Origin of the sequence: Paenibacillus sp. NAIST15-1, from assembly GCF_001894745.1 — a bacterium.
In the GTDB taxonomy this organism is placed as follows: domain Bacteria; phylum Bacillota; class Bacilli; order Paenibacillales; family Paenibacillaceae; genus Paenibacillus_B; species Paenibacillus_B suaedae.
The window spans coordinates 1-57,671 of the sequence record NZ_BBYF01000004.1 but is presented as its reverse complement, the minus strand read 5'-3'; the positions used below and the strand labels follow the sequence as shown (position 1 = coordinate 57,671).

General features: G+C 43.3%; 39 protein-coding genes (1 of these 39 running past the window's edge). 33 read left to right on the top strand and 6 right to left on the bottom strand.

Translation table 11 applies throughout. From position 1 onward, the window contains the following. The 3 genes from uvrB to PBN151_RS11230 form a co-directional block, all read left to right on the top strand. Positions 1–424, top strand: the end of a protein-coding gene (uvrB, locus tag PBN151_RS11240) for an excinuclease ABC subunit UvrB (protein ID WP_072729023.1). 1,574 nt of this gene lie to the left of the window's left edge; the window shows 424 of its 1,998 coding nt (coding positions 1,575–1,998); its start codon lies beyond the left edge, outside the window; the stop codon is at positions 422–424. Between the two features lie 68 nt (positions 425–492). Continuing rightward, positions 493–3,369: an excinuclease ABC subunit UvrA gene (uvrA, locus tag PBN151_RS11235; RefSeq protein ID WP_072729022.1), complete on the top strand. Its 2,877-nt coding sequence runs from the start codon at positions 493–495 to the stop codon at positions 3,367–3,369. Between the two features lie 246 nt (positions 3,370–3,615). Then, positions 3,616–4,389, top strand: a complete 774-nt coding sequence (locus PBN151_RS11230) for an HAD family hydrolase (RefSeq protein ID WP_072729021.1) — start codon at positions 3,616–3,618, stop codon at positions 4,387–4,389. A 295-nt stretch (positions 4,390–4,684) separates the two neighbouring features. Here the strand turns inward: PBN151_RS11230 and PBN151_RS11225 are convergent, their stop codons facing one another. Continuing rightward, positions 4,685–6,307 (bottom strand): nitrite/sulfite reductase, encoded by a 1,623-nt coding sequence (locus tag PBN151_RS11225; RefSeq protein WP_072729020.1) that lies wholly within the window; start codon positions 6,305–6,307, stop codon positions 4,685–4,687. A gap of 400 nt (positions 6,308–6,707) precedes the next feature. On the opposite strand from PBN151_RS11225, the gene PBN151_RS11220 reads away from it, so the two are divergent. The 5 genes from PBN151_RS11220 (at position 6,708) to galU (ending at position 14,448) form a co-directional block, all read left to right on the top strand. Continuing rightward, entirely contained in the window at positions 6,708–6,911 is a 204-nt protein-coding gene (locus PBN151_RS11220; protein ID WP_021257086.1) for a DUF2759 family protein, read from the top strand. 194 nt (positions 6,912–7,105) lie between these two features. Next, positions 7,106–8,305, top strand: coding sequence for a S1C family serine protease (locus PBN151_RS11215; RefSeq protein ID WP_227774589.1), 1,200 nt, complete (start codon positions 7,106–7,108; stop codon positions 8,303–8,305). 66 nt (positions 8,306–8,371) lie between these two features. Next, a complete protein-coding gene (locus PBN151_RS11210) occupies positions 8,372–10,408 on the top strand; it encodes a copper amine oxidase N-terminal domain-containing protein (RefSeq protein WP_072729019.1) in 2,037 nt (678 codons plus the stop codon). A 267-nt stretch (positions 10,409–10,675) separates the two neighbouring features. Next, positions 10,676–13,288 (top strand): U32 family peptidase, encoded by a 2,613-nt coding sequence (locus tag PBN151_RS11205; RefSeq protein ID WP_072729018.1) that lies wholly within the window; start codon positions 10,676–10,678, stop codon positions 13,286–13,288. A 281-nt stretch (positions 13,289–13,569) separates the two neighbouring features. Further along, positions 13,570–14,448, top strand: coding sequence for a UTP--glucose-1-phosphate uridylyltransferase GalU (gene galU, locus PBN151_RS11200; protein WP_072729017.1), 879 nt, complete (start codon positions 13,570–13,572; stop codon positions 14,446–14,448). Between the two features lie 59 nt (positions 14,449–14,507). Here the strand turns inward: galU and PBN151_RS11195 are convergent, their stop codons facing one another. Next, positions 14,508–16,967, bottom strand: coding sequence for an O-antigen ligase family protein (locus PBN151_RS11195; RefSeq protein ID WP_072729016.1), 2,460 nt, complete (start codon positions 16,965–16,967; stop codon positions 14,508–14,510). A 250-nt stretch (positions 16,968–17,217) separates the two neighbouring features. Here PBN151_RS11195 and PBN151_RS11190 point away from each other — a divergent pair, with 250 nt between their 5' ends. The 19 genes from PBN151_RS11190 to ligA all read left to right on the top strand — a co-directional run bounded on the left by PBN151_RS11190 (position 17,218) and on the right by ligA (position 43,102). Then, a complete protein-coding gene (locus PBN151_RS11190) occupies positions 17,218–17,997 on the top strand; it encodes an ABC transporter permease (protein WP_072729015.1) in 780 nt (259 codons plus the stop codon). Between the two features lie 13 nt (positions 17,998–18,010). Beyond that, positions 18,011–19,672, top strand: coding sequence for an ATP-binding cassette domain-containing protein (locus tag PBN151_RS31885; protein ID WP_227774587.1), 1,662 nt, complete (start codon positions 18,011–18,013; stop codon positions 19,670–19,672). 49 nt (positions 19,673–19,721) lie between these two features. Next, positions 19,722–24,935, top strand: a complete 5,214-nt coding sequence (locus PBN151_RS11180) for a glycoside hydrolase family 99-like domain-containing protein (RefSeq protein WP_072729014.1) — start codon at positions 19,722–19,724, stop codon at positions 24,933–24,935. 69 nt (positions 24,936–25,004) lie between these two features. Next, on the top strand, positions 25,005–27,011 hold the full coding sequence (locus PBN151_RS11175) for a glucosyltransferase domain-containing protein (RefSeq protein WP_072729013.1): 2,007 nt from the start codon (positions 25,005–25,007) through the stop codon (positions 27,009–27,011). A gap of 175 nt (positions 27,012–27,186) precedes the next feature. Further along, complete coding sequence (locus tag PBN151_RS11170; RefSeq protein ID WP_072729012.1) at positions 27,187–27,603, top strand: sugar 3,4-ketoisomerase; 417 nt, start codon at positions 27,187–27,189, stop codon at positions 27,601–27,603. Further along, complete coding sequence (locus tag PBN151_RS11165) at positions 27,600–28,157, top strand: acyltransferase (RefSeq protein WP_072729011.1); 558 nt, start codon at positions 27,600–27,602, stop codon at positions 28,155–28,157. Before PBN151_RS11170 ends, PBN151_RS11165 begins: the two co-directional genes overlap by 4 nt. A 23-nt stretch (positions 28,158–28,180) precedes the next feature. Further along, positions 28,181–29,278 (top strand): DegT/DnrJ/EryC1/StrS family aminotransferase, encoded by a 1,098-nt coding sequence (locus PBN151_RS11160; RefSeq protein WP_072729010.1) that lies wholly within the window; start codon positions 28,181–28,183, stop codon positions 29,276–29,278. Further along, a complete protein-coding gene (locus PBN151_RS11155) occupies positions 29,259–30,194 on the top strand; it encodes a glycosyltransferase family 2 protein (RefSeq protein ID WP_072729009.1) in 936 nt (311 codons plus the stop codon). The genes PBN151_RS11160 and PBN151_RS11155 overlap by 20 nt, the downstream gene beginning before the upstream one ends. After that, positions 30,145–30,549: a GtrA family protein gene (locus PBN151_RS11150; RefSeq protein ID WP_072729008.1), complete on the top strand. Its 405-nt coding sequence runs from the start codon at positions 30,145–30,147 to the stop codon at positions 30,547–30,549. The genes PBN151_RS11155 and PBN151_RS11150 overlap by 50 nt, the downstream gene beginning before the upstream one ends. A gap of 14 nt (positions 30,550–30,563) precedes the next feature. Next, positions 30,564–31,307, top strand: a complete 744-nt coding sequence (locus tag PBN151_RS11145; protein ID WP_072729007.1) for a sugar phosphate nucleotidyltransferase — start codon at positions 30,564–30,566, stop codon at positions 31,305–31,307. 10 nt (positions 31,308–31,317) lie between these two features. Further along, positions 31,318–31,866, top strand: coding sequence for a dTDP-4-dehydrorhamnose 3,5-epimerase (gene rfbC, locus PBN151_RS11140; protein ID WP_072729006.1), 549 nt, complete (start codon positions 31,318–31,320; stop codon positions 31,864–31,866). A gap of 13 nt (positions 31,867–31,879) precedes the next feature. Then, a complete protein-coding gene (gene rfbB, locus PBN151_RS11135; protein ID WP_072729005.1) occupies positions 31,880–32,896 on the top strand; it encodes a dTDP-glucose 4,6-dehydratase in 1,017 nt (338 codons plus the stop codon). 1 nt (position 32,897) lies between these two features. Further along, positions 32,898–33,749 (top strand): dTDP-4-dehydrorhamnose reductase, encoded by an 852-nt coding sequence (gene rfbD, locus PBN151_RS11130; RefSeq protein ID WP_072729004.1) that lies wholly within the window; start codon positions 32,898–32,900, stop codon positions 33,747–33,749. Positions 33,750–33,891: 142 nt separating this feature from the next. After that, a complete protein-coding gene (locus PBN151_RS11125) occupies positions 33,892–34,809 on the top strand; it encodes a glycosyltransferase family 2 protein (protein ID WP_072729003.1) in 918 nt (305 codons plus the stop codon). Positions 34,810–34,874: 65 nt separating this feature from the next. After that, entirely contained in the window at positions 34,875–35,771 is an 897-nt protein-coding gene (locus PBN151_RS11120; protein ID WP_072729002.1) for a glycosyltransferase family 2 protein, read from the top strand. An 87-nt stretch (positions 35,772–35,858) separates the two neighbouring features. Then, positions 35,859–37,265 (top strand): undecaprenyl-phosphate glucose phosphotransferase, encoded by a 1,407-nt coding sequence (locus PBN151_RS11115; protein ID WP_072729001.1) that lies wholly within the window; start codon positions 35,859–35,861, stop codon positions 37,263–37,265. Between the two features lie 463 nt (positions 37,266–37,728). Then, positions 37,729–38,442: a heptaprenylglyceryl phosphate synthase gene (gene pcrB, locus PBN151_RS11110; protein WP_072729000.1), complete on the top strand. Its 714-nt coding sequence runs from the start codon at positions 37,729–37,731 to the stop codon at positions 38,440–38,442. 99 nt (positions 38,443–38,541) lie between these two features. Further along, positions 38,542–40,989, top strand: a complete 2,448-nt coding sequence (gene pcrA, locus PBN151_RS11105; protein WP_227774585.1) for a DNA helicase PcrA — start codon at positions 38,542–38,544, stop codon at positions 40,987–40,989. A gap of 79 nt (positions 40,990–41,068) precedes the next feature. Continuing rightward, a complete protein-coding gene (gene ligA, locus PBN151_RS11100; RefSeq protein ID WP_072729261.1) occupies positions 41,069–43,102 on the top strand; it encodes an NAD-dependent DNA ligase LigA in 2,034 nt (677 codons plus the stop codon). Positions 43,103–43,509: 407 nt separating this feature from the next. Here the strand turns inward: ligA and PBN151_RS31880 are convergent, their stop codons facing one another. The 4 genes from PBN151_RS31880 to PBN151_RS11085 form a co-directional block, all read right to left on the bottom strand. Further along, a complete protein-coding gene (locus PBN151_RS31880) occupies positions 43,510–43,599 on the bottom strand; it encodes a putative holin-like toxin (protein ID WP_227774584.1) in 90 nt (29 codons plus the stop codon). Between the two features lie 132 nt (positions 43,600–43,731). After that, positions 43,732–45,513, bottom strand: coding sequence for an alpha-glycosidase (locus PBN151_RS11095; RefSeq protein WP_072728999.1), 1,782 nt, complete (start codon positions 45,511–45,513; stop codon positions 43,732–43,734). Between the two features lie 145 nt (positions 45,514–45,658). Then, positions 45,659–47,353, bottom strand: coding sequence for an alpha-amylase family glycosyl hydrolase (locus PBN151_RS11090; protein WP_139295325.1), 1,695 nt, complete (start codon positions 47,351–47,353; stop codon positions 45,659–45,661). Positions 47,354–47,563: 210 nt separating this feature from the next. Next, complete coding sequence (locus PBN151_RS11085) at positions 47,564–48,589, bottom strand: LacI family DNA-binding transcriptional regulator (protein WP_072728998.1); 1,026 nt, start codon at positions 48,587–48,589, stop codon at positions 47,564–47,566. Positions 48,590–48,875: 286 nt separating this feature from the next. Here PBN151_RS11085 and PBN151_RS11080 point away from each other — a divergent pair, with 286 nt between their 5' ends. From PBN151_RS11080 to PBN151_RS11055, 6 genes are all read left to right on the top strand, one after another. Continuing rightward, on the top strand, positions 48,876–50,159 hold the full coding sequence (locus PBN151_RS11080) for a sugar ABC transporter substrate-binding protein (RefSeq protein ID WP_072728997.1): 1,284 nt from the start codon (positions 48,876–48,878) through the stop codon (positions 50,157–50,159). Positions 50,160–50,359: 200 nt separating this feature from the next. Beyond that, positions 50,360–51,682, top strand: a complete 1,323-nt coding sequence (locus PBN151_RS11075) for a carbohydrate ABC transporter permease (RefSeq protein ID WP_028533447.1) — start codon at positions 50,360–50,362, stop codon at positions 51,680–51,682. Beyond that, positions 51,679–52,521 (top strand): sugar ABC transporter permease, encoded by an 843-nt coding sequence (locus tag PBN151_RS11070; protein WP_021257055.1) that lies wholly within the window; start codon positions 51,679–51,681, stop codon positions 52,519–52,521. The genes PBN151_RS11075 and PBN151_RS11070 overlap by 4 nt, the downstream gene beginning before the upstream one ends. A 191-nt stretch (positions 52,522–52,712) precedes the next feature. Continuing rightward, entirely contained in the window at positions 52,713–55,163 is a 2,451-nt protein-coding gene (locus tag PBN151_RS11065) for a glycoside hydrolase family 31 protein (RefSeq protein ID WP_072728996.1), read from the top strand. 389 nt (positions 55,164–55,552) lie between these two features. Then, positions 55,553–56,653 carry an ABC transporter permease gene (locus PBN151_RS11060; RefSeq protein ID WP_072728995.1) on the top strand — a complete coding sequence of 367 codons (1,101 nt, stop codon included), beginning with the start codon at positions 55,553–55,555 and terminating at the stop codon, positions 56,651–56,653. Further along, the gene (locus PBN151_RS11055) at positions 56,654–57,382 is read left to right on the top strand and encodes an ABC transporter ATP-binding protein (protein WP_072728994.1); all 729 of its coding nucleotides are present in this window, start codon (positions 56,654–56,656) and stop codon (positions 57,380–57,382) included. Positions 57,383–57,671: the final 289 nt, after the last annotated feature.

Below are 57,671 nucleotides of genomic sequence, written 5' to 3'. Positions count from 1 at the left end.
TTTGGACGCAGATAAGGAAGGCTTCCTGCGTGCAGAACGCTCCCTCATTCAGACGATTGGGCGTGCGGCGCGGAATGCATCAGGACGTGTCATCATGTACGGGGATAAAATGACGGATTCGATGCATAAGGCCATCACGGAAACAGAACGGCGCCGAAAGATTCAGATGGCGTTCAATGAGGAACATGGCATTACGCCACAGACAATCCGCAAGAAAGTGCGCGATGTGATCGAGGCGACGAAGACAGCGGAGTCGAAGGAAGGGTACGATATCAGCAAGTCTGTCGAGAAGATGTCGAAGAAGGATCGTCAGTCGGTCATTCAGCGATTGGAAGCGGAAATGAAAGATGCCGCGAAGAACCTCCAATTCGAACGAGCAGCCGAGCTGCGTGATGCTTTGTTGGAATTGAAGGCGATGGACTAATATAGAGCAGTAATTTTAGATGCCGTACGTGGTTCGAGTGAACCTGAACGAGCAGGAGGGGTAATCCATTGGCTAGTGAACATATTGTGATTAAAGGGGCGCGTGCCCACAACTTGAAAAATATCGATGTGACGATCCCGCGCGACAAGTTCGTTGTACTTACGGGTCTTAGCGGCTCGGGCAAATCGTCATTAGCCTTCGACACGATTTACGCTGAAGGGCAGCGCCGGTATGTGGAGTCCCTATCCGCTTATGCGCGTCAATTTCTCGGGCAAATGGAGAAGCCGGATGTCGATTCTATCGACGGGCTGTCTCCAGCCATCTCAATCGATCAGAAGACGACAAGCCGCAATCCGCGTTCAACGGTCGGTACGGTTACGGAAATCTACGACTATTTGCGTCTATTGTTCGCACGTGTCGGTCATCCACATTGTCCAGAGCACGGTATAGAGATTACGTCGCAAACCGTGGAACAGATGGTGGATCGTATCATGTCGTACCCAGAGCGTACGAAGCTACAATTGCTAGCCCCAGTCATTTCTGGACGCAAAGGGGAGCATAAGACGGTATTTGCTGATATTCAAAAGCAAGGCTTCGTACGGGTTCGTGTGGATGGAGAATTGCGTGATGTGTCCGAGACGATTGAGCTGGAGAAGAATCGCAAGCACAATATCGAGGTTGTTGTAGACCGAATTGTCGTGAAGGAAGATGTACAATCACGTCTTGCCGATTCGATTGAGACAGCGTTGAAGCTGTCAGACGGCAAGCTGATTGTGGATATTATCGGCGAAGAAGAGCTGGTGTTCAGCTCCAATCTGGCTTGTCCAGAATGCGGCTTCAGTATCGATGAGCTTGCTCCCCGCATGTTCTCCTTCAATAGTCCATTTGGTGCTTGTCCGGAATGTGATGGACTCGGTATGAAGATGATTGTCGATCCTGAACTGCTGGTGCCGGATCGTGAGCGCACGATTGAGGATGGAGCCTTTGAAGCATGGGCAGGCAGCACGTCGAACTACTATCCGCAGTTCTTGGCTGCGGTATGTGAGCATTATGGAATTTCTACGGATGTTCCGGTATCACAGTTGGACAAGGAACAGATGTCCAAATTGATGAATGGTACGGGCGGTGAAAAGGTTCGTTTCCGATATGAGAATGATTTCGGTCATAAGAAGGAAGCCTTTGTGCCGTTTGAAGGTATCGTTCATAATCTGGAGCGTCGCTACCGTGAGACGGCATCAGAGGGCATCCGTGAATATATTGAAGGGTTTATGAGTGCGAAGCCTTGCGGTTCCTGCAAAGGGCATCGTCTTCGCAAGGAAAGCTTGGCGGTTACGGTAGGCAGTGAGAACATGGCCTATGTCACCTCGCTCTCTATCGGAGAAGCGCAGCGTTTCTTTAGCGGCTTAGAGCTATCAGAGAAGGAGCAGTTGATTGCGCATCTCATTCTGAAGGAGATTAATTCGCGTCTCGGCTTCCTCGTGAACGTCGGGCTTGAGTATTTGACTTTGAACCGTGCAGCGGGAACGCTATCTGGCGGAGAGGCGCAGCGCATTCGTTTAGCGACGCAGATTGGTTCTAGCTTGATGGGGGTTCTGTACATTTTGGACGAGCCTAGTATCGGTCTGCATCAGCGAGATAATGATCGCTTAATCCAGACGCTGGAGCATATGCGCAACCTCGGGAATACGCTTATCGTCGTTGAACATGACGAGGATACGATGCTTGCTGCCGATTATATTATCGATATCGGTCCTGGCGCTGGAATTCACGGCGGTATGGTTGTAGCTGAAGGCTCGCCGAAGCAGATCATGAAGGATAAGAACTCACTTACCGGGGCTTATTTGAGCGGTCGCAAGTTTATTCCCGTACCTGAGGAACGCCGTAAGACGGATGGACGCTGGCTGGAGGTTCGCGGTGCGAAGGAGAACAATTTGCGCGGCGTTCATGCGAAGATTCCACTGGGCGTCTTCACCGCAGTTACCGGCGTATCTGGCTCAGGCAAGTCGACACTCGTCAACGAGATCTTGTACAAAACGCTGGCACGAGATTTGAACAAGGCGAAGGTGCGCCCGGGTGAGCACAAGGAAATTCGAGGACTTGAGCATATCGATAAAGTCATTGATATCGATCAATCTCCAATTGGGCGGACGCCACGTTCGAATCCAGCCACCTACACAGGTGTATTCGATGATATCCGTGACCTGTTCTCTTCAACGAACGAAGCGAAGATCCGTGGCTACAAGAAGGGACGCTTCAGCTTCAACGTGAAGGGCGGACGCTGTGAAGCATGTCGGGGAGACGGGATTATTAAGATTGAGATGCACTTCCTGCCTGACGTCTATGTACCTTGTGAGGTATGTAAGGGCAAGCGCTACAATCGTGAGACGCTGGAAGTGAAATACAAAGGGAAAAACATCGCAGATGTGCTGGAAATGACGATCGAGGATGCAGTTGAGTTCTTCCAGAACGTTCCTCGTATCCATCGTAAGATTCAGACATTGCTTGATGTCGGCCTTGGCTACATGAAACTCGGACAGCCTGCGACAACATTGTCTGGCGGTGAGGCGCAGCGCGTGAAGCTGGCAGCTGAGTTGTATCGCCGGAGCACAGGCAAGACGATTTACATTTTGGATGAGCCGACTACAGGTCTCCATGTTGCGGATATTGATCGCTTGCTGCATGTGCTGCATCGACTTGTCGATTCCGGTGAATCGGTGCTCGTTATCGAGCACAATCTGGATGTCATTAAGACAGCAGACTATATTATTGACTTGGGTCCAGAAGGCGGCAGCGGCGGCGGAACAATCGTTGCGCACGGAACGCCGGAGCAAGTCGTAACGGCACCTGCGTCTTATACAGGCAAGTACTTGAAGCCGATCTTGGAGCGCGATGCGGAGCGTACGAAGCAGTTAACGAAGAAGGATCGGGAAGCACAGCAAGTGTAGAATCAGCATCGTTTCATTGATGTACGATACAGGCACGGTACGGCTTATAACAGCTGGCCGTGCCTTTTTGTGCAGTTTGTTTTTTGAACGTGTTATTAAATGTGTTTTGGATGTGTGTCAACTGGAATTGCCATTTAACGATCCCATGTCGAGAAATGTTGAAGCAGTTAAGGAATGCAGCAGGAGACCGAGCTATGTATGCCGAAATGGTAGGGCACGATAATGATCTTGCAGAGGATGGTGCAGATGGTACAGCTTCAAGTAGGTTCTTGCAGCGCAAAGGTGCGCGGTATTTTGTTCGACAAGGATGGAACGCTGTTGCAGTTCATTAGCCTGTGGGGCTGGTGGGCGGAGACGGTAATGAAGGGATTGGAACAGGAGCTGAAGCAAGAGGGCGGCTCTTTGCCGGAAGATCCGGGATATATTTTAGGCGTTCACATCGAGCCAGACAGATCGATACGTTCGCATGATCGGCAAGGGCCGCTGGCGATGGGTTCTCCGACGCAGATGATTTCGATCGCGACTTATTTGCTCTATAAAGAAGGAGTACCATGGAACCGCGCTGTGCAGCGGGTAACAGCGGTGTTTGAACAGGCGAATGAACAATTGCTGGAGCATGCTAATATTATTCCGGTAACAGGCGTTGTGCCTTTTCTGGAACTCTGCCGTCAGCATGGACTTAAGATGGCGGTTGTGACAGCAGATGATAAGGGGCCATCTGAGCAGCATTTGGAGAAGATGGGAATCCGCCATTATTTCGATGCGGTCGTTGGCGATGATTGTGTAGCTCAAGGGAAGCCTTATCCGGACATGGTGGAGCTGGCCTGCCGAGAGATCGGTCTAGAACCACATGAGATAGCTGTGATCGGAGATTCGGTTGGGGATATGGAAATGGGACACGCTGCTGGCTCAAGTCTTCAAATCTTCATTGATGAAGCGAATCAATTTGATACAGCGCCTGAATCCGCAGATGTGATGATTCGTTCTTACGAGGAGATTCAACTGAAGGACGACGAGTAAGAGGCATAAGGCAACTTACATCACATGTTAGGCTGAATCATGTTACGATAAGTAATGTTAGGAGTAATGATAGGCAAGTCATTTTTAGCTAAGGCGATTAATCGTACGAAGGCTGCAGTATAATAATCGCAGAGTATGGTGCATGCTGGACGAAGACAAGTAATAATGCAGAACTTTTCTCAATAAATCATATGCTGTGAAATGAAGAGACCAGCCAGAGCGCTTAGCTAAGGTTGGTCTCTTGTTCATAACAGGGGAGGCTGGTGCGGGGTGGATGTATTCTCTCTCATTAGGCTTAGCCGATAGGAGCAGCTAGAATCTCGGTCAGACGCTGCTGGAACGCGTCTGCACCGACACGGAGGAAGAAATGATGGAATGTCTCATTCGCTTTGCGCTCCTCTTTATAGAAGCGAAGGAGCCGTTCTAGGACGTATGGGACGTCGTCGCCCTTTACACGCCCTTTCAACGTTGTGTTGAAACGGGCATTCGGGCCGAGTATGCCGCCGACTGCGATATCGAAAGCATCGACCATGCCTTGCTCCGTCTTCACGAGAGAGCCTTGTAAGCCGATGTCAGCGACATGCTTCTGACCGCAGGCGTTTGGACAGCCAATGAAGTGAATGCGAATACGTTCATCCAGATCGGTGATATGCTCATCCAAATAGTCAGCTACGCGTCTCGCGCGTTCCTTCGTTTCTACGATCGCTAGGTTGCAGAATTCGTTGCCTGTGCATGATACCGTCCGGCTCATGAATGGCTTAGGATGTGGAGTAATGCGCTGCAGCACGGGTAGAGCAAGAACCTCATCAATGTGATTTTCGGGGATGCCAGTCAGAACAATGTTCTGGGACATCGTTGTCCTCAGTAATCCGTCACCGTATTGTTCAGCTGCTTCAGCCAGCTGACGGAACTCTTGGCTATCCAACCGGCCAATTGGCACGTTGAGTCCAATATAGAAGAGACCGTTCTGTTTCTGCGGGTGTACGCCGTCGAAGTAAGCTGCTTGCCAGCCGACGGTTTTATCTTCGCCACGAGTAGGGAACTTGCCAATCAGCTCTTCTAAGCGATTCTGGAAAGCCTCTATACCCCAAGCCGCAATAAGGAACTTCAGACGGGCATGATGGCGCTTCTCACGGAATCCATTGTCACGGAACAGTGTCGTTACGCCGATGGCGACCTTGAGCACTTCCTCAGGACGTATGAACATATCAAGCTTTTGCGCCAAGTGCGGCTTGGCGGACAATCCACCTCCGACATGGGCGTGGAAGCCAATCACTTCCTGATCATCAATGATTTTGACGGCAGGGGTGAAGGCTAAGTCATTAATTTCAGCATGCGCATTGTTATAGATGTTGGCGGAAATCGACATTTTGTATTTGCGCGGCAAGTTGGAAAAGTCTCGATTCAAGAGGAAAAAATCATTTACTTCATTTACGAGATCAGTTGTATCCATTAATTCATTGGGATCAATGCCAGCAAGCGGATTGCCGACAATCGTTCGCGGGCAGTCGCCGCAAGCCTCATACGAATAGAGTCCAACCTGTTCAAGACGGTTGAAGATATCAGGGAAGTCCTCGACTCTCAGCCAATGGTACTGGATTGCTTGGCGGGTCGTTACGTCTATCAGGCTTCGGCCGTACAACTCAGCGATATCGGCTAGCGTCCGAGCTTGCGCGGCGGACATAATGCCGGAATTGATGCGGATGCGCATCATGAAATGTCCGTCCTTCGGTTTCTGCTCATAGACACCGGCCCACTTGAAACGACCTTTGTCATCTTCGGGGATGGATTCATAGCCTTGCTGTGCATACGTTTCAATAATATCGCGAATGACATCAAGACCGTCCTTCTCCATTTTGACAAACTCAAACTTATTCAGCTTCCCAGGGTCTTGCATCCAAATCGGATCATAAGCCATTGGCAGTCCCTCATTCCCTTTAACTTGTTTATTCCGATATAAATAGTATGTTTTATAAGTGAGGTAATCGTAACATATTTCCAGCAAGGCGACAATGCATGGTGAAGACAAGTGCTATTACAATTTCTGATGAATGCATTCAATATCTCTTATGAATGGCAACAGGAGAATGAAGCCAAGTAAAGTGAAAGGCACAGGTACGGCATGATGTGGCGAAAACATGTCCATCTAATCTCTCACTCAATGACATCTATCATGCAGGATTTCAGTGACAAGGGATAAATCATGAAATATTGGTGACAATCTTGTTAAATATGAAAAATTTGCCTTGATTCTTTTGCTGGGTAAATATAACATAGATGCATATGAGTATAATGCACGTGTAGAGGGAGGTCACACCATGTTTTTGGCCGAAGCAGCACAACAGAGCGAAAGCACCTATCAGCATTTTGATTTATTTATGATTGCGTTTACTTTACTCTTGATCTGGGCAGTTCTACGCCAAGTCAAGCAGCGTCCTCGCAACCTATTTGCGCTCGGCTTCGCCGTTGTGAGCTTGCTTGTCTTTTTATACGCGGATTGGGTAATGGTGCAGGGTTGGTAATCGCCATCAAGCCTTTGAACAATTGATCTTCACATAACACATAAGGCGATACATACATGTCCTACAGACAGACTCCTTGGTGGATATCATCAAGGAGTCTTTTTTTCTTGCATATGATCTAAGGTTAGAGGAGAATGGAAGCATAGAGATTGGAATGCCCTGATTTCATAGGGGGCAAGAGGAGGAGCAACCGGATGGTTGGGCAAGCGAAGAGAACACATACAAACCATGCATCAGAAGTGAAGTTATCTAGAAAGATGGGGAGAAACAGAATTGCGCTATTTATCGTTTCCTTACTGATTGGAGCATCTGTTCTGCCAACTGCGGCAGGTGCTGAGGCGTCATTTCGAGCCGTGAAGGTGAAGGACAAGGTATATGTAGAAGCGGAGGCGCTTGAGCAGGTAGCCGGCGGCAAAGGTACATATGATAGCAAGTCGAATACATATCAGTACAAGCCTAATGATATTCCTACTATTGTGGAAAAGGTAAGCCCATCCGTTGTATCGATTATTGGCCGTCAGATCGATGCGGAAGATGATTCAGACAACTGGCTGTCTCACGGAACGGGAGTCGTTGTGCGCAAGGATGGATGGATTGTTACAAATGCGCATGTCATTTTGGCCTTGCAGAAGCCAGTGGTCGTAACACCGGAAGGGAAATCCTATCCGGTAAGCAAATGGTTCGCTGATGAGGAAAGTGATATTGCCCTGATTAAAATCAATGCACAAAACATGAAGCCTGTCACATTTGTACGTTCGAACCCAACACTTAAGGTGGGCGAAGGGGTCGTTGCACTTGGAACACCGGTATCATTTACACTGCGCAATTCTGCGACTTCCGGGATTATTAGTGGTATTGATCGGGCTGTCGATTCAAGCTACAAGCTGATTCAGACGGACGCAGCTATTAACCCCGGCAATAGCGGAGGGCCACTCGTGAATATGCGCGGTGAAGTGATTGGCATCAATTCGATGAAATTCGCTGCTGTAGGGATCGAGAATATGGGATTTGCGATACCGTCTGACACGGTAAACATGATCGTGCAGCACTTTTTCAAATATAGCAAGGTGAAGCGGGCCTCGATTGGCGTTGAGCTGGAAGAGAGCTGGGCTGCGTATGTGGGGTTGCCGACAGATGTTCCGATCAAGGTTACGAGTGTTGTAAGCGCCCAGGCGAAGAAGGCAGGCATAACGGAAGGCGATGTGCTGTATGCCATTAACGGTAAGCCGGTGAAGACCCTTGTCGATGTGCATGAGGCACTGAAGTCATTTTTGCCAGGGCAGCAAGTAAAGCTGACGATGCAGTCGAAGGGGAATCTTGTTGCGAAGATGGTAGTGCTGAGTGAAGCAGTAAAGCCTGCTGTTAAGGAGAAGTCAGCAGAAGCTGATAAGTAATGTAGAAGTGCATGAAAACTGAAGGGAATATTTCATAGATGAAGAGCGAAGGGGAGAGTGCTTCATATGGGGAACACGATTCGATATCCGTTCTCGAGCCATCATTGGCGGAAGAGTGTAGCGATTATGACAATAGCAGCCGTTGTTTCAGGTACGGCAGCTTGGAACGTGTCTCCGTCTCCGGCTGTGGCAGCAACTGCCGCGGCTGGGCAGCAGGAGATGCTCCGATTGAAAGTGGGCAGTACGAGTGCGACATGGAACGGTGAGAAGTTAGCGATTGTGAAGCCATACGTTCGTCAAGGAACAACGATGGTGCCGCTTAGTATCTTCACGAATGTGTTCGATGCGGCCTTGAAATGGGAACAGGATAATGCAGTGATATTGGAAAGCGATGCTGTCTCCATTCGGATGCGAATCGGCCAGAAGCAGGCGATGCTGAACGGCAAGCTTGTCACACTGGCAGTAGCCCCGGAAATGACTGGCGGTACTGCGATGGTGCCGTTGAAGCAGCTGGCACAAGCTTTTGGTGCAACTTATTCGGTGGATAAGGATAAATCGATTGTATTGCGCTGGAAACAGGCAGGAAATCTTGCAGGTGCTGCTGTAGATGTGAGTGCAAAGGCTGCGCGTGTCGGAGATTCCTACTATCAATGGAATATGGTACTCCCTAAGGGCTGGACGCATGAGAGCTTATCCCCTGAGGAGTTCGCTGTTATGTTTGCAGATCCAACAGAACATGTCTATGTAACAATCAATGCGCTGGATTGGGCATCGAAGCCGCTTGAGCATTGGGCAGATACATTTAAGGGGCAAGCGTCGGAGCAGCAATTAATGGAGTATCTTCAAGCGGAAGAGTTAGACGATGAGTCAGGAATGTATGAAGCGAGCACGGGCAAGGTCGATGGGATTGCCTATGCACAATCTATCTTTATAAATGAAGAGGATATGTACTTAGCGCGTGTGTTCAGCTCCAACGGCAAGCGATATATCGTCCGTATATTTGATGCAAATGCGCAACGACCGAAGCAGATGCTGCAGTACGTTCCGTTCATAAATACGTTCCGTCCGAGCTTTTCCGCTGGTGCTGCAACCAATATCAGCTCGGTGAAGGACGGCTACCGCAATACGGAGTTGTGGGGCAAAGGGCTGACAATGGATTTGCCGGTAGAGTGGGCATCGTCTGATACGTATTTCCAATCATATGGGTCGAAAAATTGGGAACAGTCTGTCAATTACAATATTGCGACTGCTGCACCTGGTTTGACGCTCGACCAGTTTGCAAAAAATCATTTATCTTATTTGAAAAAGACCACCAAGTCTGAGTATTTGCAGGTCGATCCTGAGCAGGACGTAAAACTTGCAGATGGGAAAATGGCAAAATCCATTAAAATAAAAAGCAAAGTCGACGAGAAGAACTGGAAGGTGAGCATGCATTTGCTCGTTGTCGATCAAGGTGTGCAATATTTGATGATCTATCATTGTCCGGATAATTCAGAGGGTATTTCTCTTGGAAACCGCTTGTTTTCCTCGGTGAAGGTTGATGGAAGTGTGAAGAAAGATCTTGAAAGTCCCGAAGACTTCCCGAAAGGGGAAGACTGGTACAAGGACTGGTCTGTCAGCTCACCTCGCAAAGCTCCGAATTATGGATTTACCTTGCAGGTACCGGATTGGTGGACGAGCGGGTTCTATGCTTGGGGAGAAGAGAACTATGATGTTGAATTGGACGAAGGCATGATTGCTTATTATTCACGGCCGGATAGTGATTTCTCCGTGTATGTCGATCAAGTGCGAACAGTAGAAGAGGCGCTTGCAAGATGGGAAGATTACTATAAAGGGGAAGGCGACACTAAGGTTGAGATCGTGAAGCAAGAGAAGACGACGGTTCAAGGCAATAAAGCTTATGCGGTCGAGATGAAAGTATTCAGCGAGGCCGGTCAATTGAGCTTCACCGTGAATTTGCTGTTAATTGCGCGTGAAGGCAAAGTATTCTCACTCGGGTATTCAATGGAGGATACGGCGCGAACACCAGAACTGCTTGACTCTTTCAAGCGTACGATGGAATCCTTTCAATTTACGGAGCAAGTGACGAATAAGAAGTCATGATGCAGACAGCATCCTAGCCAAGCTATGGCGGGATGCTTTTCTTTTTCTTACGTGTGCAGCTGGTTGTCTAGTTGTAGGTGGAAATGTCCTTACGCGACTCTGCTTCGAGCAAGCTTACGTGCAGGTATGCGGCATAGTGAGCAGGAAGTTCTAGCCTATGCTGGAGTTTCGGCGTAAAGATCGCTATACTAATTGAAGCATATTTAAATAAGTAGATAGAGATGACCGCATCATGCGGCAATGGATAAATTAGCTTGGAGGATGAGCATGTCGACAATTAAGCAAGGGATACAGCGTGGAGATATTGAGCTGCTGGCGCCGGCTGGCGATTGGGATTGCATGCGTGCCGCAGTGGCAAATGGCGCGGATGCGATCTTTTTCGGAGTAGAGAAGTTCAATGCACGTGCGCGTGCGAACAATTTCCGGATGGATGATTTGCCAGACATTATGGCGTTTTTGCATAGTTATGGGGTTAAAGGATTTCTGACGTTTAATATATTGGTGTTTGAAAATGAGCTTGAGGATGCAAAGGGGCTTATCGAGGCTTGTATTGATGCGGGTGTAGACGCGGTTATCGTACAGGACTTGGGCTTGGTAAAAATGATTCGTGAAATTTCGCCTGACTTCCCGATTCATGGCTCAACACAAATGACGATTACGTCGCCAGAAGCGGCTGATTTTACGAAGCCGTATGGCATGGAACGTGTTGTGCTTGGCCGTGAGAACAACCTGAAGCAAATTCAAAAGATCGGTGAAAAGGCCAATGTACCGATGGAAGTGTTCGTGCATGGTGCGTTGTGCGTGTCCTACTCTGGACAATGCTTAACGTCCGAAATGTGGGGCGGCCGTTCGGCGAACCGCGGTGAATGCGCGCAGGCTTGTCGATTGCCGTATGACATGATGGTTGACGGGGAGCATCAGCCGATGGGCGATGTGACGTATTTGCTGTCGCCGAAGGATTTGGCGGCGATTGATATTGTGCCGGAGTTGATTGAAGCGGGTGTCACGTCCTTCAAAATTGAAGGCCGCATGAAGCAGCCAGAATATGTGGCGAACGTGGTGAGCAAGTACCGCAAAGCGATTGATGACTATTTCGATGGCAATTGGGCAGGCCCTTCTAAGGAAGAAGTTCGCGAGCTTCAGCAAAGCTTTTCTCGCGGCTTCACGCACGGCTTCTTGAAAGGGACGAACAACAAGCAGCTTGTGGACGGAACGTTCCCGAAGAGCCGCGGTGTATATGTGGGTACGGTGCAGCAGGTGCTGCGTGACGGTGTCGTATGTAAATTGGAAGCACCTCTGAAGCGCGGAGACGGCATTGGCTTTGATGCCGGTGATCCGACGAAGAAGGAAGAAGGCGGACGCATCTACGATTTGCGTCGTCAAGGCGTGAAGCTGGAAGGCGAAGCGGAGGAAGGCTGGATCGTGGACATCGTGCCAGGACGTAATGATGTGGACTTGCGCCGTGTTCATGTTGGGGATCGCATTTGGAAGACGAGCGACCAGGCGCTCGATAAGCGCATGCGTGCCACGTTTGAGACGGACAAGCCATACCGTGTCTTCCCTGTGCATGTACGCGTAGAAGGCCGTGCTGGAGAGCCTCTGCGTACGTGGTGGACGGACGTGCAAAAGGGTACAGTCGTTCAAGTGGATTCGGAGCTTCCGCTTGAGGTTGCACAAAAACGTCCAATGGACGAGGCACTTCTTCACGAGCAGCTCGGACGACTTGGTGGAACGGTATATCAGCTTGAGGCATTGGAAGCGGCGCTGGAAGGCGATGTCATCGTTCCGATGCGCGAATTAAATGCGATTCGTCGCCGTGCTGTAGAGAAGCTTGCAGGCGAGCGTCCGAAGCCGCCGGTATACGTGAAGCACGATATCGCGGCTATGGGAGATGTCGTTAAGGAGCAGACACCAGTGCCATTTGGTGGTGCTCAGTTGACAGCGATGTGCCGCAACTTGGAACAGGTACAGGCTGCCGTGAAGACAGACGTATCGTTGATCTACGCTGACTTTGAATTCATTAAGCAATTCCCGGCTGCTATTGAAGCATGCCGCGCAGCAGGCAAGCCGATTGCATTGGTAACGCCGCGCATTCATATGCCGAACGAGAACGGATACCATCGTAACATCTTGAACTTGAAGCCGGATGCAGTGCTCGTACGCAACACGGGTGCACTGAATTACTACCAGTTGGAGAAGGCGGATTGGGAGAGCAAGATGGTGTCATCCGGGCTGCCTAGCCAAGAGGTTATGGAGCAGGCTGCAAATGATCCGCAGCTGGCCATCTGCCCGAGCAAGCCAGAAGGCGAAATGTTCCCGCAGCTGATCGGGGACTTCTCCTTGAACGTGGCGAACCATAAGACGGTACAGCTGTTCAAAGAAGCGGGATTGGATCGGATTACGCCTTCGTATGACTTGAACATTCAGCAAATGGTCGATATGCTGCGTCATGCAGATACGTCGATGCTGGAGATTGTTATTCATCAGCATTTGCCGATGTTCCATACCGAGCATTGCGTGTACTGCACGTTCTTGAGCGAAGGAACAGACTACACGAACTGCGGCCGTCCGTGCGAGGAGCATCGTGTATCGCTGCGTGACCGCATTGGCATGTCCCACCCGGTTCGGGTAGACGAAGGGTGCCGCAATACGGTTTACAACGCGATCGAGCAGTCGGGCGCGGAGTATTTGATTAACTTCTTGGAGCTTGGCGTTGGCACTTACCGTGTCGAGTTTTTGGAGGAAACGCCAGAGCAAGTGCAAGAGGTAATCGACCTGTACGGCCGTGCACTTCGCGGTGAAATCAGCGGCACGGAAGTATGGCGCAAGCTGAAGGCAACGAACCAACTCGGCGTAACGCGTGGACAGTTAGTGAAGTAAGTAGTGGTTATTAACTTAATAACGTAAAGTTACAATAATCGACTCGACCCGGATGGAATGTGTAGTGAACTGCATGGAAATCTGGGTTCGAGTCTTTTTGTTAGGGAAGTCCATTTTGAGCTTGTGTCTTTTGCTGATTATGGTTAGATTAAACCCATTACTAGATCAATGTACGTTATCTTGTTGAGTATATTTCTTGAGCGCTTTTCATGTATACTAAAGATAGCATCAGGTATGAACGGATGAAGATGGATGATCGTTAGAGATTGGAGAGACTTGAGATGAAGATTAGAAAGGCAATTATTCCAGCCGCGGGGCTGGGTACGCGCTTTTTGCCTGCAACAAAAGCAATGCCAAAAGAAATGCTGCCGATTGTAGATAAGCCGACGATTCAGTACATTGTAGAAGAGGCAGTAGATTCCGGCATCGAAGATATCATTATTGTTACAGGTAGGGGAAAGCGGGCTATCGAGGATCATTTTGATAATTACTTTGAACTCGAGCATAACCTGTTGGAGAAAGATAAGCTAGCGCTGTTAGAGGAAGTACGGAAATCCTCCGAGATGGCCAACATTCATTATATCCGGCAAAGAGAGCCACGGGGATTAGGACACGCGATATGGTGTGCTCGTAAATTTATCGGAAATGAACCGTTCGCTGTACTGCTTGGAGACGATATCGTACAAGCTGAGGTACCTTGCTTGAAACAAATGATTGACGTATATGATCGTTACGAATCCTCGATTGTGGGCGTACAGCCAGTCCCTTGGGAGCATGTGTCACGTTACGGACTCGTAGCAGGCCCTTCTGTAGAAGAGCGACTCATTCGTGCAGAACAGCTAGTAGAGAAGCCAGACAAAGAGTCGGCTCCATCGAATTGGGCCATCATGGGACGGTATATACTGACTCCGCGTATATTTGAACTGCTTGAACAGCAGGAGGCTGGAGTCAATGGAGAAATACAGCTCACGGATGCGATTGCACAGCTAAGCGCAGAACAAAGTGTGTTAGCTTATCATTTCGATGGTCAACGGCATGACGTTGGTGAGAAACTCGGCTTTATTGAAACGACTCTGCATTACGCACTGCAGCGTCCAGAGCTGCGGGGAGACTTGTTGGAATATATGAAGCGAATGATTGTTGTGTATGAAAAAGAATAATTGACACATACAAAAAACGGCCCTTTTTACGGGGCCGTTTTTTAAGATGTATTATTTCTCTACTCACCTTTAAATTTAAGTTCAGCGATCTGATCAATTTGATTCTTCTCATCAGGGTTTAAAGCGATTAACTTGTCATACCAAGCTTGATCGATTTGTCCCTGCTGAATGGATGCTGCTACATACCAGCGAGCTAAATCTTTACTATTAGGATCTGTTAAATCCTCTTGAAGATATGGTTTCATCGCTTCTGCAGCTTGCCCAGGTTCGCCCTTCATAAAGTAAGCACGTCCTGCATTCATTGCCATTTGAGTTTTCATATAGAATTCCTTGTTCGGAGTAATCTCTTTTGGCAAAGCTTTTAAGCGTTCAACATTTGCCTTTACATGCTCATATGCGGCAATAACTTCATCAAGATATTTATCTTTTTTATCTGGCGCAGTTGAAACAGCCTTATAACCTTCCCGTACAGTATACTCCATATACTCATTGTACCAGTTCATATCCCAAGGGAACTTGGACGCATTATCGGAATAGACAGTATATATCTGCTCATCCATACCTTTAATCTTATAACCATCAATTAATTGTTGCAATAACGGTTGTTTATGGTACGGATTTGCTGGAATAGCCTTATTCAATACTCGTATAGCTTCATCAAAGAATTGGTCGTTCTTTTGCTGTTTGTAAACTTCGAAGAACAAGTGAGCTTCAAAAGCAGCATACTCAGGATGGGTAGGACGTAAATCCATTGCCTTTTTTAAGTGAACCATGGTTTTATTAAAGTCTTGAGTTTCTCTTACTGTTTGTACAGCATTGGAATATGCACTTGAAGCTTGTACGAATAGAAGAGAAGTAATGAATAATCCTATCCCAACAACTCCGAGTATACTCGCAAATGTAATACGAAGTGAAGTTGGTTTGAACATCTTAATCGGTTTTGCATCAATAGATGCAGCCATTCCTCCAAGAGAGATGAAGACAAGTATACCGATAAAGACATAACTCATATTAAAGTCCATTAAACTGTGAATCAAAATACTTGTTGCAATAATGAAATACAAGAAGTGAGAATCACGTTTATTTTCATCAGATTTAATATAAGTACGAATATAGTTCCAATAAGTATAGATAAGAAAAACAAATAAAATCAGTATACCGACAATACCTGTTTCAACCAAGTACTGCATGAAATAGCTGTGTGCTTGGCGAGAAGTATAGGAGTAATCTTGGTACTTTTCAAATAGTCCGTACCAAGCTCCACCGCCAGCGCCAAGCAGTGGATAGTCTGCGAGAACCTTGATGGAATCCTTATAGAAGGTTATCCTTTCCAATACGCTGTGCTGTTTCAAGTTGATTGTTTCTAATCGAGTTGAGATGTTTTCAGGCAGCATATTTTTTGCATCAGTGCCAATTAATATAAACAATAGTGTTCCAGCAAGCAAGGCCCCGCCAACAGGAATGAGCAACGTACCCCACTTTTTCTTAGACAATCCTGAAGTAAGATTTTCTAGCCAAGGTGCAACCCAACGTTCCAGTACATAGGAAACCGCAGCTGAAAGAGCAGACCCAAGAATAACGTATGCCCATCCTTTGAATGATGCAGAAGATGAAAACTCATTTTGAACTGTTAATCCAATCTCTGTAACAGGATTAAGAATCAGTAAAGTGATAATTCCGCTTACAGCCAAGTGTAGAATCCATGTCAATTGACGATATGGCTTTAGAAAAACTAGAACGACTATGAAAGCTACTGGTAATAGGAGTAAACCACCACGTGACAAAGTCAGGAACATAGATAGAAGTATTGGAACCAGCATAAATGCATGTCCAGAATTTTCCCACCATGTACGTGATTTTCCTACAAAGAACAATGCTGCTAGAAGAAATGCCATTAAAAATCCGGCATATGTATTCGCATATTGGAAGATGGAGGCTAATCGTGCGCCGTTAGAGTCAAGCATAACAGCATTGAAGTATGCACCAGAATCAGTTAAAGGCACACCAAGCCACTTCACAAGTAATGTAACAGTTGGGCCATTACCTAGCCAATGGAATAGTCCGAAGAATACAATAATGTAAGAAATTATCATCAAAGATAGATTTAATATTCGATTAAGGGCACCATCTTGCGCTATAATAGATGAAGCAACAAAAAATATACCGTATACGAACATTATAAGCAGCATATTAACTGCTAAATACTGCGAAACTGCGTTAATCATCGATAACGCGTAAGTTGCTGGCAACATAAACACTAAAATAGACAAAGTATCTTTATGACTAGTCCATTTCAGTTGTTTCCAAGATATCGCAATAGCAAAGATGGCTATTAAAGCCGAAATTAGTGCCGTTACATATATTGGATGCTCATACTCTACGATTTGTGCATTAAATAATGCAACTCTAAACGAGGACCAAAGTAAAAATAAAATGACGACTCCAAGCAGCAACCAAGGCGCTTTGGAGCCTTCGTTGTTTTTCTTGGCTTTAGAGCCAGTATATCCATAAGTCGACAATTTTTACGCTCCTTTACTCACAAATTATAAACTTAATTTTAGCATAAAACATGAATGACGCGGTAATATTCATTTTTAATAAGGGTTGATTCTTGATTTTATGCGATTGAAACACATTCTTCCATTAAACAAAAATTGAATTTGTAATGGTTTATCATATTACTACTGTATATAATATCGAAGGATAACATTTTAAATCATACGGATCTACATAAATTGCGTTGTTTTTACAACTTGTGGAGGGTTATTAATGTTCGGGAAAGTTTTTGCTGATTCTAAAAAATATAGTTTTCTTATCTCACAGTTAATTGGAAGGGACTTTAAAACAAAATATAGAAGGTCAGTGTTGGGGGTGCTATGGAGCCTATTAAATCCACTATTAATTATGGTAGTGCAATATATGGTGTTTTCCACGTTATTTCGGTTTGATGTCCCTAACTATGCCGTGTATTTGCTTAGTGGGATAGTAATGTTTAACTTTATGTCTGAGGCAACATTACAATCTATGACTTGCATTGTACAAAATGCTTCTCTTATTAATAAAGTTTATGTGCCTAAATATATATACCCATTTTCTCGTGTTTTGTCGAGCGGTGTGAACTTTCTATTTTCGTTGTTAGCACTATACACTGTTATTGTTGTCACTGGTATGCGAATTACGTATCATCACGTAGCATTAGTTTATGGAATAGGTTGTATGTTCATTTTTATTTGTGGACTATCATTCTTGTTGGCAGCAATGATGGTTTTCTTCCGTGACACTCAGTTTTTGTACAGTATCGTTCTAACAATTTGGACCTATATGACGCCAATTTTCTATCCAGAAAGTATTTTGCCTAGTTCGATAATGTCCATCATCAAGTTTAATCCCATGTATCATTTTATAAGATTTATACGGGTAATTATATTAAATAATGGTTTCCCTGATCCGAAGGCATGGTTATTATGTGCCGTGTTTGCAGTTGGATCGCTCCTAATTGGCATATTTGTATTCAATCGAAGTCAAAATAAATTTATTCTTCATCTGTAAGAGAGGGATCAGCTTGATTAAAGTAGACAATGTAACTATGAAATTCCGGATGGCAAACGATCATGTTACAAGCCTTAAGGAATTCTTGGTTAAAAAGATAGCGGGAAAACTAGAGTATAAAGACTTCGTAGCTTTGAAGGATGTTTCATTTTCTATAGAAAAGGGCGAAGTTATAGGGATTGTTGGGAACAATGGTGCCGGAAAAAGTACTCTTTTGAAAATTATTTCGGGGATTATATATCCTACTTCCGGCAAGGTAGTTGTTGATGGGAGTATCGCACCAATGCTTGAATTGGGGGCTGGATTTGACGTTGATTTGACCGCAAAAGAGAATGTTTTTCTGAATGGGGCGGTACTTGGGTATTCAAAGGAATATTTGCTAGAACGTTATGAAGATATCGTAGAGTTTTCGGAATTACATGAATTTATGGATACCCCTATTCGGAACTTTTCTTCGGGTATGATTATGCGGCTTGCATTTTCAATTGCAACACTTGTTAACCCCGATATTCTAATAGTTGACGAAATTCTCTCTGTTGGAGATGCAAATTTCCAGAAAAAAAGTGCAAAAAGAATGCGGGAACTAATGAGTGGAGGAACGACCGTAATCTTGGTCTCTCATAGTATTGAGCAGATTAGAGAAATGTGCTCCAAGGTCGTTTGGTTGGATAAGGGTATCGTACGCATGGTTGGCAATACGCGTGATGTTTGCAATGCATATATTAAACATACCAAGCAAGGACTTTTAGCAGAATATAAGAATGAAGTTTCAGAAAATGAAATGCTTGAATGGAAAAAGACACTGTACACGCCAACGACTATAGAGAAACTAGGCGAAGAATACTTTATAGTGGATTGTTGGCACCATCGAGTAATTTATAATAATAATTTAGTTGATCCCATAGAAAAATGGAGTACTCTCTCAGATAATATAGGTGATCCGCATTCGATTGCTAGTGATGGTACTGTTTATTTAATAGAGGATACCGAAAATAATGAAGTAAAAGTGTTTCGAAGAGAGGGTAATAATTTTAGGCTTACGCAAATAATTGAACGTATAGGACAGAGACCTAATAGAATAGTTTATGATTCTAATAAAAAATTATTCTATGGTATTTCAGCGATGTCCCAACAGATATTTGTTTTGAGACATGACGGTGACGAAGTTGTTACGGAAAAAGTTATACGATTGGGATACTTAATGGAGAATTCATATATTCGATCAATAAGTTTGATTGATGAGGAACTTTACTTTGTTTCTGGTCCGGGCAAAATCATTGTTGCAAACTACTTAAATTCATCTTTTGATAAAATTCGTGAATACGATGTCCCTTTTGAGTTGAGAGGGATGAATGATATTACGAAAATTGGTTCGTACTATTATATTACTGTATATCAAGATGGGGCCAACAAGATTGCACCTAGACTAGTAAGGACTCGCGATCTGAAGGGTTTAATCAACTCTAATTATGAAGATGTGTACGATACATTACAAATACAGGGCGTCCCGTATAATTTCTCTCATTTTGATGGAAGAACATTTGTAACGGAAATTGATTCTTGTTCTGTAATTAAATCATTTCGTATAGAAGAGGATGAAATAAAGGATATTCAGATACATTATGATGAAGGAATTCCTACACAATCATCTTTACAAAGAAGACATGGTAATTAATATAGGCAAGCCAGTTTAAATGTGAGACCAAAGGATTGGAGGGTGTTATATGGCGAGATTAAATCTCAAGTATTACAAAAATGAAACCGAATATTCGGACGGAGCTGCGGTTGAAGATGAAATTCTTGAGATTGTTCGAAATAAAGGCGATAACGTTCTCAAAGAGCTTGGGAGTGTTAGTTGGCCAATATTTTATCATCTTTCTCATTTAAGAGAGAATATTCTTAATTGGTATCCGTTTAAGAAGGACTGCACAATATTAGAGGTGGGATCCGGGTGTGGAGCTATTACCGGATTATTATGTAATAGGGCTAAGTATGTTGCATCAATTGAATTGACAGAAAAGCGGGCAACTATTAATTATGAACGTCACAAAGATTGTGACAATTTAGAAATATTCGTAGGGAATCTGAGTAGCATACAAATTGAAAATAAGTTTGATTATATAGTTGTAAATGGTGTTTTAGAATATGCAGGCGGATTTATCTCGGGAGATAGGCCCTACGAAGAGTTCATTAACATGCTCACAGACTATCTAACGGAAGATGGAGTTATACTAATTGCAATCGAAAATAGGTTGGGATTGAAGTATTTCTCTGGTGCAAAAGAGGATCATGTAGGGAAATTATTTGCCGGTTTAAATGGGTACCAAGAAGATGACCATGTTAGGACATTTTCTCAAAGTGAGATAACAAAATTGATTGAGAACTGCAATTTAACGATTGAACAATTCTATTACCCTTATCCTGATTATAAGTTCCCAGAAGTTATTTATACGGAAAAGGGATTTAGCAAAGTTCCTCTTTCGTATGACGTTCATAGTTACGATACTGAGCGATACATGTTCTTTGATGAAATCGAAATGCAAAATCTCCTTGTCAAAGAAGGAGCGGGAGCTCCTTTTTCTAATTCATTTTTAATCGATGTACGCAAGAAAAAACAAATAGTAGAAAAAAATGACGAAGATTTATTATACGTCAAAATAAATTCTAACAGAGATGATGCGTTTAAGATTTGTACAACCATCTATGAGCAAGAGGGGAAATTAAAAGTAAAGAAACAAGCTCTCTCAACCGAATCAATCGGCCATTTAGAACAAATGATTCGTTACTATCAGCAATATAATCATTTGGGTCATAATGCTCGTTTATTACCAACTGAAATGGTGGGGGAGGATCTAGTAAGCGATTTTGTAGTTGCTCCTACAATGGAAACAGTATTGTTGGAGAAGGAGAAGATAGGGGATAAGGGCGGCTTTCTTTCAATTCTAAATGAATTTTATTCCTTATTACACTCATTTGGAGAGGTTGAAGTTAATTCATATACAAAAAAGTTTCATGACATATTTGGGCCGGACAAAGCAGATGGAGACTTAGAGTTCACAGCCTTTAACAATATCGATGTTTTATTTGACAACATATTTTATGAAGAACATGAAATAGTGATATTTGATTATGAATGGTTTGTCGATTGCCCATTGCCGGTCAAATTTATTTTTTGGCGCTCTGTCAAAGAATATTATGCTAGACATAGGTTCTCAGAACCTTTAATTACAGAAAGAGATATTTATCTACTATTCAATATCTCTGACAAGGAAGTAGCAACTTTTTATAAGTGGGAAGGCCATTTTTCTGCTAACTATGTCAAAATGATGGATAAATCTGCGTACCGAAAGAAAATGATTTCCCTGTCAAATATTGACACCATATTCGATCCAAGCTATTGTACGGCGAATTTGTATGTGGATACTGGAAACGGTTTTAATGATCAGGACAAGTGTCAGGTCATTTACGACAGTAAATCAGAAAGGCTAACGCTTGAATTTAATATTCGGCATTTTAGCAATATCTCCGGATTACGCTTTGATCCGGTTGAAGGGTGCCTATGCTTTTGTAAAATTGAACACGCTGAGATTGATGGGAAGCAGTACGAGATGAGAGCATACAATGCTTTCCCTTTTTCTTCTGACGGGGATCTTTTTTTAACAACAGATCCTGTTTATCTCTTTCTAAAAAATGAATATAGCGGAAATACATTAACAATTCATTTTTCAATGCAAATTTTGAAAGAAGATCAAATATATGAGCAGGTGCGAACTGGGATAGAATGTGAATTAGAGTACCGTGAATTGATCAATGAGGAGCATCATCGGGCACTTTCTGAAATCACAAACAGGTATTCAAATCTAAACAAGGAATTTTCCAATCTTGAGAGCAAATTTGACCATATATCTTTGGAAAAAAAGGCATTAGTACTTGAAAAAGATGCTCTAGAATGTGAACGAGTTATACTAATTCGAGAAAGGGGTATTTTGGAAACTGAACGGGATGCTTGTAAAGCGGAAATTTCCCGACTGGAAATTGATAATCGTTCTTTAATGCTGCAAAGGGATGAATTGTCGAATGAATACCACTCTATATTAAATTCTACGAGTTGGAAGTTAACAAAACCTTTGCGATGGACTCTGGATATACTTAAATCCGGAAAAAAACATACATTAAATCAAACTCGCGAATACTATAAACTTTTAAAGAAAACGAAACACAATATTAAAAGCAATGGGTGGAAGAAAACGATAAAGAAGATCTTCGTCAAGGGACGAGCTAGTATTGCTAACGTTAAAGAATCTGGGAGAATAGCTGACATGGTCCAACAAAGTGATATTTGGCAAAAGATTGAGAACTGGATAGATGAAACTCCTCATAGTTTTATTGATATTTTTCATGTACCAATGGGATGGAATACTCCATTATTCCAACGGTTCCAGCACTTATCATTGCAGGCAGGAAATATAGGCGGAATTTCTTTTTATGGGGCACATCCTTTAGTAGATAAGGATATTGAAGTTTGCGAGTTTGTGACCCCTACGCTTTGTGTCGTCAACTTAGATAATTACGAAGTGAAGAGAAGATTGTTTGAAATTCTAGATAGGAAATCAGGGCTTAAAATAATACGCTTACAATCTATTGATTTAGCAACAACCATTGATGAATTGAAGGCCTTTCAAGACAAAGGATATGCAATTCTCTATGAGTATATCGACGAACTGACGCCTCAGATTACTGGAAATATACCTAAGTTTGTTTTTGATAGGCATGAGTATGTTCTGAAAAATGAAAATATATCTATAGTAGCTACTGCTGATAAGTTGTTCGACCAAGTAAAACCATACCGTGAGCGTAATATGGATATGATAACAAACGGAGTAGATTATGACCATTGGGACATCGATCGAAATTCGATCAAATGTCCTGCAGATATCCAGGAGGTTGTGAATGAAGAGAAGATAATTATTGGCTATCACGGAGCTCTGGCGCAATGGATTGATTATAGCTTGCTTAAAAGGTTAGCAGATGATAAAAGATTTATTTTACTGTTAATAGGGTATGAACATGACGACCACTTGCAAGAAAGTGGACTCTTAGAATATGAAAACGTTAAATATATCGGATCAAAACCTTATTCGGATTTGAGTCAATATGCAGCGTTTTATGATATTGCTATTTTACCCTTTATCGTGAATGATATAACGAAATCCGTTTCGCCTGTAAAAATCTTCGAATATATGGCACAGCAAAAACCCATAGTCACCTATGCATTGCCAGAGTGTCTTAAATATAAATCTTGTTTAATTTCTTATACTCAAGATGAATTTATTGATAACATAAATAAGGCAATAGAACTGCGATATAGTGAAGAGTATTGTGCGGTATTAAAACAAGAAGCTCTAGAAAACACATGGAAAGCTATTACAGAGAAATCGATAGACTTGGTCAAAAACAATCATGTTAACCAAATAAGGCAGGGAAATGAATTGGACAGCACTAATAAGACTGTAGAGATATCTTCTGCTACAACACCTCCACAGGAGAAAAGGTATTATCGCACATTAAAAAAGATATTTTGGAAAATCCCTATAATGCCGCCTAAGATGAAAGAAAGATTTTTATTTAAGGTGAAAAAAACGATAAATCCATCACTTTTGTCTTATGTACCTACTGAACAAGAAACTTTGGGTACTGATTTAACTATGGAAGTTCCGGTTGATGTGGCAACGGAGTACAATGTGAATCAAGCTAATTATATAGATCAGATATTAAAAATCCCTGACCAAGGCAAGTCATCTCATGTTCCAATTACAGAATCTCCTTATCGTCGACAAGAAGGAGATAATAAAATTATTGCTTATTACCTTACACAATTTCACCCTGATCCACATAACGAACAATGGTGGGGGAAAGGGGTAACAGAGTGGAATAATGTTTGCCGTGCCGTTCCGCAGTTTGTGGATCACTACCAGCCGCGTCTTCCAGGGGAACTTGGATTTTATGATTTGCGACTTAAAGAAAATATGATGAGGCAAGTCGAATTGGCTAAGATGTATGGGGTTTATGGATTTTCCTTTTATTATTATTGGTTTGATGGAGAACGTTTGCTTGAGAAGCCTATAGAGATGTTCTTGGCTGATAAGAGTCTAGATTTCCCGTTCTCTCTTTGCTGGGCAAATGAAAATTGGACGAAGCGTTTTGATGGGACTAATTCCGATGTTTTAATGGAACAACCTAAAAGCGTTGAAAGCTACAAAAACGTGATTCATGACATGGTACGATTTTTGAGGGATAAACGATACATTACTATAAAAGGAAAAAAACTAATAACAGTATATAGACCTGCTTTAATGCCGGAGCCTAATACGGTATTGCAATATTGGCGTGAATATTGTTTAGAGCAAGGAATTGGTGATTTATATATCGTAGCAGTAAAAGAAAATATGGTCGAACTAGATCTATTAGGCTTAGGCTATGATGCGATATCAGAGTTCCATCCGGGAACTGTTTATACAAATTGCAAGAACATAACAAATGATATCGATTTTATACGCAAGGATTTTTCTGGTGAGGTATTTGACTATAAAGATTTAGTAGAAAATCAAAAGTACTTCAAATACAATTTGCCAAAGCTCTATCGTGCCGTAATGCCAATGTGGGATAATACCGCTCGCAGAAACAATAAAGGTATGATCTTCCAAGGAGCGACACCTGCATTATATAAGCAATGGTTGAAAGATGTGATCATGGAAGGACAGAACAGATCCGACCTTGATGATCAAATGGTGTTTATTAATGCATGGAATGAATGGGGAGAAGGTGCTTATCTGGAGCCTGATAAGAAGTATGGATATGCTTATTTAGAGGCGACTAAAGAGGCAGTAGAGGAATCAAGAGTAAAAGCAAAATCCCTATCTGTATCAGGTAAGGCTTAACAACCACTTTATTATTTATTCTTTCAAAAGAAGCATTATATCTTCGATAAATAAGGGGTAGATAGAAAAATGAAGTGGGTTAAGAGTACATTTTCAATTATAAGTGAGGAATCACAGGCATTTTTACAATATATTAGAGCGAATAGAGCATTATGTGGCATTGTAGTATTCTTTGCTCTTATTGCATATGGATTCCCTTTAACACACTTTACTCTATCAATAGATGAAGAAAAGAGTTTGTTTTCAGAATCGATCAATTCAGTTTGGGTTGGACAGGGACGTTTTGGGATAGCTTTGATCAAAATACTTTTCAATAATACGCTTACGAATTCGGTAACCAGTACGTTTTTGGCTGTAACGGCCCTTAGTTTAAGTGGGATAATTTGGGCGTATGTATTTAAGAGTGCGAGTAATGTAAAAGATAAGCCTGGTTTTGATACACCAGGTCTTATCTTAGCTTTGATATTTGTAACATTCCCATCTTTTGCGGAAAACATTGGTTTTTCAATAATGAGCTTTGAACTTGGGATAGGATGGATATTAACTGCTGTAGCTGTTTTACTTATTTTTAAGTGGGCAGTCATGAAAGAAGGTTATTACCATCTATTTTTTGGATTGTTACTAACCACATTTGCTACTTCTATTTATCAATCGTATTTACCTGTGTTTATATGTGGAGTAATTGTATGTTTACTACTTCATTTGATATCTTTACAGAAACGAAATGAAGTTTTGTCTGTAAAATTGTATGTCAATGTGGTTGTTAAATATATTGTTGTTACTCTGATGAGTCTCGTACTCTATAAAGTGATTGATAGTATATTAGGGATATTTATTCCACAATCCGGATATGTATCGAACTTTATAGCTTGGGGAAAGAGTGATACAAAGGAAATAATTATAGGTTTACTAGCGAATTTCAAAGCTTTGATAACAGGGAAATTGATTTACGGCAGTTGGATAATGCTACCTAGTATGATTGTTGTTTTATGTATATTGCTTCTATATATATATAAGTTAATTGTTAAAAAATCTAGTAATGGTAATATGCTAATTATAACTGTCTCACTAATGGGAATTATTAGCATGCCATTTCTAATGTCGATTATACTGGGATCACCTATGCCTATCAGGGTAAATCTTGTATTGACATTGTTCGTATCATTTGTATGGTATTTGTTATTTGTTACAATTGAAAGAACTGTGTTTCACAAGCTAATTGTTGTATTTATTCTGATCGTAAGTTTTAATCAATCCCAATCGTTATCACAGTTGTTCTACAGTGATTATAATAGGTACCAAGAAGATGTTAAGCTGGCCCATCAGATAGGATATAGAATTATAGAATTAGATGTTGGCGAAGCACCTTCCCAGCCAGTTGTATTTGTAGGAAGTCATGTTCAACAGCAAAGGGAAAATATCGTCAAACAAGAGGTCTTAGGATATTCTTTCTTTGAATGGAATGGGGGAACCCCTATTCGGATGAAGAATTTCATGAGTTCGTTGGGTTATGATTATAATGCTCCTACTGATGAACAAACAAATAGAGGAATTGAGATTGCTAATGAAATGCCAGCATGGCCAAACAGAGGATCGGTCGCATTAGTAGATGACATAATAATTGTGAATTTATCTGAAAACATGGGCAAATACAGTTTAGAGTTGTCTCAGGATGAAAACCATAATTCAAGTTCTCAATTATATAGTTTAAAATTAGACAATCCTAATTACTATTATGACATGGAAGTAAGCAAAGATGTTGATGGCCATTTAATTCTCAATTCCAAGGGCGTTGATCCCCAAATTTCTTTTATGCCTGAAAATAAAATAAACAATAGTTCCTTTGATTATATTTTCTTCGAATTTGAATCTAATATTGAAGGAGAACTACAAGTATTCTTAGCACAGGAAAATGAAAGCTACGGAGAAAAATTTAATGGAATAGTTAAGGTGAAGAAAGGTATAAATAAAGTTTATTGTAAGAGACAAAAATTTATGGATAATGTTGTAGCGGTTAGAATCGATCCACCTAATAACTCTACTGTTAAATTGATTGATGTGCAATTTATTAGGTAGAATTATGAAGGTAGTTGATTTAATGTAAAAATTAAAATTTAAAAATTTCGAACCCCCCTCTTTATGGGCTATAATTCGTAGTGATTATTTGTAAGTTCTTCCTTTTCTTCTTGATAGATTACCAAACAGGCAGAATAAATTGGCGAGGCTTTAAACATAATTTTGGGAGGACAACATGAATAGTAACATGATTCAAACAAGTGAGTTAATTGAAATAGAAGAACTAGGAGATGAAAGAGGTGCACTGGCAGTAATCGAAGGGAATAAATCTATTCCCTTTGATATCAAACGTGTATTTTATATTTACGGTACAGCCCAAGATGTTAGAAGAGGTTTCCATGCTCATTATAAAACAAGACAAGCATTAGTTTGTGTATCAGGGAGCTGTAAAGTGTACTTAGATAATGTAATAAGGAAAACAGATGTTTTACTGGATTCCCAAAAGAAAGTACTTCTGTTGGAACCGAATGACTGGCATGAAATGTATGATTTTTCAGAAGATTGTGTGTTACTTGTTCTGGCTTCACACTTATATGACGCTGAAGATTATATCCGGAACTATGATAAATTTATCGAGGTGTATGGTAGATGAAAAAACATTTCGAACATTCACATGCAATCGTAGAAACCGAATACATAGGAGAAGATACAAGGGTATGGGCTTTTGCTCATATTTTACCAGGTGCGGTTATAGGGTCTAATTGCAATATTAATGACCATACATTTATTGAGAATGACGTAATTCTTGGGGATAATGTCACAGTAAAGTCAGGTGTTTACATTTGGGATGGGGTTAGAATAAAAGACAATGTTTTTATTGGTCCTAACGTGACTTTTACTAATGATTTGAGACCACGTTCCAAACAATATCCCAGTTCATTTTTAAATACAACTCTTGATGAGTGGTCATCTATAGGTGCAAATGCAACAATAGTTGCTGGTATTACAATAGGTAAATATGCAATGGTAGGGGCAGGTTCACTAGTTACCAAAGACATTCCTAATAACACGTTGTGGTATGGCAATCCAGCCAGATTTAAAGGTTATATTTGTAATTGTGGCGATAAATTATCCAATGATTTGGTATGTCCATCTTGTAAAAAACAATACTCTTTAGAAGATGGGAATATCGTGGAAAATAATTAATCTACAGAAAGAGGTGGTCTAATATGATTCCTTTCCTTGATCTAAAAAAAATTAATCTCCGACATGAAGAAGCTATTTTAAATAGTGTACATAAGGTTTTACACTCCGGATGGTATATTCTTGGTGAAGAGGTTAAGGCCTTTGAATCTGAATTTGCTGAATATTGTGGAACAAAGTTTGCTCTTGGAGTAGCGAACGGATTAGATGCCCTAGAACTTATTATCAGGGGATACGATATTGGTCCTGGGGACGAAGTTATCGTACCTTCCAATACTTATATTGCATCTATTTTATCTATATCTGCTAATGGGGCTACGCCCGTATTAGTAGAGCCTGACATACTAACTTATAATATAGACCCAGCAAAAATAGAAGAGAGTATTACTACTAGAACAAAAGCAATTTTGGTTGTACATCTTTATGGTCAAGCTTGTAATATGGAGCCTATTAACAAAATTGCAGAGAAATATAATTTGAAGGTAATTGAAGACTGCGCGCAAGCTCATGGGGCTATTTATGCTGAACGTAAAGTTGGCAATCTAGGTAATGCAGCTGCATTTAGTTTTTATCCTGGTAAAAATCTTGGGGCATTAGGAGATGCAGGAGCAATTACAACAAATGACGAAATTTTGTTTAGAAATCTTCAGGCCTTAAGGAACTATGGATCACATAAGAAGTATGAAAATCTCTTTAAAGGCTACAACAGTAGACTAGATGAATTACAAGCTCCTATCTTAAGTGCAAAATTGAAATGCTTAGATCAAGATAATGAACGCAGAAGAAATATTGCATCATATTATTTAAATAATATTAATAATGAACACATCATTTTGCCATATGTTGAGGAAAATACTGAATCACATGTATGGCATGTATTTGTAGTTAGAATTTCGAGTAGAAGTAATTTTATTGAATATATGACTCAGCAAGGTGTTCAAACTATGATTCACTATCCTATTCCACCTCATAAACAAGAGGCGTACAAGGAATGGAATGATCTATCCTTCCCTATCTCTGAACAGATTCACTCAGAAATTATCAGCCTTCCAATAAGTCCAGTAATGGATATGGAGGATGTTAAAAGAGTTGTGGAGGTTGTGAATGAGTACAAACCGTATTAAATTATCGATTGTTGTACCTATTTACTATAACGAGTTAAATATTCCTCATACTATTCCAAGATTGCAAAAGTTGCAGGATATTATGCCGGAATGTGATTTTGAATTTGTTTTTGTTGATGATGGTTCAAAAGATAATTCATTCCCTTTATTAATGGATGCGAAGAAGCAAGACTCACGAATTAAAGTCATTAAATTAAGCCGAAATTTTGGCTCAATGTCTGCGATACAAGCTGGTCTGAAATATACTACCGGTGATTGCATTGGTATTATAGCGGCCGATTTACAAGATCCACCGGAAATGTTTCGAGAAATGGTGGATCATTGGAAGGAGGGGAAGAAAATTGTTCTTGGAACTAGGGCCGATCGAGAAGAATCTTTTTCTCAGAAGATGTTTTCAAATACCTACTATTATTTGTTAGAAAAATTTGCTTTAAAGGGTTATCCTAAAGGCGGCTTCGATTTTTTGTTAATTGATCGACAGGTAGTACATGAAGTATTAGAGATTCAAGAGAAAAATACGAATGTAATGAGTCTCATTTATTGGTTAGGGCATGATCAAGTACAAATTCCATACGTAAGGCAGGAAAGAAAGTTAGGTAAATCTAGGTGGACCCTGTCTAAGAAAATCAAACTATTTGTTGACTCTTTTGTTAGTTTTTCCTATTCACCTATTCGTTTCATGTCCTTTATTGGCATTTTTACAGCTTTTATGAGTTTTTCCTATGGGGTATTTGTTTCAATAGGTTCTATATTTGGTTTTATAGACCTTGAGGGATGGACTACAATTGTTGCACTGATCACATTTTTGTTAGGAATTATAATGATTATGTTGGGGATTATTGGTGAATATCTTTGGAGGATACTAGATGAGAGCAGGGAACGGCCGTCCTACGTTGTTGACGAAGTATTTGAATAAAGAATTTATCAAATTTATCTTTAGTGGCGGAGTTAATACAGTAGCAACATATTTATTTTATCTACTGCTTCTCATGTTTTTGAACTATTCTTTATCATATACAATTTCATATATTTCAGGAATATTTCTATCTTATTATTTGAATTCTATCTTTGTTTTTGATGAAAAGGTTTCATTTCGTAAGTTTATTAAGTACCCAATTGTTTATTTGACTCAGTATATACTAGGTATAGTTTTGATGTATGGGTTAGTCGAATACTTACATCTATCCGTTCAGATTGTACCTTTGGTTGTTATTATAGTTTCCCTACCTATAACATACTTACTTTCCAAACTCATAATAAAAAGTAAATGAATGGAGGAAATAGAATGAAAGGCATTATATTGGCAGGTGGTACTGGCTCGCGTCTCTACCCATTAACTAAAGTTACTAATAAGCATTTGCTTCCTGTTGGGAAATATCCAATGATATTTCATGCTGTAAATAAACTTAAGCAAGCGGATATTAATGATATTCTGATTGTTACAGGCAAAGAGCATATGGGAGACGTCGTAAATCTTCTTGGTAGTGGTCATGAAATGGGAGTTTGCTTTACTTATAAGGTGCAAGATGAGGCTGGTGGTATTGCCCAGGCTTTAGATTTAGCAGAACAGTTTGTTGGTAATGATCAAATGGTAGTAATACTAGGTGATAATGTATTCGAAGATGATATTTCATCTTACGTAAATAACTTTAGAACTCAGCAAAAAGGCGCCAAAATTCTTCTTCAAGAAGTTCATGATCCGAAAAGATATGGCGTAGCTGAACTGAATGGAGACATTATTGTTTCTATCGAAGAAAAACCTGAAAATCCTAAAAGTAATTTTGCCGTTACAGGTATATACATGTTTGATCATACCGTATTTGATATTGTGAAGACGCTTGAACCATCAGGACGTGGAGAACTTGAGATTACGGATGTTAATAACGCATATATTAATCGTAAAGAGTTGACTTACGACGTGCTGCAAGGTTGGTGGACAGATGCAGGTACACATGCATCTTGGGCGAAAGCTAACGAGTTGGCCAAAGACATCACCTTCACTGAGCAGTTTGGGAAATTAAAGCTATAGAGGTGTCAATATGAATGTGATCGAGACGAAGTTAAAAGATGTCTATATTATTGAACCTGCAGTACATGGAGACCACCGTGGGTTCTTCATGGAAAGCTATAACAGCTTGACTTTTAGAGAGCACAATATAGATTATCAGTTTGTGCAAGATAATCACTCCCTATCTGTTGAAAAGGGTGTTATTCGAGGATTGCATTATCAATTAAATCCTAAAGCACAAACGAAGCTTGTTCGAGTTGTGGCAGGTGAAATTTATGATGTTGTTGTTGATATTCGGCGCAACTCACCAACGTTCGGTCAATGGATTGGTGTGAGTTTGAGTGCAAAGAATAAGCATCAGCTTCTCGTACCGCAAGGTTTTGCGCACGGATTTTGTACAACGGTACCAAACACAGAGGTTCTATACAAAGTGGATGAGTTCTATTCACCTGAACATGATCGAGGGATTTTGTGGAATGATCCAGCTATAGGCATTAAATGGCCAACAGATCAACCCATTTTATCGGATAAGGATATGAAGCATCCATTGTTGTGTGATGCCGACATGAATTTTAAGTAAGGGGGAGCCAGTTTTGAAGCTATTGGTAACAGGCGGTGCCGGCTTTATTGGAAGTAACTTTGTTATTCATATGGTCAATAAGTATCCGGAGTATCAAATTATTAACTTAGATGCTCTGACGTATGCAGGCAATCTGGAAAACCTAAAAGGTGTCGAAAACAAATCAAATTATTCATTCATTAAAGGTGATATTGCTGACGCAAAGAAAGTTGAAGAGATTTTCCAAAAAGGCATTGATATCGTAGTTAACTTCGCGGCAGAGTCACATGTCGATCGCAGTATTTTGGATCCAGGTATTTTTGTGCAAACGAATGTAATGGGGACACAGGTACTCTTAGATGCAGCCCGTAAATACAATGTTCAAAAGTTCATTCAAGTATCAACGGATGAAGTTTACGGGACGCTTGGAGACACTGGAATGTTCTCCGAAACAACGCCGCTTGCCCCGAATAGTCCATATTCGGCAAGTAAGACTGGTGGAGATCTACTTGTTCGTGCATATCATGAAACTTACGGCTTGAATGTGAATATTACACGCTGCTCGAATAATTATGGCCCGTATCATTTTCCGGAAAAGCTAATACCATTAATGATAGCGAATGCTTTGAATGACAAGCAACTTCCGGTATATGGGGATGGCTTGAACGTTCGTGATTGGCTTTATGTAGAAGATCATTGCAGCGCTATTGATTTGGTAATTCATAAGGGTGTCAGTGGTGAGGTGTACAACGTCGGCGGCAATAATGAAAGAACAAATATTCAGATTGTTGAGACGATTTTGGAGGCTCTAAATAAACCAAAATCGTTAATCACTTATGTAACAGATCGACCAGGTCATGACCGTAGATATGCAATAGATGCTACAAAAATCCGTACGGAGTTAGGATGGGAGCCTAAGTATCATTTTGAAACGGGAATAAAAAAGACGATTCAGTGGTACTTAGATAATAAAGAATGGTGGTCGCGCATTCAATCTGGAGTATATCAAGAATACTACAATAAGCAGTACGGCGAACGGCTGTATAAGTAATATGAAAATAATCGTAACCGGTGCATCTGGTCAATTAGGCAAAGATCTCGTAAGCATTCTTATGAAAAGCGGACATGAGGTGCTTGGATATTCGCGTCAGGAACTAGATATTACAAACCAATATCTGTGTGAATCTATTATTTGTAGTCAACGCCCCGACGCCATCATACATTGTGCAGCTTATACAGCAGTAGATATGGCAGAAACAGATGCAGATCAGGCTTATCTTGTTAATGGAGTGGGTAGTCGTAATATTGCCGTAGCTGCTGAAAAAGTGAACGCTAAGGTTTGCTATATTAGTACAGATTATGTCTTTGACGGCAATTCATCAATGGCATATAACGAGTACGATAATACGAATCCCCAATCAATATACGGGAAATCAAAGCGAGCAGGAGAATATCTGGTTCAGACCTTTTCTTCCCGTTATTTTATTGTACGTACTTCATGGGTGTATGGTTGTCACGGAAATAATTTCGTGAAAACGATGATGAAGCTTGGAACGGAGAAATCATCATTAAAAGTTGTAAATGATCAGATTGGCTCGCCCACATATACGGTAGATTTGGCCCATTTCCTTGAGGGATTGATTAAAACGGAGTACTATGGTATTTTCCATGCTTCAAATACTGGTTTTTGTTCATGGTTTGAGTTTGCTCAGGCCATTTTTGAAGAGCTTAAATGGGATATAGAATTAATACCTTGCACTACTAGTGAATTTCCTCGTCCCGCACCTAGACCTAAGTACTCTATGATGGATCATATGGCGATTCGTACTAGTGGACTTAATGATTTACGTCATTGGAAAGAAGCGTTAAGGGAATTTATTATACAAAATAAAAATAATTTTTGATATACATGAAAGGCTGCTGGGATAATATATTCCAACAGTCTTTCCCTTTTATGGGATCCTACAGCGAGGATTGCTGAATTATGATAGGATAAAGAAGGTTGGGGGGCTTATCCAGATAATACAAAAATGACGAGGGTTGCATATGAATAAAGTTCAAATACTGATGTCCACATATAATGGTGAAGAATTTATTGAAGAATTATGTCAAAGTTTGTTCAATCAATCTTATCCCCATATTTCTTTATTTGTCAGGGATGATGGTTCCAATGATGGTACGGTTCGAAAAATTAAAAAGTTAAGTAAAGCAAACCTGAATAAGATACGATACATTGAGGGTGATAATATAGGAGTAATCCAAAGTTTTTTTAACCTACTTCAATGTTCGGATGACAATGCTGCTTTTTATTGTTTTTGTGATCAGGATGATGTGTGGATGTCAGATAAAGTAGATAGAGCAGTTCAACAGCTTGAAAAGTGTGAAAATGCAGCAATGTTTTTTTCATCAACACTGCTCGTTGATAAAGATCTGAATGAACTAAGAGTTTGGCCTGAATCTCCCCAACGTCAACCATCGTTTTATAATGCATTAGTTCAAAACATTGCTGTTGGGGCAACAATTATGATTAATAAAGCAGCCCGGGATATGCTTTTAACAAGATCCGTCAACGTAGAAAATCTTTTAATGCATGATTGGTGGGTTTACACATGTGTTTCTGCATTTGGTGAAGTGATCTACGATCCTAAACCAACAATTTACTATCGTCAGCATGGCAATAATGTTGTTGGAGGAAATGTATCCATAGTTCATAAATGGTGCAAAAAATGGGGTAGTTTCCGCAAAAACTTTGGAAAAAAACTTTTGAAGAGACAGGCTGTTGAATTTTACCGAATATATGGAGAGTTATTGGACAAAGAAAAGCTTGAGCAACTTAAATTATTTATTCAACCTAGAACCACTTTGAGGCTAAGAATGGATTTCCTTCGAAAAACGAAAGTATATCGTCAGTCTTGGATTGAAAATCAGTTATTCAAGTTCCTTATTATTATTGGTTATATTTAAATTATCATATTTGTTTATCCATAAACACCTTTAATCTTTAAAGTGGCCGAAAGGAAATGTTAGTCATGGATTTATCCATCATTATCATCAATTACAATACGAAGCAATTAACCTTAAACTGCTTAAAGTCTGTTTATCACTCCATTACGGACTATGAATATGAGGTTATTCTAATAGATAATGCTTCACGCGATGATTCTATCGAGGCGATTGGAAGCCAGTATCCACAAGTTAAGCTTATTGCTAATTCGGAGAATCTTGGTTTCTCTAAAGCGAACAATCAAGGCATGCTCATTGCTCAAGGAAGGTGTGTCCTCCTCTTAAATTCGGACACAGTGATTGAACCAGATACCCTCGATATAATGATCCGCTTTATGGACGAGCACCCGAAAGTAGGGGCAGCCGGTTGCAAAGTTCTATTGCCGGACGGTTCATTGGATAAAGCATGCCGCAGAGGATTCCCTACTCCATCGGCCACGTTTTACTATGTATCACGATTATCTAAGGTTTTTCCGAAGAATCCGCGGATTAATGCCTATCACCGTGAAGATTTGGATCCCGACGAGGAGTATCCGATTGATTGCTTAATAGGAGCATTTATGATGGTACGACGTGAAGTTATAGATCAAGTGGGAATGTTAGACGAGAATTTCTTTATGTATGGGGAGGATGTCGATTGGTGCTACCGCATTAAGCAAGCCGGATGGGTGAATTATTACTATTCAAGGACGAAAATTGTTCATTATAAACGAGCCAGTAGCCGGAATAAACCGTTTAAAATCACGTATGAATTTCATAGGGCCTTCTTTGTGCTTTATAACAAGCATTTTCGTAAAAATTATCCTTTCTGGGTAAATGGGCTTATGTATGCAGGGATGGGGATAAAAATGGCTGCAGCCCTTCTTCTAAACGCTTTAGCAAAAGGGATGACGGTAATTAAACGGAAAAGGGAAAATATTTAACATTCATGTAACATCCAACTTAACTAGAATATTTATTTCTAGTATAATAAGTATGCTACTACATACTTGGAAAAAGAGGTTTACACAATGATTCGCAAAAATCAAAAGTTTTTGTCGAAGATTTATATGATATTCGACATAATTGCGATTGTGTTGGCGTTTGGTATCGCGTGGGCGTTGAAATTTATGAGTAATTGGCTGGATAATGATACCCCGTTGCCATTCTCTACATATGTCGGTTGGGGGGCAGTCTATGCAGGGGTAGTTCTAGTCGTAGGAGCCATGTCCTCGTTGTATCATTTTCATCGGAAAAAGAGATTCGCCGACCAGTTGGTACGTATCATTCAGACACATGTAATCAGCCTGTTCATTTTGCTGGGATTGTTGTTTTTCTTTAAACAAATCCATATTTCTCGCGAGTTTTTAGCGATATTTGTGACGGTATCTACTCTTGGAACGATATGCTACCGATACTCGGTTAAAGTCATGCTACGTTCGTTGCGGCAAAAGGGATATAATAAACAATTCGTACTAATTCTGGGGGCCGGTACGCTTGGAAAACGGTTTTATGAAAACCTTCGAAGCTATCCGGAACTAGGATATGAAGTCATTGGATTTCTAGATGATCACGTAGAGTGGAATACTTTAGATGCAAAGAAATTTAGACCGATACTAGGTACTTTGGGTGATTTAGAACAAATATTAGGCAGCCGCCTCGTTGATGAAGTCATCCTGGCACTGCCACTGGATGCGCATCATAAGTTTCCGCATATTATAGACCTCTGTGAAAAAGCTGGCGTCCGTACGCTTATCATTCCAGACTTTTTCGACTATTTACCATCGCGTCCGTATTTCGATAACTTTGCAGGCATGCCAATGATCAACGTACGTGATATTCCGCTTGATGTGCTTTCCAACCGGGTATTCAAGCGGGCGTTTGATATCGCTTTTTCACTTTTTGCCATTATTTTAACACTTCCTGTTTTGCTATTTATTGTGATTGGCATAAAGCTGACATCCCCTGGGCCAGTTATTTTTAAACAGGAGCGCGTAGGGCTTAATCGGCGTAACTTTATGATGTATAAATTCCGCTCTATGAAAGTAAGCTCAGATAAAACATCAGATACGGTATGGACTACTGAGAATGATCCTCGGCGTACGAAATTCGGCAGCTTCCTTCGCAAGACGAGTCTGGATGAATTGCCGCAATTTTTTAATGTACTTTTCGGGCATATGAGTATTGTTGGCCCAAGACCGGAACGTCCTTTTTTCGTAGAACAGTTTAAAGAAGAGATTCCGAAGTACATGGTGAAGCATCATGTTCGTCCTGGCATTACAGGCTGGGCACAAAGCAACGGTTTGCGTGGGGATACTTCCATAGAAGAACGAATTCGTTATGATATTTTCTATATTGAAAATTGGTCTTTATTATTTGATATCAGGATTATTTGGAAGACAATTTGGAACGGGTTCGTGAATAAAAATGCTTATTGAAAACTTTATTACAAGTTCTGGACTTAAATTCATACTCAACGTGTATAGATATATCAGTACTCTCCCCACACTGTGAATATATTTCACATTTGGGGAGTTTTTTTTTATGCCTTACTTTCATGAAAAAGATGATGAACAACCTGAAGTAGGAAGAGGCTGGATTATTTCTTTTATAACAGGAGCCATACTCTGGTGTGCCCTTTTGGGGGTCATATATATTCTAATAAAATGAACCATTACTTCATACCTGACGCCACATCATTTCCCGCGTGACATTTCCCTCACCATTTACTACAATAAGAACATACATTCTATTCATATTTGTTTCTCATCCTCATATATGGCACCCATTTCCCTCCACCCCTAGGCTTATTTCTGGTACACTACAATATAGAACATTTAAATCAAGGTCGCTCATCGCACCACTTACATCCATGAGCGGCAGACCTGGAGGAAACGCAACGTGAAGACGCCTTTACAACCGATAGACGACTGGCGGCACGTATTTAAGCTTGACCCGGACAAAGAAATTGGCGATGAGGCGCTGGATCGTGTATGTTTATCTGGAACTGATGCCATAATGGTCGGGGGATCGAGCGGAGTCACTTTCGAGAACACGGTAGACTTGATGTCCCGAATTCGGAGATATGAGCTGCCGACCGTCCTCGAAGTGTCGGAATTGGATGCGGTCGTACCTGGCTTTGATGCTTATATGATACCAATGGTGCTGAACACGAATAACGCCAATTGGCTGATTGGTCAGCATCGTGAAGCGATTCAACAATATGGTTATATGATCCCATGGGATTTGTTAATTCCAGAAGGGTATATTATTTTGAATCCAGATGCGACAGTAGCTAAGATTACAGGAGCAGATACGCAACTGTCTCCAGCAGAAGCGGCTGCATATGCGCAGGCAGGGGACAAGTTGATGCGACTACCTGTCGTGTATGTGGAGTACAGCGGCATGTTTGGTGACATGGAGCTGGTTAAGAAGGTGAAACGCTCTCTGACGCAAGCCCAGTTGTTCTATGGCGGCGGAATTCGTACAGTAGAACAAGCACAAGAGGCGGCTGCCTCAGCAAACACAGTAGTTGTGGGCAATGTCGTGTATGACGACTTGGAGGCTGCCCTCGCGACTGTTCATGCAGTAAAGGAAACAAAGCTTACGCTATAGCTTGTTGATATTGATGATTCAGCCATCGACTGACTACATCTTGAACGAGATCACATAAAGCTTATTTTACACAACTGCAGAAAGGAGACATCGCACATTATGTTTGATTTTTTACGATCAGATTCCAATGTTAACTCAAATTCTAACTCGAACTTTAACTCGAATTCGAACACTTATGGAAGCTATGGGGCATCCATCGACATTCAAGACGCTATCAAGCGCTTGAACCCTGAACAACGACGCGCTGTTGAGACCACGGAAGGGCCATTGCTCATTATGGCGGGAGCGGGATCAGGCAAGACGCGCGTACTCACGCATCGCATTGCATATCTAATCGCTACGAGGAAGGCACCGCCATGGAGTATTCTAGCCATTACGTTTACGAACAAGGCTGCACGTGAGATGCAGGAGCGGGTATCCAAGCTGGTTGGCCCAGATGGAAGAGACATTTGGGTATCCACATTCCACTCCATGTGTGTGCGAATCCTACGCAAAGATATTGAACGTATCGGGTTTACCTCGAACTTCACGATTCTTGACTCAGGGGACCAGTTGTCCGTTATTCGCGGATGCATGAAGGAATTGAACTTAGATACGAAAAAATTCGATCCACGCGCAGTACAAGCTGCAATTAGTACAGCGAAGAACGAATTGCTGACGCCAAGCCGCTTCGAACAGAAGATTGGCGACCACTTTGATGGAATTGTAGCCAAGGTATATACGATGTATCAGAAACGTCTGAAGAGCAACAACTCGCTTGATTTCGATGATCTCATCATGTCGACGATTCAATTGTTCAAGGACGTCCCTGAAGTATTGGATTTCTATCAGAAAAAATTCAAATACATTCACGTCGACGAGTATCAAGATACGAACCGTGCGCAATATATGCTGTGCCGGATGCTGGCTGATCAGCATCAAAACATTTGCGTCGTCGGGGATAGCGATCAGTCGATCTATCGCTGGCGCGGCGCCGACATTACGAACATTCTGAACTTCGAGGGTGACTACCCGAAGGCTACGACGATTATGTTGGAGCAGAACTATCGCTCGACCTCCAATATTCTGAATGCCGCGAATGGAGTCATTAAGCTCAACACTGGCCGCAAGCCGAAGAAGCTGTGGACGGAATCGGGTGAAGGCGAGAAGATTAAGCTCTATCAAGCAGATACAGAGCATGATGAGGGTTACTTCGTTACTTCGGAGATTAAACAGAACCATATGGCGAACAAGCATTACGCCGACCATGCGATATTGTACCGGACGAATGCGCAATCCCGTGTCATCGAGGAGATTCTGATCAAGTCGGATATTCCATACCAGATCGTGGGCGGCGTTAAGTTCTATGATCGCAAAGAGATTAAGGACTTGCTTGCCTATCTGCGTCTCATATCGAATATGGATGATGATATCAGCTTAGAGCGCGTTGTGAATGTGCCAAAAAGAGGCATCGGAGCTACAACAATGAACAAGCTGGCTGAAGCAGCGGCTACTCGTGGTACATCGATGATGAAGGTTATCGCTGACATGGATGCCCTAGATATTTCGCCGAAAACCAAAGGCGCGCTGCGCGAATTTCGTGCGATTATCGACAATTTGAATCATATGGTAGAGTATTTGTCCGTAACGGAATTGACGGAGAAAATGCTCGAACTATCCGAGTACAAGCTGGAGCTGCAGCGCGAGAACACGCTGGAATCGAAGGCACGTCTCGAGAACATCGACGAGTTCTTGTCTGTTACTCAGGAATTCGAGCAACGCAATGAGGACAAGTCCTTGATTTCGTTCCTGACGGATCTTGCGCTGATCGCAGATATTGATTCCATGAACGACGAGGAGGGCAACGAGCAGGAAGATGCCGTTATCCTAATGACGATGCACAGTGCAAAAGGGTTGGAATTCCCAGTCGTCTTCATCATAGGTATGGAGGAAGGGGTATTCCCTCACAGCCGTGCATTCAGCGACAATGAGGAACTGGAAGAAGAACGTCGACTTGCTTACGTAGGGATTACTCGTGCTGAGAAGCAATTATTCCTTACCTGCGCACGCACACGTACTTTGTTTGGTCGAACAAATGCCAATCCTCCTTCACGTTTCCTGCAGGAGATACCGGATGAAGTGAAGGAAGACGCGACGCCAGAGGGCACACGCTATGGAAGGGTAGACCGTTACGGCCGCAATGCTGCTTCTGCTTCGTACGGAGGGCGTGGGTTAGGTTATTCAGGCGGTGGTGGAGCACAAGCACCAGGTACGAAAGGCATTGGAAGCAGCGCTCAAACAGGATGGCGTGCTTCAGGTGGAGCGGGAGCAGGCGCAAGTAGCGGATCAAGTGTGACCGTAACATCAGCAGCGGAAAAAGTGAAGCAGGCGGGAGCCCAAGCCGGAGACTATCAGCCAGGGGACAAAGTATCCCATGCCAAGTGGGGCGTAGGCGTGATCGTGTCGGTAAAAGGAGAGGGCACGGATACGGAGCTGCAAATTGCCTTCCCTGCGCCAGTGGGTGTGAAGCGGTTATTGGCTGCTTTTGCCCCGATTAACAAAGTATAAGTAGAATACCACTACCCAATAGATGATTTGAAATGAGGAAGGAGCCACCTCTTTGACAAATGCGAATGCGCAAACCCGCATGGAACAACTCGTGGCGGAATTACATCGATACAATCACCATTATTATACGCTGGACAATCCTGTCGTTTCGGACAAAGAATACGATAAGCTATACGATGAACTGGTAGCGTTAGAGAAGGAGACGGGCATCGTATTGCCCGACTCTCCTACCCAGCGGGTTGGGGGCGATCTGCTCAAGGGGTTTGAGCCTCATCGCCATCTATCCCGTCTATGGAGCTTGGACAAAGCGCAGGATGAAGAGGATTTGTACGCTTGGAACCAGCGCGTGCTGAAGCTGATCCAGGATTATAACATGAAGCATCCTAACGAAGAGCCTCTGCCGGCTCCATCATATGTCGTGGAGCTAAAGTTTGATGGCTTGACACTTAATTTGACCTATACGGATGGATTGCTAGTACAGGCTTCTACACGTGGTAATGGTGTCATTGGCGAGGGTATTTTGCCACAGGTGAAGACGATCCGTTCCGTGCCTCTGTCTATTCCTTTCAAAGAAGGGACAATCGAAGTTCAAGGCGAAGGTATTATGAACCTGTCCGTGCTTGAGGCTTATAATGAAACGGCAGCAGAGCCGCTCAAAAATGCTCGCAACGCAGCGGCTGGAGCGCTTCGCAACTTGAATCCTCAGGTGACAGCACAACGGAAGCTGAGTGCCTTCTTCTATAACGTGGGCTATGCCGATGGGGTTGCCTTCGATAACCATCAGGAAATGATGCAATTCTTGAAGGACAATCAATTCAAGGTGAACCCGTATGTTACGTACTTCGATACGATTGAGCAGGTTCGTGAGGAACTTCATCAGATTCAGGAACAACGCCCATTCCTTGATTACTTAATTGATGGAGCTGTCGTCAAGCTGACCGATATGCGTACCCGCGAGGTGCTCGGATACACGGATAAGTTCCCGCGTTGGGCGGTAGCCTTCAAGTTCGAGGCGGAAGAAACGACAACCGTGCTGGAATCGGTAAGCTGGGAAGTCGGACGTACCGGCAAGATTACGCCAGTAGCCCGAGTTGAAGCTGTTGAGCTGGCTGGTGTAACGGTACAGAACTGCACACTGAACAACATTGGTGATATCGAACGGAAAAACTTGAAGCATGCGCTTGGCGCACGCGTTTTTATTCGTCGATCGAACGACGTCATTCCAGAGATTCTTGGACGTGTTCCGGATGAGGAAGGCGGCGAAGAAATCGTTTATCCGACGGAATGCCCGTCTTGCGGTTACACGCTTGAGATGCGGGGTGCCCACTTGTTCTGCAATAACAAGCTGAACTGCAAGCCGCAAATCGTAGCACGTCTGGCGCACTTTGCTTCGCGAGATGCGATGGACATTGAAACATTCAGTGTCATGACTGCCGAGCAGTTGCATGATGAATTGAATGTACATGAGCCGTCCGACCTGTTTGCACTTACACTTGATCAATTGGTTGGCTTGAATCGATTCGGAGAGAAAAAGGCGAGCAACTTATTGGCAGCACTTGAGAAGAGTAAAACACGTGATTTGCCGGCCTTCTTGTTCGCGCTCGGAATTCCGAATACGGGCAAAACAACGACAAAGGCATTAGCTGAGCATTTCGGCACGCTGGATAACATCATGCAGGCTTCTGAAGAGGAGCTTGTGGCGATTCAGGATGTCGGGGCGATTGTAGCAGACAGTATCGTAACGTATTTTGCGGATCCAATTAACCGCGCGAGCATCGACCGCATGTTGGAGCTCGGTGTGAAGCCGCAATCGGCCGAGAAGCCGGCTGAGGTAAATACAGATTCGATATTCTATGGCAAAACAGTCGTATTAACAGGCTCCCTGCAATTGCTGACACGCGATGAAGCGACTGCCAAGCTGGAAGCATGTGGTGCGAAAGTAACGGGCAGCGTATCGAAGAAGACCGATCTGGTTATCGCAGGGGAGAAGGCAGGCAGTAAGCTCGCCAAGGCTGAGCAGCTCGGAATCCCTGTCATTACTGATGAAAATGAGCTGATCCGACTGCTGAACGAAGCGCTTGACACAGGAAGTTCCGCAGAGCAATCGATGTAACGTGTAAGAAATGGCCGGAGTATAAGCAAATGAGTAGATATGTCAGAGAATAAACCCGGGAGTGCAATATCAATATCAATTGCATTAAAAACTGCTGTAGTAACAGCATCAGTATCTGTAATAATGACTACATCTCTGACTCTAATTGTGACTACATGATACTTTATCCATGATATGTTCCTAACAATCGACATGTTTTGCATCCGTACAGTTGCTTTCTAACGGCTGATTAAGCAATCGCATCATTGAACAGTAAGAATATGTATGCTACAATTTGCGTATAATAAAAAGAAGACCGCAGCTGCAACTGCGACCTTCTTCCCACAATAACCGCTAGATGAGCGGTTGGCTTTATCGAAGTGAGCAAATCTACAGGAGTAGACCGCATACCTTTGCGAGAGGGCGGTCTACTTTTTCTTTAAGTAGGTGAGCAAAGCAAGAATGAACATCCCGAAAAGGAACATCAGACTTAACGCTTCAAATATACTCACTGGCATCACCTCCTTCATAAGGAGACTAGCCAACCGCCCGTAAGCCATTATTGTGTTAATATGAATATATCACAATTTATTCCAACCAACTAGACTCCTGGTTTTTACTAGGGAATCCTTCCTTTTACATGAAGAACATTATCTCTCAAGCTTCAAAATACGCCAGCTCATGCCCTCAACCTCGACCTGCAGCCCAGCGTTAGAACCTTGAATTCCATTACAGTTAGTTTCACCGCCGACCAGCGCAACGTCCGTCCAACTTCCTTCACAGCCATCGAATGCTGCTACATTCACTGTGCGTTTCTCCTCAGATGCATTCAACACGAACAACCAACGTCCATCCTCATCAGCACGCTCATACGCAATTACTCGGTCACTCTCCAAGGCATGGACAAAGCGGAAGCTTCCTGTACGAAGCGCAGCATTGGCATGACGAAGCGCAATTGCACCTTTATAGAAGCTCAGCAGATCTTGATCCTGCTTTGCTTCATCCCACTCCATGCATTTGCGGCAGCCTGGATCATGTCCGCCATCCAAGCCTACTTCATCACCGTAATAGATGCACGGCGTACCGAGGAAAGTAAGCTGGAACAAGGCAGCCAACTTCATTTTGCGCTTGTCGCCGCCGCACAACGTAAGCAGTCGAGTCGTATCATGGCTGTCGAGCAGGTTGAACATCACTTCGTTCGCCTGTTGCGGATAGCTTGCCAGCTGATGCTGAATTGCTTGCGAGAACTGCAAGCCGTCTACCTTTTCTTCAGCGAAGAAATCATGCATCGCATATGTGAACGGGTAGTTCATAACCGCATCGAACTGATCACCCTGCAGCCACATCATGCCTTCATGGAACATCTCGCCGAGAATATAGGCGTCTGGATTCACAGCCTTCACTGTTTGGCGGAACTCACGCCAGAACTGGTGATCGACCTCGTTGGCCACGTCCAATCTCCAGCCATCAATGCCCACCTCTTCGATCCAGTAGCGTGCAACTTCTAGCAAATACTTCTTCACTTCCGGATTTTCCGTATTCAGCTTCGGCATCATCGGTGTAAATGCGAATGTATCGAATGTTGGAATCCCGTCCACAACCTCTAATGGGAACTGGCGAACATGGAACCAGTCTTTGTAAGCAGAGTGCTCTCCTTTTTCGAGCACATCCCGATAAGGTTCGAACGCATAACCACTATGATTGAATACTGCATCAAGAAGAACGCGAATACCTCGGCTATGGCAGGATTCAACTAACTCTTTCAACTTCTCGTTTGAGCCGAAATGAGGGTCGACCTGCATATAATTTTTCGTGTCATACTTGTGATTCGTAGTCGCCTCAAAGATCGGCGTAAAGTAAATTGCAGTAATGCCCAGCTTCTCCAAATGATCTAAGTGATCAATAACCCCTTGCAAATCCCCGCCGAAGTAATTATCCGGCTTGGGCTCTCCGCCCCATGGCAGCACACCTTCGGGATCATTGCTCTTATCACCGTTCGCAAAGCGCTCAGGGAAGATCTGATAGAATACCGCATCCTTTACCCATGTTGGGGGAGTGAAGATATCTGCTGGATTCAAGAACGGATACTCGAACCAGCGATGGGCAGGAACAGGATCTTCCTCTTGGAATCCGCGCTCAGTCATCCATACATGCTCAGTACCGGACTCCAGCTTAATGGCATAGGCCAAGCGACGGAAAGGAGGGACAACCTCTGCTTGCCAATAGTCGAACAGCTCATCCTGATACAAACATGTCATCGGAACGATATCCGCTCTACCAATACCGCCTTCGCAATCGAACTTGTCCACAAAATAAACGGCAGCACGCTCAACATCATTCTTTTTCGTACGGATACGCACATGGATTGTCTTACGGTCATACGCATAAGCCCAGTTTTGCTTCGGACGGTGATAAATAGCTTCGAGTAACATCTAAAGTCCTCCCTTAACATGGTCGTATTAATCAGAACATCATTAACAATTAACAATATGAATAAAATAAGCGAATAGCTTTTCATAGCTAACCTAGCCGAAACAGAAAGACATCGCCATCGCTAGACGACTGCACTCCATTTCATCAGAAGCCTGTAAACTCCAAATGTCTATGGCACGCTAACACGATCGTACTGTATGGCGGAAGTGTACAAGCTCCATCCTTCAGAGCAGCGCCGTCCACACTAGAGAACACCAATGTCTCCAGTACAGCAGCCGTGTCCGCTGACAACTGTATCTGTTGCTCTTTGCCGGACAAGTTGTGGAGCACAAGACGCGCATCTTCCTTCGTTGCGCGGTAATAGCCGGCTACTTCAGAGATGTTCGTTTTATACGATTGAATGCTGCCTTGCTGCAGCACCTTATCCGAATTGCGATACGCAATCAGCTTTTTGTAATGATTCCACAGTGAACTCGGATCCTTCATCTGCTGCTCTACAGCAGTCACCGTTTTATTTGAAGAAGCGGGCTCCCATGTAGTCATCCCTGCACTTTTCTCATCTGCCGTCCATTTCATTGGCTCACGTAGGCGTTCGTCAGGCTTCAAGCCTAGCATGCCGATTTCTTCACCATAATAAATAAATGGATTGCCTGGCAGTGTCAGCAGTACGGAAGCAGCCATCTTGGCATGATTCACATTGCCTTGAAGCTCGCTCATGACCCGATTCTGATCATGATTTGTCAGGAATGGAGCGTCAACGAACTTGCCGTCTGACTGCTTACTGTAAAACGTATAGATACGGCTCATCATCGAACCGATATCGGAATCCTTCTCATCCTGCACCATCGAAATGATCCGCTTCGCCATATCGAAGTTGAATGCGGAGTGCAGCCCATCCTTAAGGAAGGGTCCAATAACCGCTGGAGAATCCCATACCTCGCCAACGAGATAGGCTTCAGGATTTACCTTTTGAACAGCTTGGCGGAATTCCTGCCACCATTTTTGATTGTTCTGCACGACATCTGGATTCTGACTCGTATTGTAAAAGTCCTCATATACATGCTTGGCTGCATCCAATCGGAAGCCATCTACACCGAGCTTCAGCCAGAATTGTGCTGCTTTTTTGATTTCGGCTCGTACCTCAGCATTGTCCATATGCAGATCGGGCATGCCTTCCCAGAAGACACCGAGATAATGTTTTCCGTCTCTCTCATGCCAAGCCTGCTGCCCCCAAGCGCCTCTTATTGCTGGATCAAGCTTCAAATCCTCGGCCCACATATACCAATCACGTTTTGGATTGTCTTTGCCTTTCATTGATTCCTTGAACCACGGATGCTCGCTGCTCGTATGATTGACCACGAAATCCATCACAATCTTGATGTCTCGCTTATGGGCCTCTTCAAGCAGACGCTTAAAGTCGTCCATCGTTCCGTAATCCGGATTAATTCCGTAATAGTCCGTTACATCATAACCATGATAGGACGGGGAAGGATTGATTGGCATTAACCAGAGATGATTAACCCCGAGTTCCTGCAAATAATCAAGCTTCGCCGTAACGCCATTTAAGTCACCGATTCCGTCTCCGTTCGTGTCGTAGAAGGAGCGAACGAAAATTTCATAGTAGACCCCATTGCTTGTCCCCATCGGCGTCAACGCATCAGCCAGTTCCAACTTGCTTGTGACCGTCCCCGAAGCAGCTTCAGCCGATTTATTGTCCTGCACGGTCTTATCCGAAGAAGGAGCAGTCGCCTGCGACTGGCAGCCTGCAAATACGAGAGAAATGGCCGACACGAGAAATGCCGTTCGTAAACAATTCATCCACTTGCTAGATATGGTCATGAGATCATTCTCCTCATTGCAAGTTTATCGATGTATTTCAAACTATAGATTCGATCCGATTAATTCAATTACGCATATGTCCATAATTTCCGACAACAGCAAACGCTCGAACAACTACAGACAGAACTACGTACAGTGCTATGAACAGCGCTATGAACAGAACAATTCACAGAATTACTCACAGATCTACTAAACAATCGTTCATACAAACTATTCTGATGCAGGCGTTTGCACAGAATCTCTCCAAATAATTTGATGAGGGATAAGAATCCGGGCTTGGTCGAAGCCATCTCCCTTAATGCGCTGTACAAGAGCTTGCACCGTAGACTGACCCATTTGATGCGTACCGATATCTACACTAGAGATTTGCGGCAAGCACATTTCAGCCAATAGCGTATTATTGAAGCCCACAACACTGAAGTCTTCAGGAACACGCAGCCCGTTGTTCCATAGCGTACGGATAATGCCGAATGCGACCACGTCGTCGATGGCGATAATCGCAGTAGGGCGCTGCTCCAGCTGAAGGAGCTTTTCTGTAATCTGACTCGCGGATTCAGGTGTGAATGCGCCTTCAAATGTATAATCGCTGTCAAATGGAATGCCGGCCTCTAACAAGGCTTTACTGTAGCCATCCAGACGATCCTTTGATACGGTCAGTTCGAATGGGCCGCTGACGAACGCGATTCGCTTATGCCCAAGCTCGATCAAATGACGTGTAATGGCTTGCGATGCTGCAATATTATCGTTATCGACAGAAGTAACATCGCCATAATGCTCACTGCGTCCAACAAGCACGAATGGGAACTTCTTTTCATGCAGGAAAGTGATGCTCGGATCTTCCTTATGTGCAGTCAATAGGATAATGCCATCTACCTTACGGCCATGGACAAGCCGCTCTACCGCTTTAATTTCTTCCTCTTCGTTCGTTGCTGAGGTCATCAATACATCGTAATGGCATGCCGCAGCTTTACTCACAATCCCTCGAATAATTTCGGAGAAGAATTGGTTTTGGAACAACTCATCCGCAGGGCGGGGGAGGATAACGCCAATATTATTCGTCGTTTTCGTAACAAGACTTTTCGCCATCACATTCGGATGATATCCGAGCTCATCCATGATCTTGCGTACTTTACGGCTTGTCTTCTGACTGATACGAGAGTCATTAGAAATAACCCGCGACACAGTAGACGGAGACACGCCGGCTTTCTCAGCTACATCTATAATGGTTACTGCCATAATCGAAACCTCACTTAATAATGGAAAATATTCCGTTGATGTCCCAAAGTATAATGCAAAAAAAATTTTTATGCAAACGCTTTACATACCTAGGCGCAGTGTGTATAATTCGATTTGAAGGTAACCGTTTACAACACTATATCTAGCAAGGAATTATTTTTTTTACTTCATTGTGCAAAGGTTTGCATAAATATAGCGCAATTGCTTTGAAATATAGCATCAACCTTCACCTTTGCGCATTGTCCATGCAGATCCTGTACCAGAATTGAAAGGGGCTATTTCTAACATGAAGAAATGGGTAGCAATGTTGTTGTCAGTCATGATGGTCTTTACAATCACAGCATGTTCCACAGGCGGCAAGGATTCCTCCTCTGCGAACAACCAAACGACGAATGAGGAAACAGCGAATAACGGTGCAGGCGACGAAGAGCTGAAGCCGGAAGAGGGCGCATCCCTTCTCGTATGGGAAAGTAAAGAATCTCGCACGTTTATGGAAGAAATCGCGAAGCAATTCAAAGAGAAGTACAATGTTGACGTGAAATACGAGGAAGTAGCAGCACCTGACCAAGTAAACAAGCTGATGAATGATGGTCCAGCTGGCATCGGTGCAGACGTAGTCGTATTCCCTCATGATAACTTGGGTAAGGCAGTTACAGCCGGACTTCTTTTGCCGAATGATTACTTTGAAGAGCAAACGCGTGCACAAAACTCTGAATTGGCAATCAACGCAACAAGCTACGACGGAATGTTGTATGGCTATCCGCGTTCCGTAGAAACACTCATCATGTTCTATAACAAGGATCTTGTTCCAGAAGCACCTAAGTCAATGGAAGAAGTAATTGAACTTTCGAAGAAAATGAATGACTTGAAAAATAAAAAATATACGTACATGTGGGAAATCGGAAACTTCTACTATGACTACTTGTTCCTCGCTTCCACGGGAGGATATATATTCGGTAAAGAAGGCACTGACAAGACAGACGTTGGCTTGAACAACGAAGGCGCATTGAAGGGTGCTCAGTTCCTGCAAAACTTTGCGAAGCAAGTGCTTCCACTTACGACGTCTGACGTAACAGGCGATGTTAAGAAAGGTTTGTTCGCGAACGGCCAATTGGCAATGAACGTCGACGGGCCTTGGGCAATTCAAGACTTGAAGAAAACAGGCATTAACCTTGGTGCAGCTCCAATTCCTAGCATTGACGGCCAACCGTCCAAGACATTCTCTGGCGTTAAAGCTTGGTATGTTAACTCTTACACGAAATATCCAAATGCAGCGAAATTGTTCGCAGAGTTCGCTTCCACGAAGGAAGCTCAATTGAAGAGCTATGAATTGAACGGTCTTGTTCCTTCTAATAAAGAAGCAGCAGCAGATCCAAAAGTAACAAGCGATCCATTCACAGTAGCTGTACTTGAGCAATTCAAGAACTCCTATCCAATGCCGGTTATCCCTGAGATGGGTAACGTGTGGAGCCCAATGGCCGCAGGCTTGGCAGACATTTTGAATAAAGGCAAAGATCCTAAGGCAGCGCTTGATAACGCCGTTAAACAAATAAAAGATGCGATCAAGTAAGGAGTAACACAAGTGGCCCGGGGAGTGAACAACGCTTGCCCGGGCTGTTTGTTAGACAGACCTCCTAGATACATGCCTACCATGCATACTTATTGGATAGCTATTGGAGAGTAGGAAAGGAGAAAGGCGATATGAGCACTACACAATCGGTGTCGACAACCGCAAACCATACGAATCGTCCTTCGCAAGAGCCGTCGCCAATGAAAGCTTCGCCTGGCACAGGCAAGAAGGCAGCTGTGTTGTCTGCTCTGTTCTGGGGATTGGGGCAACTCTTTAATCGTCAATACCTCAAAGGTATCTTGCTGATGCTGCTTGAAGCAGTCGGACTGTTTTACCTGATTAACTATTTGCCGCGAGCGATATGGGGAATATACACGCTCGGAACACAAACATCCCAAATGGTTAAGGTCGGGAGAGTGTACAAACCCGTTCATGGTGACCATTCTATTCATTTGCTCATTACCGGATTAATCACACTTCTTGTCTTGTTTATCTTCATCTGGATATACGTACTCGTCGTCAAAGACGCGAAAGCAGTTGGGAAGCTGCGGGAAGAAGGCAAGAAACCGAATAACTTCCTTGAAAGTTTGGCATATGTCAAAGAAACGAAGTTTGCTTACTTGTTCCTGGCACTGCCAGCAACAGCGGTATTGTTCTTTACGATCATGCCGATCATCTTTATGATTTTGCTTGCCTTTACGAACTATTCTGCACCGGATCATGTTCCACCGAAAAATCTGGTCAGCTGGGTTGGATTCCAGAACTTTGTTGATCTTCTACAGCTTGGTACATGGAGCGGCACGTTCTATGGCGTACTGACATGGACCATCATTTGGGCAATACTTGCTACCGTTACCTGCTACTTCGGCGGTATTCTGGTCGCACTCTTGATTCAACAACCGGGTGTGAAAATGAAGACCATGTGGCGCACAATCTTCATCATCCCGTATGCAATTCCACAAATGTTGTCGTTCTTGATTATGAAGAACATGTTTAACGGAGAATTTGGGCCTATCAACCAATACTTGAGCTACTTCGGCTTAGGTAAGCTTCCATGGCTCTCTGATCCTTTCTGGGCGAAAGTAACGGTATTGATTGTCAACATGTGGGTAGGTATTCCGGTTACGATGGTACTTGTTATCGGGATCTTGACAACCATTCCTAAAGATATGTATGAAGCGGCTGAGGTAGATGGAGCAACTGCATGGCATAAGTTCAAGGCCATTACGATGCCGATGATTCTGTATTCAACAGCACCAATTTTGATTGGTCAGTTCGCAGGTAATATCAACAACTTTAACGTTATTTTCTTGCTGACGAACGGCAATCCGCCGAATGGTGAGTACCAGTACGCGGGAAGCACCGACTTGCTTGTTACGTGGTTGTATAAGCTGACACTCGATAATAACAAGTACAACATCGCAGCAGCGATCGGTATTATCATCTTTATTATTGTTGCATCTCTGTCGATCTGGAGTTACCGCCGGACGAAATCATTCAAAGAGGAGGACATGATCCAATGAGTACAGGAGCTAAGAAAAAGTCGCTTATTCGTCTGTCCTTCAGTTATTTGCTGCTTATTGCAATTGCAGTATGCGTCCTGTATCCGACAATTTGGATCGTCATGTCATCCATTCGTCCGGGGACCTCGCTGTTCAGTGATTCGCTCATTCCAAGCAATCCGACTTTTGAACATTACGTAAGCTTGTTTACTTCTAAGGAATATCAATATGGACTGTGGTACTTGAATACATTGAAGATTGCAACCTTCAATATGATCTTCGGTGTCATTCTCGTCGTCATGACGGCATACGCATTATCTCGGTTCCGGTTCTATGGCCGTAAAAACCTCATGTCCGGGATGCTTGTACTGGGGATGTTCCCAGGTTTCATGAGTATGATTGCGATTTACATTTTGCTGATGCAATTGAACTTGCTTGATACGCATTTCGCGTTGATTCTCGTATATTCAGCAGGTGCGCCGCTAGGGGCATTCGTAGTCAAAGGATTCTTCGATACGATCCCGAAGAGCTTAGAGGAATCCGCTCGCATTGATGGTGCAACGCACTGGATCGTATTCCGCAAGATCATGCTGCCATTGTCGAAGCCGATGATTACGTACGTGGGACTAATGACATTTGCCGGCGCATGGGGTGACTTTATCTTCGCCCGGCTGGTCCTTCGCTCCAAAGAGAACTATACATTGGCGATTGGACTGTGGGATATGGTCAACAATGCATCGACGAACTTCACGATGTTTGCGGCTGGTGCGGTATTGATCGCAGTTCCGATTGCACTTCTGTACTTGTTCCTGCAGCGCTTCCTAGTGGAAGGCTTGACAGCAGGTGCAAGCAAGGGTTGATGAGCTGCGATATGTGCAGAGGGAAATGAAGGTTTTAACTTAGGCAGAAAGAAAGTCCGCTTTTCATCATTGGGAAGGTTGCATGAACTCCATGAGTAAATGCAAGACTCGATGCCCGGTTGCATCCTGAATGATCTCGTGATCAGAAGCGGACGATACAAATTCTAGGGTAGAACAGCGGAGGGATTATCATGCAAGATACTAGTGCAGCTATACATCCGGACAATGCAAGTGAACAGACACATACACAGACAGGTGTACAGCTAGGAGCGATCTCTCGTGTTGCTGAGCAAGATGGTTCGTTATGGCTAGTCGGTAAATACTTCAATCTCGCAATCACTTCAGTTGGTGCCGGAGTAATCCGCATCAAGACATATAGAGGACATCAGCCGGACTGGAAGACGTCCCCGGCAATCGTGAACAAGGACAGTCGTATTCCACAAGCGATGAAGTGGTCTACTACGGAGGAGTTTGTATCTATTACAATCGGCCACACGCTTCTTGAAGTGAATCGTCAATCTGGTGCGTTCCGCATTAGCAACGAGAGCCAGCCAAATGTAGAATTGGTCAGCCTACAGCGCAACCGTGAATCCGTGGGCGACTATACGGCATTTGTTGCCCTGGACAAGGATGACCATATTTACGGACTCGGTGAGAAAACAGGCTTCCTCGACAAGCGCGGCGAGCGCTACACGATGTGGAACTCTGATGTATATGCACCGCATGTACCGGAAATGGAAGCATTGTATCAATCCATCCCATTCCTGACGGTATTGAACCAAGGCAATAGCTATGGCTTGTTCTTGGATAACCCGGGCAAAACCGTATTCGATATGCGTACGTTTGCCGATATGGCGATGATGCAAACATGGACAGGCGAATTCGATTTGTATTGGATCGAAGGGCCTTCGATGAAGGATGTTATTATCCGTTACGGCGACTTGACTGGTCGTATGCCGCTGCCGCCGAAATGGGCACTTGGATATCACCAATCCCGTTACAGCTACATGGATGAGCAGGAAGTCTTGAACTTGGCTCATACGTTCCGTGAGAAAGAAATTCCATGTGACGTTATCCATCTCGACATTCACTATATGAACGGATATCGTGTCTTCACATTCGATGAGAATCGCTTCCCGAATCCGAAGGACATGATGGAACAGCTCAAGGAGCTTGGCTTCCACATCGTGCCGATCGTCGATCCGGGCGTAAAGAAGGATCCGTTGTACGCAGTATATATGGAAGGTGTCGACAACGACTACTATTGTAAGACTGCGGAAGGCGAAATCTACACAGGGCCAGTATGGCCTGGAGAGAGTGCATTCCCAGACTTCACGGAATCACGCGTGCGTGACTGGTGGAAGGAGAACCAGCGCTTCTATACCGATCTCGGTATCGATGGCATCTGGAACGACATGAACGAGCCAGCAATCTTCAATGAGACGAAGACGATGGACGTGAACGTGATGCATGGCAATGAAGGCGACCGCAAGACGCATGGTGAAATTCACAATCTGTACGGCATGTTCATGTCTCAAGCAAGCTACGAAGGTTTGAAGGCGTTGTTGGAAGGCAAGCGTCCATTCGTATTGACGCGTGCTGGCTACAGTGGCGTGCAGCGCTATGCAGCCGTATGGACAGGCGACAACCGCAGCTTCTGGGAGCATATGTCTATGGCAATGCCAATGGTATTGAACCTGGGCGTATCCGGTGTGCCGTTTGCAGGACCTGATATCGGTGGATTTGCACACCATACTAGCGGCGAATTACTTGCTCGCTGGACGCAAATGGGCGTATTCTTCCCATATGTCCGCAACCATAGTGCGATCGATATGCTTCGTCAGGAGCCATGGTCGTTCGGTGAAGAAATCGAGAAGATCTGCCAGCAGTACATTTCGATGCGTTATGAATGGATGCCTTACCTGTATCACTGGTTCTATGAAGCTTCAACAACAGGTCTTCCATTCATGCGTCCGCTTGTACTGGAATACCCGACAGATCCTGAAGTATACAACCTGTGTGATCAGTTCTTGGTGGGTGATTCGGTTATTATTGCACCGATTTACCGCCCGAATACGCAATATCGTTCCGTATACTTGCCAGAAGGCGAGTGGGTGGACTACTGGAGTGGGAAGCGCTTTGCAGGCAAGCAGCACATTCATGTGCACGCGCCGCTTGAGAAGCTTCCGATCTTCGTTCGCTCAGGCGCAATTCTGTTGCAAGGGCCGGTACGTCAGCATGCAGGCGAGAAGGCTGCAGAAGAGTATGTGGCAGCAGTCGCTTATTTGCAAGGCGCAGGTCATACTTCTCAATTGGAATGGTATGAAGATGACGGCTTGACATTCGAATACGAGAACGGCAAATGGAACAAAATGCTGATCCAAGTGACAGAGTCCGAACAGTCCATTCAGTTGTCTGCGGAATATACAACACGTGGCTATGAGTCCGAGCGCGATAGCATCAGCTTCCGCCTGATCGGTCTTGCAGCTGCTCCGAAGAGCGTTGGCGAACTCGGCGAATCCGTATCTGCTGAGCAGTTGGCTAAGCAAGCTTCCGGTTGGAGCTATGACGCAGCAAGTCAGGAACTTCGTGTGAAGCTTCCAGAGAGTGCAGTTCGAATCGAATTGAATGTAACAATGTAATTGCTATAATTGCTGCAAGAATAGGAGCGGGTATTTATCTCATCATGGGGTAAATACCTGCTCTTTTTTTGTAGGCAAACGATCGCCTCCTCACTTGGACAATGAATTTCTGCCCCGTATCCACGGTGAATTTGTTCCTTCATAAGTACTAGTATTATTGCTTACCCTATTCAATAATGATCAGGTAACGAACACGCTAATAACTTTAATTCCTTCTATAATAAGTCGAACTGTAATCGGATGTTCATATTCGGTTCATGAAGTCTATCTACAATAAGAACATGTTCACAGAGAAGCTCGGTTAGACCGTGAATCGGAATACCGAAGCAGAAGAGGGTAGGCCGCTGCCTTTGAATTTGAATTCTGTAGTAGATAGGAGTGAATGAGAGATGTTCTTGGCGATTCGAGAAATGAAGCATGCCAAATCGAGATTTATGCTGATCGGACTCATTATGGTGCTTGTTGCCTGTTTGACGTTTATCGTATCAGGGCTTGCGAATGGTCTATCGGCTGCAACAACGTCAGCTATTAAGGAAATGAATGCAGACTATCTTGTCTTCCAAGCAGATAGCGATAATAAATTGAATCGTTCCTCGCTGAAGGAGGAGAAGCTTGATGAGATCAGAGCACAAGAGGGAGTAACGGCTGCAGCTCCACTTATTCAGACGATGCTAACAGTGGCGTCAGAGCAGGCGGACAAAAAAGTTGATGTAACACTGTTCGCCATAGAACATAACAGCATCCTTATGCCGAAGGTTACGGAAGGGAAATCATTATCCGGAAGCGGGAACCATGAAGTTGTAGTGGATGTGTCGCTTAAGGCGAAGGGTGTCAAGTTGGGAGACACGCTTCAGATTAAAGATACGGACGCAGTATTGAAAGTAGTAGGTTTTGCAGAGCATCAGTCGATTAGCCATATGCCGGTCGTCTTTATGGACATGGAGGGATTGAAGTCACTTATGACTTCCCTTGACCAGCGAATACCGCATCTAAATGCAGTAGCGGTTACGGGAGATGAAGCAATTAAACAGACTCTTACTGATAAAGTAGAAGGAATTCAGCTCGCAACGAAGCAGGAAGCGCTAAAGGGGATTCCAGGATATAAGGAAGAACAGAGCTCGCTGTCCATGATGCTGTCCTTCTTAGTGGTAATTGCGGCGTTTGTTCAGGCCGTGTTCTTCTATGTTATTACGTTGCAAAAAACGAATCAGTTCGGCGTTCTTAAGGCGATTGGCGCGAGCACCTCTTACCTGGCCACCAATCTAATAGGTCAAGTGACACTGCTTGCGATTGTGTCGGTTGCGCTCAGTATTGGGTTAACCTTCGGGATGACATCTATGTTCCCGGATACGATGCCGTTTGAATTGGGAGCGGGTGTACTTGCACCATACTCGGCATTGCTTATCGGGGTTTCCATCGTAGGCGCGTTATTGTCACTTCGTCGAATTGCGAAGGTAGATGCCATAGAAGCGATTGGGAGGGTGGAGTAGATGACAGATATACTCGTAATGGATCAAGTAAGCAAAAGCTATGGGGAAGGGGACGCGGTAGTAACGGCTCTTAACCAAGTATCGCTTCGTGTGGGAAAAGGTGAGTTTGTGGCGGTTGTAGGCCCATCGGGCTCGGGGAAAAGTACGTTCCTTTCCATTGCAGGTGCACTGCTTACTCCAACGAGCGGCCGCGTTATAATTGGAGGCACAGATGTTACTGCTGTATCTCCGGGAAAGCTTAATCGTGTTCGACTAGAGCATATCGGGTTTGTGTTTCAATCCTCTAATCTAGTGCCTTATCTAACGGTAATTGACCAACTTCGCCTAGTAGCGAAGCTGGCGAAATGCAGTGACCAGATTGCAAATGATAGAGCGGTGCAGCTGCTGAAGGAAGTGGAGATGGTGCATCGCATGCATCACTACCCGGATAAATTGTCTGGCGGAGAGCGGCAGCGTGTTGCGATTGCACGAGCGATGATGAATGACGCTAATCTTATACTTGCAGATGAACCAACAGCGAGCCTTGATTCCAAGCGGGGCAGAGCAGTAGTGGAGATGCTCGCTGCCGAAGTGAAATCTAGGCAAAAGGCTGCTGTCATGGTCACCCACGATGAACGTGTACTCGACTTATGTGATCGGATCGTTACGATTAAGGATGGTGCTCTGATTTCCGGAGACGAAGAGCATTCTCATATTACAGTTAACGAAATGACAGCGGCTAACAGGTAATAAGGATGAAGGGTGGCATATTATAAACCGCTCTTCATCACTTTATATAAATGTAATATTTTTCTTGTTGCAAGTATAGGTCAATATATGATAAATTATTTCTTGTCACTTCGACACGAAACTTGTTGAAAGAAACAACAAAAACAACTTCAAAAAAAGTTGTTGACAAGAAAATGTCGATTGGATATAATAATTAAGCGCTGATGACACAAGACATTAGCTGCTTAAATAGAAATACAAGTTCTTTGAAAACTGAACAACGAGCAACGTTTGTGAATGAGGTAGCAAT

Excerpts from the sequence above, each read along its gene's own strand:
- PBN151_RS11220 (WP_021257086.1), top strand. The coding sequence starts at position 6,708 with ATGTTTTTGGCCGAAGCAGCACAACAGAGCGAAAGCACCTATCAGCAT.
- PBN151_RS11070 (WP_021257055.1), top strand. The coding sequence starts at position 51,679 with ATGAGTACAGGAGCTAAGAAAAAGTCGCTTATTCGTCTGTCCTTCAGT.
- PBN151_RS11085 (WP_072728998.1), bottom strand. The coding sequence starts at position 48,589 with ATGGCAGTAACCATTATAGATGTAGCTGAGAAAGCCGGCGTGTCTCCG.
- PBN151_RS11115 (WP_072729001.1), top strand. The coding sequence starts at position 35,859 with ATGATTCGCAAAAATCAAAAGTTTTTGTCGAAGATTTATATGATATTC.
- PBN151_RS11170 (WP_072729012.1), top strand. The coding sequence starts at position 27,187 with ATGAATAGTAACATGATTCAAACAAGTGAGTTAATTGAAATAGAAGAA.
- PBN151_RS11095 (WP_072728999.1), bottom strand. The coding sequence starts at position 45,513 with ATGTTACTCGAAGCTATTTATCACCGTCCGAAGCAAAACTGGGCTTAT.
- PBN151_RS11225 (WP_072729020.1), bottom strand. The coding sequence starts at position 6,307 with ATGGCTTATGATCCGATTTGGATGCAAGACCCTGGGAAGCTGAATAAG.
- PBN151_RS11125 (WP_072729003.1), top strand. The coding sequence starts at position 33,892 with ATGAATAAAGTTCAAATACTGATGTCCACATATAATGGTGAAGAATTT.
- pcrA (WP_227774585.1), top strand. The coding sequence starts at position 38,542 with ATGTTTGATTTTTTACGATCAGATTCCAATGTTAACTCAAATTCTAAC.
- PBN151_RS11165 (WP_072729011.1), top strand. The coding sequence starts at position 27,600 with ATGAAAAAACATTTCGAACATTCACATGCAATCGTAGAAACCGAATAC.
- PBN151_RS11180 (WP_072729014.1), top strand. The coding sequence starts at position 19,722 with ATGGCGAGATTAAATCTCAAGTATTACAAAAATGAAACCGAATATTCG.
- PBN151_RS11205 (WP_072729018.1), top strand. The coding sequence starts at position 10,676 with ATGTCGACAATTAAGCAAGGGATACAGCGTGGAGATATTGAGCTGCTG.
- PBN151_RS11150 (WP_072729008.1), top strand. The coding sequence starts at position 30,145 with ATGAGAGCAGGGAACGGCCGTCCTACGTTGTTGACGAAGTATTTGAAT.
- ligA (WP_072729261.1), top strand. The coding sequence starts at position 41,069 with ATGGAACAACTCGTGGCGGAATTACATCGATACAATCACCATTATTAT.
- PBN151_RS11190 (WP_072729015.1), top strand. The coding sequence starts at position 17,218 with ATGTTCGGGAAAGTTTTTGCTGATTCTAAAAAATATAGTTTTCTTATC.
- PBN151_RS11160 (WP_072729010.1), top strand. The coding sequence starts at position 28,181 with ATGATTCCTTTCCTTGATCTAAAAAAAATTAATCTCCGACATGAAGAA.
- PBN151_RS11065 (WP_072728996.1), top strand. The coding sequence starts at position 52,713 with ATGCAAGATACTAGTGCAGCTATACATCCGGACAATGCAAGTGAACAG.
- PBN151_RS11155 (WP_072729009.1), top strand. The coding sequence starts at position 29,259 with ATGAGTACAAACCGTATTAAATTATCGATTGTTGTACCTATTTACTAT.
- PBN151_RS11060 (WP_072728995.1), top strand. The coding sequence starts at position 55,553 with ATGTTCTTGGCGATTCGAGAAATGAAGCATGCCAAATCGAGATTTATG.
- PBN151_RS11080 (WP_072728997.1), top strand. The coding sequence starts at position 48,876 with ATGAAGAAATGGGTAGCAATGTTGTTGTCAGTCATGATGGTCTTTACA.
- PBN151_RS11120 (WP_072729002.1), top strand. The coding sequence starts at position 34,875 with ATGGATTTATCCATCATTATCATCAATTACAATACGAAGCAATTAACC.
- PBN151_RS11075 (WP_028533447.1), top strand. The coding sequence starts at position 50,360 with ATGAAAGCTTCGCCTGGCACAGGCAAGAAGGCAGCTGTGTTGTCTGCT.
- rfbD (WP_072729004.1), top strand. The coding sequence starts at position 32,898 with ATGAAAATAATCGTAACCGGTGCATCTGGTCAATTAGGCAAAGATCTC.
- PBN151_RS11215 (WP_227774589.1), top strand. The coding sequence starts at position 7,106 with ATGGTTGGGCAAGCGAAGAGAACACATACAAACCATGCATCAGAAGTG.
- PBN151_RS11055 (WP_072728994.1), top strand. The coding sequence starts at position 56,654 with ATGACAGATATACTCGTAATGGATCAAGTAAGCAAAAGCTATGGGGAA.
- PBN151_RS11145 (WP_072729007.1), top strand. The coding sequence starts at position 30,564 with ATGAAAGGCATTATATTGGCAGGTGGTACTGGCTCGCGTCTCTACCCA.
- PBN151_RS11210 (WP_072729019.1), top strand. The coding sequence starts at position 8,372 with ATGGGGAACACGATTCGATATCCGTTCTCGAGCCATCATTGGCGGAAG.
- PBN151_RS11230 (WP_072729021.1), top strand. The coding sequence starts at position 3,616 with ATGGTACAGCTTCAAGTAGGTTCTTGCAGCGCAAAGGTGCGCGGTATT.
- galU (WP_072729017.1), top strand. The coding sequence starts at position 13,570 with ATGAAGATTAGAAAGGCAATTATTCCAGCCGCGGGGCTGGGTACGCGC.
- rfbC (WP_072729006.1), top strand. The coding sequence starts at position 31,318 with ATGAATGTGATCGAGACGAAGTTAAAAGATGTCTATATTATTGAACCT.
- PBN151_RS11090 (WP_139295325.1), bottom strand. The coding sequence starts at position 47,353 with ATGACCATATCTAGCAAGTGGATGAATTGTTTACGAACGGCATTTCTC.
- PBN151_RS11175 (WP_072729013.1), top strand. The coding sequence starts at position 25,005 with ATGAAGTGGGTTAAGAGTACATTTTCAATTATAAGTGAGGAATCACAG.
- PBN151_RS31880 (WP_227774584.1), bottom strand. The coding sequence starts at position 43,599 with ATGCCAGTGAGTATATTTGAAGCGTTAAGTCTGATGTTCCTTTTCGGG.